This is a genomic window from Zhongshania aliphaticivorans, assembly GCF_001586255.1.
GTDB classification, from domain to species: domain Bacteria; phylum Pseudomonadota; class Gammaproteobacteria; order Pseudomonadales; family Spongiibacteraceae; genus Spongiibacter; species Spongiibacter aliphaticivorans.
This window is the reverse complement of sequence record NZ_CP014544.1, coordinates 57,672-114,187: the sequence shown is the minus strand read 5'-3', so window position 1 is coordinate 114,187 and position 56,516 is coordinate 57,672. Positions and strand designations below refer to the sequence as shown.

Genomic DNA, 56,516 nt, shown 5'->3' with positions numbered 1-56,516 from the left:
GCGGTCTTCACTGTCGCAGCCCAGTTTTTCAGCCAACAAACCGCATTCCGCATCGCTAGCTTCCAGCACTACCGCGCCAGCACCATCACCGAACAACACACAAACATCACGCAGGGTGTAATCCAGGAAATAGGGGATTCGATCGGCACCAATTACCAGCACCTTTTTCATTGCGCCACTTCGGATCATGCCGGTGGCCATACTCAGGCCGTAAACAAAGCCGGTACAAGCGGCATTGAGGTCGAATACCGCTGCGTTTACGGCACCAATACTCTGTTGTACTGCCGAAGCCGCATTGGGAATTAAGGTGTCCGCACAGGCCGTACCGAGAATAATCATATCCAGCTCAGCAGCCTCTAAGCCCGCCGCGGCCAAGGCCCGCTTAGCGGCAAGACTGGCTAGCGTTGCCGTAGACACATGGGAAATCCGTCTTTCTTTAATTCCCGTACGACTTTGAATCCACTCATCAGAGGTATCAAGAAACGTCATCAGATCTTGGTTACTGAGAATAGCCGGTGGCAGACATTTACCCCAGCCGGTGATATTTGCGTATGGCATCAAAACCTCAATGTGAAGTTGCGAGATCCGCATTATGCCCAGCCATGCGAGCAGTGTCACCCGACGAGAACCTCGGCACACGGCGAGTACCTAGTTTATGTGGCGTATGAACTTCTGAGGGCGAATACCGACTAAGAATTGTAAATAAAGCCTACTGAATCACAAAATTTAGGCAGGAAATACGTACAATCCACTACCTGTTTCTCAGGCTTTAACGACGTTCGCAAGATTACAACATGATACGATAGTGACACTTTAAAAGGCGCTGAAGAGCAGACTTGCTATGAAAACAAACAAACGTTGGGGCAATGGGGCACGGGTCGACGACCTCGATACCGGTAAAAAAATCCTACTGAAGTCCGCCGTTGACTGTTTTATGACGAAGGGCATTAAGTCCACCACCATTGAAGATATTGCCAAAGTGGCGAATGTCACCCGCCGAACGGTATATCGCTACTTTAACGGTAAGTCCGATATTATTACCGCGCTGATCGAAATTGAGCGGCAGCGGATGTTTTACAAGATAAAAGATATCGCTACGCTGCATGACAATAATTTTCCGCTTATGCTCGAAGAGTGCATTTGGTTTGCCGCCACCTATCGGCCACCTGAGGCTGGAAAAATAGATTTAGTGTCGGGCATGAACGCGGCAGAGGCCTCGCCACACATTGACACCGAAGAGTCTGACGAGCATTGGCGCGAGCTATTACAAGCCCCCTTAGATGCCTATAATGCGCGCAATAAACGCAGTATTAAACTCGACGACCTAATCAAAATAGTCGGGCGTCTAGTTATTTCCTACCGCCAATCTCCCAGCACCAAAGAGCAATTTAAAGCCAGCATGCTCGCCCTGATGTTGTAATACCATGCGGGCCTAATAGGCCCGCCACGCCTCGCTTTAACTTAAAACCCTTGCCACAACTCCCTCTTAGTGCCCAGAAACCCTGACCCTTGTAAGGGCTATTCCGCATACACCCTAAAGCCGGATATAGATAAAGTAGCTCCATACACGAAAACAACATATTTCGGGGCAAGAACATGACTACATCTACTCGCACAATCGACAACTCTATCTTTGGCGATAACTTGATGCGCCAAGCATCACTTACCCAAAATGGTGCCAAGCGTAGTGAGTGGTGGTTGAATGTTAACTACGCAGAAACCATTGAGATTAATCATGCAGTTTCGGCATTACAGCGTCGCGGCAACTAAATACTTAGCACCAGCGCTGGCCAAACATAAAAGATCTGTATTTTTATTATTTCAAACGCCACCTAACTCATCTATTAAGTGGCGCACTGCGTAAAAGATTCTATACTTGAATAACTAAACAAGTTTGGTGTTCATCCACTTCACGCGCAACTGCTATGACGACCCCTGACGATAAACCACAAAACAACACGCCATTTCAGCAAATCGACGAACAGCCAACAGCAAAACGCCGGTTTGGCAGTCATCGCGATGACTGGTGGCTAGAAGTTGGCTACGCTGAAGACATCGATATGGCTACCGCCATCGACACCAAAGCCGTACGTCAACGCCTAAAGCCGCAAAAATAAGCACCACCCAATCACTCAATAACGCATATCTACTATTTTGTGTAGCGGCTATTCCGTATACCCCGCACAAGCTGCCAACGGTAAAGTAACACCATCACGACACTGACTACGGAGCAGACAATGAGCACACAGCAAGCAGACAAAACTATTTTTGGTGCTAATTCGCACGCCCAACAGTCGCTTAATAACAATGGTATTAAGCAGAGTGAGTGGTGGTTAAATATCAATTACGCCGAAGTACTTGAAGTACATCATGCAGCTGTTGCTTTGAATCAAGTTAGTCGTTAACAGAGCCAAACGTCGCCTCAACGTTTGGCAATACGCCGTCACATTCCCCCTACCCCGTTCAAAACCGTAACCAGTTCACAGTTTCAATACACAGGTTCACTCGCTACGGACTTTTCCCTATACTCCCAAGTTAGGCCTCGCAGTACCTTGTTTGCTCAATGAACACATCAACGAGCAAGTAACGAGGAACGACCATGGCCCAGACCAAATCTGACAACACGTTTTACCCAGAATCGCGCCGCGGTGCTAACACCATCAGTGCCTACGGCAACAGTCGCGCTGAATGGTGGCTAAACGTAAATTACGCCGAAGTCATCGAAATGCGTGATGCAGTCAGTAGTAAACTCAATAAAGCCCGGGCGGTAAATTAAGGCCGGTGCTTCAGACCCGGCAAACTATGATAAATTGGCAAGAAATTGACACCGTCCTCCTCGACATGGACGGCACCTTATTAGACCTGCACTACGACAACTTTTTCTGGTCGCAACACCTCCCCAAGCGCTACGCTGAAATACACGGCGGAGAACCAGAGCAAGTTGCACACGATTTAATAAAGCGCATCATGGCTGAGCGCGGCTCGCTAAATTGGTATTGCCTAGATTATTGGTCTAACCAGCTCAATGTCGACATTGTCGCCCTAAAGCGCGAAATTGCTCATTTGATTGCCCCCCACCCCAGTACCGCTGACTTTTTGACGGCCTTAGACAATAGCCACTGCGAAACCTGGCTGGTCACTAATGCCCATCGCGACAGTTTAAATTTAAAGCTTGAACACACCGACCTCGCGCGCTGGATGCACAAGATGATTACCTCCCACGAGCTGGCCAAGCCCAAGGAGGATCCAGAGTTCTGGCACCGCCTGCGCCAACACTGGGATTTTGATCCGGCCCGCACCTTACTCGTAGATGACACCGCCAGTGTGCTCGATGCCGCAGCCAAATTCGGCATCCGCCACCTACTCACGCTGCGCCAACCCGACAGCAAACAGGCGATTCGCGAGCAATTGACCTATCCAGCTATTCAGCACTTTAGTGAAGTTCTACCCATTCCCAAACGGGAGACGTATCGTGGCTGAAGCGCCCAGCGGCATTCGCCTAGACAAATGGCTGTGGGCCGCGCGATTTTATAAAACCCGCAGTCTCGCCAAGCAAGCCGTCGAAAGCGGCAAGGTTCACTACAACGGCGAACGCTGTAAAGTAAGTAAAGAAGTGCACATTGGCGCAACACTCACCATTCGCACCGGCTGGGACAACAAAATTGTGGATGTTATTGCGCTTTCTGACCAGCGCCGAGGCGCGCCGGAGGCCGCACTGCTGTACTGTGAAACCGCAGACAGCATTCGCACTCGCGAGCAACTCGCCGCCGACCGTAAAATACTTGGCGCCGCGGCGGGCGCCCTGCACCCCGAGCGCCCCAACAAAAAGCAGCGCCGCCAAATTCATCGTTTTAAGAATCTAAACGACGAGTAAGAGGCTAACGCCACGATCAGCCAAGACCTCTCCCCCGGTAAGCGCTATAATTGTCAGCTTCTTTTACTACGGACACCCGATTTGCCATGAGCGATACCATTAGCCGCTTCATTTTTGATAATAGCGACGTTCGTGGCGAGCATGTTCGCTTAGAAAAAAGCTACCAGGACATACTCAGTATTCACCACTACCCGCCCGGCGTTGCCAATTTACTCGGTGAATTCCTCGCTGCCGCCAGTCTGCTCAGCGCCACCATTAAATTTGAAGGCGCGCTCATACTACAGGTGCGCGGTGACGGCCAAGTACCCTTAATTATGGCCGAGGCCAATTCCAAACAAGAGCTACGCGCCATTGCACGCGACGCCAATGAAGCCATTAGCCACGACTTCAAGGCCCTTATTGGCAATGGCCAACTGGCCATGACGATTGCCCCAGAAAACGGCAAGCCCTACCAAGGTATTGTAAGTCTCGATGGCGACAGCCTCGCCCGCTGCCTTGAAGCGTATTTCCAACGCAGCGAACAGTTGGCCACACGTGTTTGGCTATGTGCTGACGGCGAGCACGCCAGCGGCATGCTGCTACAACAATTGCCGAGCGCCAAACCCGATCTGGAACGCTGGGAACATTTAAGCACCATCGCCCATACCATCAAAAACGAAGAGTTGCTGAGTTTGGACGTCGAAACACTGCTCTATCGGCTCTACCACCAAGACGCCGTTCGCCTCTTCGATCACAAGCCATTGCTTGCTCGCTGCCGCTGCAGCCGCGAGCGAGTCGTTCAAGCACTAATTTCCCTCGGTCGTGAAGAACTCGACGATATCCTTGCAGAGCAGGGTCAAATCGAAACCAATTGCGAATTTTGCAACCGTCTCTATCAGTTTAATGCCGGCGATATTGCCGGTTTATTTGAGCAGGGCAGCGACCTCACCCGTCACTGAAAAAAGCACTAATTTTGGGCATTTTCCCCAAACAGCGTTTTCTCTTCCCAAAGATTAGCGCTGACATAGGTTTTTTGTAATAATGGCGCCCCAAATTACCAGCCACTTTGGGGGTTCTCTTTCGTGCCAACCCCACCGCAACACCCAAGGCTGCTCTCAGGATTACGCGACAGGAAAACAGAGAATGAGTGCTGAAACGACGATTTACACCGATTTAAGCCCCGCTCAACTAATTGAGCAAGCCCTGAGTCGCGGCGAAGGCCGTCTCGCCGACAGCGGCGCACTCGTCGTTACTACCGGCAAGCGCACCGGCCGCTCACCTGGCGATCGCTACATTGTACAAGAGCCATCGACCTCCGATGCGATCGACTGGACCAGCGTTAACCGTCCCTTCGATGCCACTAAATTCGACGCCCTCTGGGATCGCGTTGAAGACTACTTAGCCGATCATGACAGCTTTGTATCTTCACTCCACGTTGGCGCCCACGAAGACCATTACATTCCCGTGGTTGTGAACACCCAAACGGCATGGCAGGGTTTGTTTGGCCGCAATATGTTTGTGCGCCCCGCCAAATACAATCCCAAAGGCAAAGAAGAGTGGACTATCCTCAACTGCGCGGGTTTTGTTTGCGAGCCTGAGCGTGACGGCACCAACTCTGACGGCTGCGTTATTATCAATTTCGCGCAGCGCAAAGTCCTGCTGGCTGGCATGCGTTATGCCGGCGAGATGAAAAAAGCAATGTTCTCCGTACAGAACTTCCTGCTTCCTGAAAAAGACGTGATGCCCATGCACTGCTCGGCTAACGTCGATGAGTCTGGCCAAACTACCTTGTTCTTCGGCCTGTCTGGCACGGGCAAGACTACCTTGTCTGCCGACCCAAGCTGCTACTTGATCGGTGACGACGAACACGGCTGGGCAAAAGGCTCGGTATTCAATATTGAAGGCGGCTGCTACGCCAAGACAATCAACCTGAGCCAGAAAAACGAACCCATTATTTGGGACGCGATTCGCTTTGGCGCGATTGTTGAAAACGTTGTTATTGACGACCACACTCGCCATGCCGACTACGACGACACCAGCCTGACTGAAAATGGTCGCTGCTGCTACCCACTAGAAAACGTCGAAAAGCGTGTTATTGAGAACGCCGCAGGCGAGCCCAAGACCGTTATTTTCCTGACTTGCGACGTCTCTGGCGTCATTCCGCCAATTTCAATTCTGTCTAAAGAAGCGGCTGCATTCCACTTTTTGAGTGGCTACACCGCACGGGTTGGCTCCACCGAGCTGGGCGCAGAAGCGGGCATTCACCCTACGTTCTCCACCTGTTTTGGCGCACCCTTTATGCCTCGTCCAGCTGGCGATTACGCCGAGCTGCTGATGAAGCGCATCGAAGATTTCGACTCTCAGGTTTATTTAATCAACACTGGTTGGACTGGCGGTTCAGGCGCAGCAGGCGGTACTGGCTCACGTTTCCCGATCCCCGTAACCCGCGCCGTGGTTGCCGCTGCTCAAAACGGTACACTAATTGGCGCCGAAACTGAGCGCTTAGAAGCACTAAACCTGACTATCCCCAAGGCGATTCCCGGTGTAGATGACAAATACATCAACCCGCGCAAAGCCTGGGGCGACGCAGCTGCTTATGATGCTGAAGCTTCTAAACTGGCTCGCCTCTTCCAAGAAAACATCAAGAAGTTTGACGTTTCCGAGGCCATTATTGCCGCAGGCCCCCAAGCCTAAGCAATACGCCATAAAAAAGGGGCAGCTTAGCTGCCCTTTTTTATGCCTGTAAACTTGCCGGATCTCCCTATCCGGCCCACACTTATCACTCCCTAGTGCGAAGGCCTCGCCCTGCGTATTACCTCGATTGCTTATTGGGCAAACCTATGACTGCAAACCCTTCGGCAGAGCACACCACCCGCTTTATTAGCGACTGCGAGCACGCGTTTAATAAGGGCCAACTACAGCGCTTGGTGCTATCTAAATACCAGGGTGACGAACCCGAACTCAATCGCATCAGCATCCGCCCAATTAATCTAAAAAACACGCTACTGCTGTCCTTTCTCTATGAATACCGCAGCCGTCACGTCACCAAAAATGTCAGCTTAGACGACGCCGTAAGCCTGCTGCAGCGCTGGTTAGGCAACGACTTTAATAATGCCCACATGGTCAGTACCGACTGGGAAATTCAACTGCGTTTTAGCAAGAAGGGTAAGCCGCTACTCAATAAACACCGCAACAAAGACAGCGCTACTGCGCCCGCCGAAGCCCTGCAGCACAACCGCGAAAAGCACCGCTTTGTGGAGCAATGCCGACCCTATTTACAGGCGCTTGGCATAACCGACTCCCAGGGCCAAATTATTCCCGCCATGTCCCGCAAATGGAAGCAGATCAACCGCTTCATTGAAGTACTCGCCACCGCCATCAGCAATACGACTCTAACTGAACGCGAGACCATTCACATTGCCGACTTTGGCTCGGGCAAAGCCTATTTAACCTTTGCCCTCCACGACTACCTCCACGACAAACTGGGCATGAGCACCCAAGTCACCGGCGTAGAGTTGCGCCAAGAGCTGGTCGACCTCTGCAATAACACCGCCGCAAAGCTAAACTTGCAGGGCATCAAATTTGAACAGGGCGATGTTCAACACTTCGCGGCCCAGCACATTAACGTCATGATCGCCCTACACGCCTGCGACACTGCCACCGATTACGCAATTCACATGGGGATTCGCAGCAACGCCGACATTATTATGTGCTCGCCCTGCTGCCACAAACAACTTCGTCCCCAACTGAAAAGCCCAGCACCGCTCGCGCCACTGCTCCAACACGGCATTCACCTTGGCCAAGAGGCCGAAATGCTAACCGACGGTCTACGCGCGCTATTACTGGAGGCGCATGGCTACGACACCAAGGTCTTTGAATTTATTTCTTTGGAGCACACCAGTAAAAATAAAATGATACTGGCACAAAAGCGGCGGCAACACCGCGACAACAGCGAAGTGCTGCAGCAGATTTCCGATATTAAAACTTTTTATGGTATTCAGGAGCACTGCCTAGAGCGCCTGCTTAACGCCGACGCCTAGCCGCAATGCCAGACAGCCTAGGCTGGCACTGCCGAGTGGGCGTAAACCCTGCTTCGCAAGCCACTCACATCGAAGGGCTGCCAGCGATCTTCGCGCTGCGCCAAACGCTCCGCCACGGCGTACATTACCGCAACATTATGGGTTAAACCGACGTGACTGCCCGGCACCCGCAAATTTTCAGTATTGCTATTTAATTCCTTATCGATACAGAACTGCCAATCGACAATACCGTCACCCTCACTGTACATAGCCGTGGACGGCACAGTCGGCGTCGCCTGCCAGCAATTTTGCCACTCTAACATTGGATCAGTTAGGGCACCGGGATTCATCATTTCGTAGAGCTTTAAAACCGGCCCAGTGACCCCATCCATACCGGGAATATGAATTGGCGAGCCCAGGGTAATGACTTGGCGAACAATATCTGGATTTTTGTAGGCCAAGGTTCGGGCATAGATTCCCCCCAAGCTCCAGCCAATCACACTGACTTTACGGCAGTGGCGCGCGGCAAGCTCTTTTACGTGGCGCTCGTAAGCCAAGTATTTTTGCTCAGACATACCGCTGTTCAAGCCCTGCTCCCAACCATAGGCCGCAAAGCCGCGACGGCGCAAAAAGCCCCGCAGTGCAGCGGTGCCGCCATCGCCGGTCATAAAAGACGGCGCTACTACCACCGGGTGACCGTCGCCGCACTTTATTTTGTCCAGCGTTGATCGAAAACTGACCATTGCCAGCATTTCAAAAATAACCCGCAACTCCCTTGCTGTTCGCAACGGCGTGGGCTGCCCCGCTTTATTCTTGTTTTGAGCCATGAATACCTCGTTATATTCCGACAAGCGGCCTAGAAGGTAACAACTATATAACCTAAGTTTCCCGCTAAGCGCAATACCGCGTTAATGCTGTATAACGATGCGGGGAATATAATAAGCGCGAAATAGGGACTTACCGCAGGATTAGTATGTGCTTTCTAATTAATCTCCGTACTCTTGCACCCAAGTCAGCGAGCAATAGCAGTTCTCGCCGAAATCTGGCTCTAAATAGCCTACTATTTCATTCTCAATGAGGACGTCATCATGACCGAAGCAAGTAAAATCGAAAAAGCTAACGCACTGGCAAAAGAAGTGTTTTTGGCAAACCTAGGTCTGGCTGGCATAGTCTTTGAACAAAGCCAAGAAGTATTTAAGCAGACTGAAGCTAAAATCAAAGAAACTGAAACCAAAGCTAAAGACGCTTACAGCAAGCGCAATGAATTCTTTGACAGCTTGGTTGCCCGTGGCGAAAAAGTGCAAAACGACGCAGTTTCTAAATTTGAATCTAGCAAAACCCAAGTAACGAGCAAAATTGAATCTAGCAAGTCACAAGCTATCGCTAAGTTCAATGACACCAAAGCGCAAGCTATCGCCAAGTTCGAAGAACTGAAAAGCGAAAGCAACACAGCAGTAGAAGCTCAGCTGAAAACCCTGCGTGACGGCTTTGAAAAAGTGAAGTCTAAAGTTTCGCGCAGCGCTGCTGAAGCAACTGACGTTGTAGCTGAAGCCACCGCGTCGTAAGCATTCGGTGCCCGTTAGGGTGCCAAATCCTAGGTCTTTATCTCACCTATGCTTTTGCACGATGCGCCGTATGGCCATCGTGCTTTTTTCATAGCTAAGTTCAGACTCACAGTTTCCGCACCGGCAAGGTATTCTTACTGGTGTACCAGATTCAGTTATTTTATTTTGCAATGGAGAACGCCATGAGCAAAGACAGCAAAAAAAGCCTGCAGGATCTTAAAGACGCCACCAACCACGCTGGCGAAGTTGCTAAAAGTATTTGGCTTGCCGGCCTTGGCGCCTACGGCCGCGCTTACGATGAAGCCCACGAGGCCTTAGAGAAAGCCAGTAAAGAAACCCCTAAACTGTTCACTGAACTCGTGGACAAGGGCAATCGTTTAGAAACCCAGGCCCGCGCCAAACTTGGTGAAGCTACCAATATTGGTAAGACTATTTCCATTGAAGAGCGCATTAGTAAAATGCGTGCCAGCCTTGGTTTTGGTCACACTGCCAGTGCTGACGATCTAAGCCGTTTAGAGAAGAAGCTCGATGCCCTTAGCAAAAAAGTAGACGCGCTAAGCAAAGCAGCTAAACCGGCCGCCGAAGCAGCTGAGCCCAAGACTGCCGCAAAAGCAGCACCTAAAGCGAAAGCACCGCGTAAAGCACCCGCAAAGAAAGCTGTCGCTAAGTAAGCGGAGCTCATCTCTAAAGGGAAGATGAAGCTTTCATCTTCCCTTTTAGTAACACCCAAACTTCCGCTGATCTAATCGACATCGCTGGACACAGACGCTGGGTTCATGGCACCTTGTCGCTTCGCTCACAGGAGTCTGTTATCTCGGATGAAAACCCGCGACAAAATATTATTAAGCAGTCTCGCCCTATTTAATACTGACGGCGAACCCAATGTCACCGCCGTTGATATCGCCAATGAACTCGATATTAGTCCCGGAAATCTTTATTACCATTTCCACGGCAAAGACGAAATCATTCCCGAACTCTACGCCGCCTTCGAACTTGAACTGATTGATATCCTCAGTGCACCACTGCAAAAAAACCTTGGCGCCCAAGACACCTGGTTTTATTTGTACATCGTTTTTGAACACATTTTTAATCACCGCTACCTGTATCGCAATCTCAACGATATTCTTCAGCGCTACCCACAAATCGCCAAGAAATTTTCTAAATTACTCGAGCTAAAAGTACAAGCCGCTCGAGCAGTGACCTTAGAATTGCGGGGCCAGAACTTTCTCGACCTCGACGACCTACAACTTGAACGCCTTTGCGACAATATCGCCATGTCACTGACCTTTTGGTTAAATTACACCCACCTCCGTGGTCGCAATATCAGCAATGAAATGATGATTCATCAAGGCGTATTTCAAATTATGTCGCTGGTTACCGAGCACCTCCGCCCGGAATACCGTTATTTTTATGATGAGTGCTGTGCCTTGTTTGAAGCTTTAGCGCAGAGCGAAACGTAGCCACACGCTTGACGGGAGAAGGGAGACGCTAAAAATTGAAAGCAGCGCATGAATCCACGCTTTGCGTCTTTCGTCTCCCATCAAGCGTCTCCCGCAGTCCAAAAAACTTATTGTCAAGCCTCGCACCACGGCCTTAGTTTTTGCATAATGTCCGGCTTCACGTATCTAATAAGCCGATCATATGAATTCCATCCCCAGCCGCATTGCTCAAGAACTTGGTGTTAAAGAAGCGCAGGTTAGCGCTGCCGTTGCCCTGTTAGATGAAGGCGCAACCGTGCCGTTTATTTCCCGCTACCGTAAAGAAGTCACTGGCGGACTCGACGACACCCAAATGCGCGATTTGGAGTCTAGGCTGGGCTATTTGCGGGAATTAGAAGACCGGCGCGAAACCATTCTCAACAGTATTCGCGAGCAGGACAAACTCAGCCCCGAGCTAGAACGGGATATTCGCGGCGCCGACACCAAGAACCGCCTAGAAGACTTATACCTGCCCTATAAGCCCAAGCGCCGCACCAAGGGCCAGATCGCCATTGAAGCCGGTTTAGAACCCCTCGCCAACACCTTATTTGACGACCCCAGCCAAGATCCCGCCAGCCTCGCCCTCAATTATTTAAATGCAGAACAGGGCATTAACGACGTGAAAGGCGCACTCGACGGCGCCAAGTACATTCTCATGGAACGCCTTAGCGAAGACGCCAACTTGCTCGCCAAGCTCCGTAACTTCTTGTGGAATGAGTGCCTTTTGTGCAGCACCGTTATGACCGGCAAAGAGCAGGAAGGGGAGAAGTTCAGGGATTACTTCGCCCATAGCGAGCCACTGAAAACCACACCCTCGCACCGCGCCTTGGCCATGTTTCGCGGCCGCAACGAAAGCATTCTGAGTTTGGCGATAAAGTTCAGTGAAGAAGAGGGCGCAACTCATCCCTGCGAGGGCATGGTCGCCGAGTTCTGGAAAGTGAAAGACGAGGGGCGCCCCGCCGATACCTGGCTAAAAGAAGTGATTCGCTGGACCTGGCGTATAAAACTCTACACCCATTTAGAAACCGATTTGCTGGGTCAATTGCGGGAACTCGCCGACACCGCAGCCATTGACGTGTTTGCCCATAACCTCAAAGACTTACTCTTGGCCGCACCCGCCGGGCAGCGCGCCACCATCGGCCTCGACCCCGGCATGCGCACCGGCGTAAAAGTGGCCGTTATCGACGCTACCGGTAAAGTCGTCGACCATTGCGCTATTTTCCCAACCCCGCCTCAGAACAAAATTGCCGAATCCGCCGCTGTACTCTTGGCGCTGATCAAAAAGCACGGCGTACAGCTCATCGCTATAGGCAATGGGACCGCCAGCCGCGAAACTGAACGCTTTGTAAAAGACGTACTCTCTGCTCGCCCCGAGCTGGGCTGCACCAGTGTCATGGTTAACGAGTCTGGCGCATCTATTTATTCGGCATCGGAATACGCGGCCAAAGAATTCCCCGATCTCGACGTGACCATTCGCGGCGCGATCTCTATCGCCCGCCGCCTGCAAGACCCGCTGGCCGAACTGGTTAAGATTGACCCTAAATCCATCGGGGTAGGTCAGTACCAGCACGATGTATCCCAAACTGCCTTGTCGCGCACCTTGGAAACCGTGGTAGAAGACTGTGTAAACGCAGTCGGTGTAGATGTAAACACCGCCTCACCAGCGCTGTTAGCAAGGGTATCTGGCCTGAATCTAAGTATCTCGGCCAATATTGTTGAATACCGCGACCGTAACGGCGCCTTTAAAAACCGCGAGCAATTAAAAGAAGTTAATCGCTTTGGCGCCAAGACCTTTGAGCAGGCGGCAGGCTTTTTACGTGTTGTTGGCGGCGACAATCCACTCGATGCCTCGGCAGTGCACCCCGAGTCCTACAGCGTGGTCGAGAAAATCGTCAACCGCTGCGGTCGCGAAGTGAAAAACGTCCTGGGCGACAGCAGCTTCTTAAAAACGCTGAAACCAGCCGACTACGCCGACGAACGCTTTGGTATACCCACGGTTACCGATATTTTTGCCGAATTAGATAAACCCGGCCGCGACCCCCGCCCAGATTTTAAAACCGCGACCTTTAAGGACGGCATAGAAAAAATTTCTGATCTTGAGCCAGACATGATCTTGGAAGGGGTCGTTACCAACGTCACTAATTTTGGTGCCTTCGTCGACATTGGCGTTCATCAAGACGGCTTGGTACACATCTCGGCCTTGGCCAATCAGTTTGTCAAAGATCCCCACAGCGTGGTGAAAGCGGGCGACATTGTTAAGGTTAAGGTCATGGAAGTCGATGCCCAGCGCAAGCGGATCGCACTGTCTATGCGCTTAGACGACAAAGCCAGTGACGTGCAAGCCGCCAATAGCAGTGGTGAGCGACGCGGTGGGCGCAACAAGCCAGCAGCCATGCCTAAGCAAGCACCAAAGCCCGAAAATACCACGATGGCTGCACTGTTTGCCCAAGCTAAGCAAAAGAAACGCTAAGGCGGTTCGCCGCCCTCCGAAGAACAGTGCTCCGCTGCCGCCTCGGCGGCGCGGATTTCACTGGCGCTTTCGCGATACGCGTCATCCTCCGGCGCCAAGGCTTCAGCGCGGCTAATGGCGGTCAACGCTTGGGCTTTACAGCCACCCGCTAAGAGCGCGTAGGCGTAATTATTCCACAGCGCCGGATCATCCTTTGCGAGAGCCAATAAGCGCTCAAACACCTGAATCGCCCGCTGACTTTCACCCTGTGCCAAGGCTAAATTCGCCTGCGCCGTTAATACCGGCAGGGAATCTGGCCAGCGCTCGGCGGCCAAAGCATAAAAGCCCGCCGCCAATTCAGGGTGGCCAGTTTGCTCAAAGGCGTAGGCGCTGCGAATGGTGACTAAGGGCTCCGCCGTGACCGGCAAATGGCTGCTGTCTACCATAACCCGTGCCCAGTTGTTGGTTCGCGACCAGGTCGCCATAAACGTTGAAAAGGGCAGGCGATAATAGGGGCGATCCCCTGAGTGCAGAATAAGTTCATCGCGGGCTAAATCGTAACCAACGGCAAGGGCATAGTGCCATTGCGGCCACCATGAGAAGGTCAAGTTCTGGAACACCAAAACCGGATTACCCGCATCGAGTTCTTGCAATAACGCATGAAAATTTTTGGCTAAGGGGTAGGGCAGTAAACCCAGTCTACGGCTGGCCGCTTGCATTTCAACCGCCAGCGAACCCTTTTTACCAGGAATAAACAGTTGCTTGGCCAAGTCGTTTTGATCAGCGTCAATACCACGGTATTGAGCGACTTCAGCCAAGGCTGCAGGACCACAATAATATTGCTGCTGGGCAATAAACGGGACGTCTAACTGGCGCCGAGGCCCGAGGGTCTCGGCGTATTCTTTTAACGGTAAACCGGAACAGGCCTGCAAAAGCAGGCACAAGAGGAGGAGGGCTTTACTTCGCCGCATTAACAAACGGGAAGATGTCGGTAATGCCCAAGATATCGGTGATGAAGAATATGAGCACCAAAAGCGCTAACAGGCCAACCGCACCCGAGCCCGCTGGCAGTTCATCCATACGTTCGTGCAACATGGCTAGTTCGGTGGGGCTTAATGAATCGATACGGGCCTCAACATCGGCCGGTGACACACCTAATTCCACTAAGCGCGACCGCACATCTTCGCTGGCCAGCGCAGCCTTCATCTCAGCGCGTTCAGACTTTACTGAGTACTCCGCCACCATTTTATCGGTACTGATCACTGAGGCCGATGCGGTACTGGCGAGTAAACCAGTCCAAATCATAAAACCGCTCATTACCACGGCCGTGCTTCGCTTCGCTAATTTCGTTGTCATACAGCTCACTCCATTTGGCAAATTCTGGCCGCACCTCATACACAGATACGACTAGGGGTAATACTTAATCTAAAATTTTGTTGTTTCTGGTTTACTGGTATCCGATTGACTCAGCACCAGCTGACCATTCTCAACGGGAATTGTCGCTCCCGGTTTGTGATCCATAATTACCGTATCGGTTTTACCCTCTAACTGGTAAGTCACACTATAGCCGGTAATTTTCTGATGGGGGTCTTGCACCGTATTACAACGCTGCTCAGTTGTGGTGTACACATCTTTTTGCTGCATATTTTTCTGCACTTTATTACCCGCGTAACCACCCGCTGCCGCGCCGGCAACCGTCGCAAGCTTCTTGCCGTTACCGCCGCCAACCTGCTTGCCAATAACCGCGCCCAATACGGCGCCAATCACTGTGCCCGTCACTTGGTTGCCATCTTTCACTTCAGCTTGGTGCTGAACCACTTCGTCATAGCACTCTTGACGGTCGGTGTAATAGGTTTCGGTAATGGCCTTGCTGTCGACAACCTCGGCAAACTGGGGCTTTTTACTTTCTACAATCGTGTTATAGCCCGCATAACTGCCCGCTGCCGTTACTGCCACTGCGCCAAATATGCCGCCTACCAATAAATTTGTGTTCATGCCTGTATCCTCAGCCATAAATTGCTTGTAATGCTATGACTGTAGTTGACGCAATGAGTGCCGCCAAATCATGGTTTAAGACTGTGCAGTATTCACACTTTGTGAATTTGCGCCAAGCGCCCTAATTTCGCCTTTACTTATAACAAAAAAGCAAAATACACCAAAATTTCAACCACTTGCTGGGCAGCGCCAAGGGCGTCGCCGGTATAACCACCAATCCGACGACGTAAATAGACGGCAAATGCCCAGCGAAACAGCAGGGCCATGATCAGCAAACTTATAAAAGAATAAACATCGATAAAGAACAGCAGTGGCAACAGCGGCGCACCGGAGTACAACCAGTACCTAAGAGGCATTGTGGTCGCCAAGGGTTTGGACTTGCCTTCGCCGCGCACATAATGAAGGTCCACCAAATACGAGGTCGACACCCAGCGACTAAACACATGCGCCCAGAGCAGAGCGACAACCACAACACCAACTGACGGCAAGGCGTGCAAACTGGTGGCTTTTAAAGCCAGCACAGAAATCAGACCCACCGTGCCGTAGGTGCCAATGCGAGAGTCTTTCATTATGCGCAAGACGTCTTCGCTGCGCCAACCGCCGCCAAAGCCATCACAGCTGTCGGCAAAACCGTCTTCATGGAAGGAGCCGGTAATCAGAATAGAGGCGAGCATCGACAGCAGCACTGCCATCAGGCTATTGCCAAACAGCGCCAAAGCCGCAACATAAATCATGGCCGCTAACGCGCCAACCAGAAGACCGACTGAGGGAAAATAACGCGAGGCGCCATTAAGCTTAGCCTCACTAAAATCTGGATCGGCGGGCACCGGTAACCGCGTTAGAAACCCCACGGCCAAAAGCAAAACCTGCCATTCATAACGACATTGCTGGCGAGTAATCAAAACCGGACTCCACATCAACGAGCAAAAAACAACGCTGCCAGACAAGGGCCTGACAGCGGATTAAGGTAGCCAGTGTAGCAAGCTCGCCAGTGTTGATGTGCGCTTATTGCACCGTAATCTTACGCGGCTCATCTACCGTCGACTTGGGGATATTCAGGGCCAGCACGCCGTGTTCAATTTTGGCGGCAATTTCGTCAGCTTCAACGCCTTCAGGCAAGCTGAAGCGCCGTATAAACTGACCCTGCCAGCGCTCTTTGATACTGCTTTTGGTCGCTTGCGCATCGGTTTTGCGCTCGCCCTGCACGGTTAGCACGCCGTTGTGCACGGTAATATCAACTGCATCAGGCGCGATGCCCGGTACGTCCATCACCAATAAGAAGCCACCCTCATTTTCGCAAATATCCACCGCGGGCTGCCACTGGGCGGCGCGCTCGCCATCACTTGCTTGGCGATCAAATCCGCGATTTATATCACGCAATTCATTGAACAAGGTAAACGGCAAATAACTATTCATGATAAAAACCTCCAATACCTTCAATCTAAACCATGAACAGCGCGTCGGCTGTTATCCAGAATATGGTGGCTGACTTTAGATTTTCAAGTGGATTACGCCCAGGCCATTGCTCTGCTAAACTGCTTGATCACACTCGTTTGATAATATTAAGGTCCTACTATGAGCATTCAGACTGGCGACAAAATTCCCGCAGCAAAACTGAAAGTGATGGGCGAAAAAGGCCCTCAAGACATCACCACCGAGGAGCTCTTTAACGGTAAAAAAGTCGTTTTATTTGCCGTGCCCGGCGCATTCACCCCCGGCTGCTCACTTACACACCTACCCGGCTATGTTGTTAATGCCGACAAAATTAAAGCCGCCGGAGTCGACACCATTGTCTGCATGGCAGTGAATGACGCCTTTGTTATGGATGCTTGGGGTAAATCCCAAAATGCCGAAGAGCTGCTGATGCTTGCCGATGGCAATGGCGACTTAACCAAGGCTCTGGGTCTAGAGATGGACGCCACCGGCTTTGGTATGGGTAGCCGCTCCAAGCGTTTTGCCATGATTGTCGACAATGGCACCGTGAGCCACCTCGCCGTTGAACCTGCTGGTGGTGTTGACGTTAGCGCTGCCGAAAAAATTCTCGCCCTGCTGTGAGTGCCAACCAGCACACTCCCCGTGTGCTGATCTTCGATTCCGGCGTCGGCTCATTGAGCATTGGCGCCGCAATACACGATCTGCTCCCGGAAATTGATCTGCTCTACGTAATGGATCATGGTGGCTTCCCCTATGGCGAATGGCCAGAAGCGCTACTCACCGAGCACATTTGCGCAACTGTATGCAGAGTATTAGCGACCCACAAAGTCGACTTACTCGTGATGGCCTGCAATTCAGCGAGCACCGCCGTACTGCCTGCGCTGCGCAGTCAAATTACGATTCCCGTGGTGGGCGTGGTCCCGGCAATTAAGCCCGCCGCAGCCCTTAGCCAGAGCGGCGTTATTGGCCTACTGGCCACCCCCGGTACCGTTAGCAGGCCCTATACCGCACAGCTTATTCAAGACTTTGCCGCCCACTGCCACATCATTGCCGTTGGCAGCCCCGAGCTCGCGCCAGCGGTTGAAAATTTTATTTGGCATGAGCATGCCTTGGATGCGGTTTTAAGCAGGGTAAAAACGGCCTTTAGCCAACACACTGATTTTTCAGCAATGGATACGATTATTCTCGCCTGCACCCATTTCCCTCTGGTGCAGCCACAATTATCAGTCTTGTTACCCAATATAAACTGGGTGGACTCGGGTCAGGCCATCGCGCGGCGCGTTGCCTTCCTTATGGGAGAGTTGGGTTTAGCAGAAACACCGGGTAAACCGGCAAGGCAGTCGGCGATTATTCTGGGCGAAGAACCTGCAAGTGCAAATTTGGCGCAGTATTTACAGGCCAGAAATATAAAAATTAGCGCTGATTAAATTCAGTTACGCTGATATCGTAAATACGTAATATCTCGTTCATGTTTTTCATAGCGACGTTATAATTTGCTATTCGTTTACGTCGCCGCTCATCATTATCCCGACCAGTACCTACCGCCGTTTTATCCATGGTATCTAGGCATTTCAAATAGCGTTGGCTGTCATCCAAATAGCGTTCTACTCGGCGTTTACTTACATTCATCTCGTCAACATCAGCAACCGCACCATCTGCTAAATTTTGCGGCATCAACGGCAAAATACACGCCGCCTGAGCGAGGGGAACCCAGCTAACTAGAATAAAAAAAACAGTTATTAAAAAACGCATTTGCTCAATCCGGCGATAAACTCGTTGGCAGAGTATACCGCAGAACGGGCAACGGGAGACGAGAGACGCTGGTAAAAACGCGGTCTCGCTCACCTCCCAAAATGGTAGAATTTCCCTTATAGGGCGCGGGGGTCAAAACCCCCAGCGTAAAACTGGCTATACCATTTGCGGAATTTAGCGATAGGGCCATCGCCATCGCACAAAATTGGGAGAGGACGATAGATTTTGTGTTCCCAAATTGGCTTGTCTTCTTCTAGCTGGCCAACAATATTGGCAATGATTGCCGCATTCACACCGCCTTTCTTCACTTCGCCATTCACTTTAGGCTGAATAAACGCAAAGCGTACCTGCACCTTGTGCTCGTCAATTGGCGTGGTCATACCCAATAAAAAGGTATCGGCAATCCCTTCAAACTTGGTAAAACCCTGACCGGGACCAGCACTTCCGGTGCGAATTGAGCCTTTCACCTCGCCTCTGGGCGTCGGCATATTAGCCACCTGCAAGCCTCGCACAATTGGACCGTCGTAAGTGGTTTCCCACTCAGGGAAAGAAGCAGTGCCATGCACGTACTTAAAATGTGCGGGGTCGGCGGCATTTTCGGCCATCTCTTGGGGATGAGTATGAATGATCCACTCATAGCGGTCTTGGGGAGACCAGTCATCGCTATTCGCTTCGTCGTGACTTATCACGTCCCACAGTGGTGCGGCGCCATCAGGGTGATACCACGCCCAAATGACCTTATTGGTTTCCGTAATAGGGAAGGTTTTGAGGCACTTTTTGCCCGCCACTTTTGGCGGCATATTCTTGGCATAAGGCACTTCTACGCACTCGCCCTCGGGACTAAATTTCCACGAGTGAAAAGGGCAGACAATATTATTACCCTCAATCCGGCCGCCGCCCGTACCCGAGCGCTCGTGAATACCGTGACCGAGGTGCGCACCCAAATGCGGACAATAGGCTTCCATTAACACCGCTTTACCCGCTTCGGTGCGAAATAGCACCAATTCCTGGTCAAAGTAATGCACCGCGCGAGATTCGCTGGGCGCCAGTTCATCGGAATAAGACACCGCAAACCAGCCAAAGGGCATGGGCATCGGGTAGCGTTTAATCGTTTGACTGGTCATTGTTCTGTCCTCAGGGCGTTTAGCGGCAAACGCAAAATTCGGTGAGATTGGCGTATTTTGCCCACACTTTACTCTCCACATCGCTACAGACAATGACAAATGGAGACAGGACACTGGCAAAAAACGCCACGCGTAGACCGCTACAGTGGCTTTGGCGACCCCAGCGGCCGCCAAACGTGCTTAAGCCAATTGCGGCTTAACGCCAGCTCTTAAATTTTTCCATCATCACATCCGCGCCCATACGAATCAGCGACTCATTAGGCGAGCCCGGCTGCACACCGGTCGCTAAAATAGTCTGCTGTACAGCGATTTCCTTGGCCACGTCTTCCATGGTTTGCTCGTCAACTGGCTCGCCCTCTGGGGTTGTCGCCTCGCCTTTAGCCGCCGCGCGAATCTGAGCATCGCGCTCCGACCCAGGCTCAACACCACCCCGGCGCATCACCTCTACCACGGCTAAATCTTCGGCCGCTTGGCGACTATTAATGGGCTTGCCCTCGGCGTCATAAATACCATCATTAGGTTCATAGGCGGTTTCTGGTGATTGCCCCATACTGATGCGGATCATTGCCGCCTCGGTAGAGTCAGGCGGCACACCTGCTTTACGAACCGCCTCTTCCGCTGCGCGGGCTTTTCCTGCTTGCATCGCGGTAATGGGCTGGCCGTGGCGATCATAAATCACCGCTGTTTGACTGGCCTGGGCACTGGCCGACGCGTCAGTAGCGCTAGATTCCTGAGTTTTCGCTGTTGATTCAGCTGCCTGCAGAGGCAGTGCCACACAGAGCGCAATTCCCGCCAAGATATTGAAAATCTTCATTTTTAACCCCTATATTGACCAAATTTCACTATTTTAAAATCCATTTACAGCCCACTACACACAAAGCCAGTTGGCCCAGCCTGTGTTAACATCGCTAGCATGACTAGCACAAGCGCCCCACTTCAAGACCGCTTTGGTCGCAGCGTCGATTACCTGCGACTCTCGGTCACCGACCGCTGCGATTTCCGCTGCGTATACTGCATGGCGGAAGATATGACCTTTTTGCCGCGCAAGCAAATTCTCAGTCTTGAGCAGTTGTACGATATTGCCAGCAATTTTGTTGAGCTGGGCGTTAAGAAAATTCGTCTCACTGGCGGGGAGCCGCTCGTCCGCAACAATGTCATGGCCTTGGTTGAACGCCTCGGCAAACTCGACAAACTTGAGCAGCTGCACCTGACCACCAATGGCGCCCAGCTCGACAAATACGCAGGTCCGCTCAAAGCAGCCGGCCTGACTGGCATGAATATTAGCATCGACAGCCTTCAGCCCGAGCGCTTTAAAGCATTAACCCGCTTTGGCGAGCTCAGTAAGGTACTGGCCGGTATCGATGCCGCCGTCGCCGCTGGTTTCCAGCGCATCAAACTCAATGCGGTGATTCTCAAGGGCAGAAACGACGACGAAATAATCGACTTAGTCGACTACGCCCGCCACAAAAATGTTGATATCAGCTTTATAGAAGAAATGCCCCTTGGTCAGATTAGCGAACACGACCGCGCACAGAGCTTTATTAGCAGCGAGCAAATTCGCGACACCATCCACGCCCGCTATCCTTTAACCACCAGCACGGAAACCACTGGCGGCCCTTCGCGCTACTACCGCATGGCCGACAGCCTGAGTCGCATAGGTTTTATCTCCCCCCATAGCCACAATTTTTGCCATCTGTGTAATCGGGTGAGACTAACCGTAGAGGGGCGGCTACTGCTCTGTCTCGGCAACGAGCATTCGCTAAACTTAAAAGAGATCATTGAGGCCCACCCCGGCGACGATCAGGTATTACAGACTGCCATTATCAAGGCCATGGACTTAAAGCCGGAACGCCATCACTTTGATCTCGACGGCGAACCGCAAATCGTGCGGTTTATGAATACCACTGGTGGCTGATGCAAACACCGGCAGCGCCCCCTGTAGCTAATGCTGCAATGAACAGCGCAACAATTATCGCCCAACTCGGCCTAGAGCCCCATCTTGAAGGCGGCTATTTTCGCCGTAGTTATACCGCGCCACACAGCATTAATGGCCGCCCCGCCCTGTCGTCGATCTATTATTTACTCACCGCCGACAGTCCTATTGGTCACCTACACCGCAATCGCTCTGATATTTTGCATTTTTGGCAGGGCGGCAGTTCGCTGCGTTACACGCTAATCTCACCCAACGGCGAGTTGAAGCAAAAAGTAATGGGGCCAAATATTGGTGCTGGCGAACAACTGCAAATATTGGTACCCGGCGGTTACTGGAAAGCCTCGGAATTGTGCGCTGGCGACTATGGCCTAATTTCCGAGGCAGTGTGCCCCGGCTTCGACTTTGCCGACCACCAATTGGCCAGCGCCGCGCAAATTCAACACGACTACCCCCAGCACTGTCAGCGCTTGGCGCGCCTTATTTCACCCTCGCGCAACAATAACAGCTAAATATTGGAATATTTGCTATGAGTGACGCCCGCAACAATATCGACACCCTCATCGCCCAACTGGCGGAACAGGGCTATATCGCTAGCTCCGCAATTGCCACCACCCTGTATATTGCCCAGCAATTAGAACGCCCCATTCTTATTGAAGGCCCACCGGGCGTAGGTAAAACCGAGCTGGCCAATGCCACCGCCGCCATGCTCAACAAGCCCATGTTCCGTCTACAATGTTATGAGGGCCTCGACGAAAGCAAGGCGCTTTACGACTGGAAATACAGCAAGCAACTATTGTATGTGCAGGTTTTAAAGGAACAGTTGCAAGAAATACTCGACGGCGCTGAAGGCCTAAGCTCGGCGGTTGAGCGCCTGCATAATTTTGACGATATTTTCTATTCCGAGCGCTTTCTCGAACCCCGGCCACTGCTCAAAGCCTTGCAAAGCGACAGCGGCGCGGTGCTATTAATAGACGAAATCGACAAAGCCGACTATGAGTTTGAATCCCTGCTGCTAGAAATTCTCGCCGACTTCAAAGTCACCCTGCCGGAAATCGGCACCTTGAGCGCAGTGCACAAACCCCTAGTCATTCTTACTAGCAACAACACCCGCGACCTCAGTGACGCCTTAAAGCGTCGCTGCCTGCACCTCTATATTCCCTTTCCTGAGGCCAAATTAGAAAACCAAATTGTGCAGAGTAGGGTGCCCGAGGTTCCTGAGGCCCTACGCCGCCAACTGGTCGACTTTGTTCACAGCGTGCGCAGCTTCGATTTAAAGAAGCAACCCGCTATTAGCGAAACCATCGACTGGGCCCGCAGCCTCCTGCTGCTGCACAGCGATAGTCTGTCTAAACAACTGGTAGAAGACACCCTCAACGTACTACTCAAATACGAGGAAGACATCGCCATGGTCACCCCGGAGTTACACAGCTTGATTAAAAAATCCGAAAGCGGCTTGCTGTAAACCTAAGCCACTATGGATAACACGCTGCTCCAATTCATTCGTCATCTGCGCCACCACGGCCTGCCGGTGTCGACCGCTGAAACCTTAGATGCCATGCAAGTTACAGCGGCACTAGGCTATAGCGACCCGATACTATTGCGCGATGGCCTGGCGAGCTGCCTCGCCAAAACCGTCGACGACAACGATACGTTTGCCCTGTGTTTTGATCAATTCTTTCACCTCGACCATAGCCAAGACGCAAACAGCAGCGACAGCCAAGCAGCAAATACCGAGCAAAACCTGCCGAGCAGCGAGCAAGCTAATGAAGGCGAAGTCGGTGACGGCCAAGCCAGCGGCGAAGGCCAGGGCGATTCAGCAATGCCCGGCAAAGGTGGCGGCGGGGGCGGGCAAGGTAGTCAAACCCGCGCCGACGTAATGCGCGCCGCCGCTGAAGCAGGTATCGAAAATATTCAGTTTCGCACCCAGCGCGGCGTATTTCGGCGCCGTATTCTCGATGTCCTCGGCGACAACCAGCGCCAGATCGAAATACAAGCGTTGCGCGAAGCGGGCAACGACGAGCGCGCCAACTGGCTCGAACAAATACGCGACGCGCAAATCGCGGCGGTAATCGATGTTATTAACCGACAACTGCTACTCAATAACGACGCCTCAAGCCGCGCCATTCGCGACGATATACTCCAGAACAGTTCACTGTCGGCCATGGAGTCTTACCATCGCGAGCGCCTGCCACCGCTAATTCGCAAGCTCGCTAAAAAGCTCGCCTCACGGCACCGCCAACGCCACCGTCACGCCCGCAAGGGCAAGCTCGATTTGGGCAAAACCCTGCGCCGCAATATCGCCTACGGCGGCATTCCCTTCCACCGTTTTTGGAAGACCACGCGCAAAGATAAAAGTGAGATTTTTGTACTCTGCGACATCAGTGGCTCGGTTAGCGCGTGGTCACGTGTGCTACTGCTCTTTATGCAGGCCCTCAGCGACGTATTGCCCAGCACCCGCTGCTTTGTGTTTTGCGGGCGCAGTATTGAAGTCACTGATTTATTTCGCCAATACCCCGCCGACGAGGCTCTCGCCATTGTGCAGCAGCGTCACGGCCTCGGTAGCAGCGACTACGGTTTGGCCCTCAATACCTTTCGCGATCAAATTGCCGACAAACTCAACCGCCGCAGCTGCGTCATTATCTTAGGCGACGGCCGAGGTAATGGCGGCGATACCGGCATTGCCGCGCTGCGCGATATTTACCACCGCGCTCGCTTGGTGCTGTGGTTTAACCCCGAATCCCAATTTAGTTGGAATACCGGCGACTCAGAGATCCGTCGCTACCAAAGTGCCGCGCACTATGTGGCGGAATGCGGCTCACTGCGTAAATTAGAACGCTTGCTAGACGGTCTATTAAGTCTATTACGTTAAGGTTCCGTGAAAATGCTCTGGCACAAATACACCCATATTGGCGATGTAGTCCGTCGCTAAACTCGCTACTATAAACACTGACCGAGACCAACTTGGATCGCTATGGATAAGCTCAAACATTTTATTAGCCAATCATTTATCGGTGGCGTATTGGTTATTGCGCCCATTGTCATCCTACTACTGGCGCTGCGCTGGGCAATGCACAGTGTCCAAGCGCTGATTGCACCACTGACTGACCCACTAGAGCGCATTACCGGTGCGCCAAGCTTAGTCATCGACGTCGCCGTTATTGCGCTCATTCTCATCGCCTGTTTTATGGTTGGCACCCTCGTCGCCACCCGCGCTGGGCTCTGGATACAAAATTTTGTCGACGCCCATTTAGCGCGCTTTGCTCCAGGCTACAAACTGATTCGCGACATTATTCAGCAAATGTTTGGCACCAATAGCAACTCACCGTTTACCCGTGGTGAAGTGGCGGTGGTGCAGCTCTATGGCAGCCACATCCCGTCAAGAGCAACCGCTATTATCACCAGTCGTCACAGCAACGGCTGGTTTACCGTCTTCGTTCCCACTGGCCCCAACCCCACATCGGGTTTTGTCTACCACCTGCCAGCAGATTGTGTAGAACCACGCCCCGACATTAAGTTAGATGCCGCCTTTAAATCGATTATCTCCTGTGGCGCCGGTTCCGCAGAGCTCGGTATCATCAACGTTAACCAGCCGATAACATCGCAATGACCAAGCACCCACTGACCGGCAAGTGACGGTAGGACGATGATGAGCCAAACCTCACTGATTAAACCCGTACTCAAGGTTTGCAGCTTAATCTTACTGGTATTTGGCCTGCTAATGGCTGTACCGCTGCTAATGGCCATCATTTACAACACCGGCAATAGCCGCGCCTTTGCCGGTGCGCTTGGTTTAACCGTGACGCTCGCGGCCTGTGGTTGGTTACTCTCGCGCTCCTACCGCATGAACATGCTAACACCACGACAAATGTTCTTAATTACCACCAGCTCGTGGCTGCTAATTTCCCTGACTGGGGCATTACCTTTTCTATTAATACCCGGCTTTTGCGGCTTTACCGACGCGGTGTTTGAATCGGTTTCTGGTTTGACAACCACCGGCTCGACGGTCTTGGTTGGCCTAGACGGCATGGCCCACGACATTCTAGTGTGGCGCTCTATGCTACAGTGGGTAGGCGGGCTCGGCGTCATCGGCATGGCCGTCGCGATTTTGCCTTTTTTAAAAGTCGGCGGTATGCGCTTATTTCAAACTGAGTCCTCTGACTGGTCAGACAAAACCACACGCTCCGGCACCATGGTCACTATGATCATCTACGTTTATATCGTCCTTACCTTGCTGTGCGCCGGCGCCTATATGCTCGACGGCATGGACAGTTTTCACGCCGTCAACCACGCCATGACCACCATATCCACTGGCGGCTATTCGACCTCAGACAGCTCCTTTGCGCAGTTCGCCGACCTGCCCAGTCACTGGATAGCAATCTTCTTTATGATACTTGGCGCCATGCCTTTTACGATTTACGTGCACTTCATTATTAAGCGCCACTGGCAAGTATTTAACGACCAACAGATTCGTGGCTTTTTACTCACTCTGCTGGTTCTCAGTGTCATTATTACTCTGCATCTACTCTCCGAAACCGACATCGATCTAGCCCACGCCCTCACCTATGCCACCTTTAATTTAGTGTCAGTCATTACCACCACCGGCTTTGCCAGCGGTGACTATTCGCAGTGGGGTGAGTTAGCCGTAGCGGCATTTTTCTTTGCCATGTTCATTGGCGGTTGCTCGGGTTCCACTAGCGGTGGCATTAAAATATTCCGCTTTCAATTGCTATTTATGATGATGCAAGAAAGCATTGTTCGCGCGGTGCACCCCCGCGCCATGATCCACCGTCACTACAATAAACGCCCCGTCGACGACAGTATTGTGCTCTCGGCAGTGACCTTTGTTTTTATTATGCTGATCTCGCTGGTTGCGATTACTCTGCTACTTGCGCTCAGCGGCCTAGACCTTACTACCAGCCTCACCGGCGCCGCTACCGCGCTCATGAATGTTGGCCCCGGATTAGGCGATATCATTGGCCCCGCAGGAAATTTTTCTAGCCTGCCAGATAGCAGTAAATGGATTTTGAGTGTGGGAATGTTACTTGGACGACTGGAGTTTATGACCGTAATACTGGTGCTAACACCGACGTATTGGAAGAGTTAAAAAATCAGTATTATTTTTCAGCATCAACTGCTGCCACCCACGTTTCAAGCAAAGCCACATTACGCATGTTTTTACGAAACGCGACATCGGCTATGTCACCGATGATCGGCACGCTACCCAATAAAAAATCCAAGGCAATATTGCCCAACATTTTTAACTGCAATGACTGCGGTGCCTTGAGCTTTCTGGCTTGCACAATAATCCCCAGACCGAGGAGGGCGCTAAACAAATCCCCGGCCACCGGCAACAGCCCAAGCAACGCATCTAAACCAAAGCGCCAAGGGGTATAGGGAATGCCCCAAGCGCCATCAAGCAAGATTGCGAGCTGACGACTGCGTCGCAGTCGCCGTTCGGTTTCAGTGTCGGTCATTTATCTATTTTTTGGCGATAATATAAACCGCATGAATAATTCCCGGCAGATAACCGCATAGCGTGAGAATAATATTGATCCAAAAATGTTTACCTAAACCAACTTGTAAAAATACGCCAACTGGCGGTAAGAAAATTGCAAAAATAATACGAACAATATCCATAATTCTATATCCTCTTTATTTTGCTAATGCGACGCTGTGCTTTTCAAGATAGCACAGATAAATAACGATGAATTGCTAAGGCGATACTAATATCACTTATTGCTAGCCTGTAAGTCTTTCAGACTCACGGCATAGCGATTAAGTTCTGCTTTTACTGTGTAAAAACGCAGTAAGCCAATCACCAACACCAGCACACCTAAAACGACCAAGACCCACACCGTGGCGACATAAGAATTAATCTTTGAGAAGAACTGAAACAAAACCGCCGCCGCAGCCAAAAGTGACAAGCCAGTTCGAATATAGGCAAGAAAGGTACGTTCATTAGCCATACGCGTCCGCTCAAGCGCCAGTGTATCTCGGGTATCTGAATTCCCAGTCATAATATTCCCTTATATTGTGGTATCGATGTTTGACAGCGGCGCACCGCTTTCTTTCCTTTTACGGCTATATTCAGTAGGCTTCAAACGCTAAATTTAGCACACACCATGGAATTATATTTTGCATACCCTCGCGCAGCTTAAATCGGGTGAACTGGTCGGCGTAAAACGCCTACAGATCTCGGCAAATCTGACATCCTTGCCCGCTGAAATACTCAGTCTCGCCGACAGTCTCGAAATACTGGATGTGTCTAATAATCAATTATGCAGTTTACCCGACGAGCTCAGTCAGCTTAAAAAACTGAAAATTATTTTTGCTTCAAACAATCGTTTTCGCTCACTGCCCGAGGTGCTAGGTCAGTGTGAGAACTTAGAAATGATCGGCTTTAAATCCAATCAAATAACGCAGATTTGCGGCAGTGCACTACCACCAAAATTACGCTGGTTAACACTTACCGACAATCGCCTAGACGCTTTACCCGATGCAATAGGCCAGCGCTCACAACTTCAAAAACTGCTAGTGGCGGGTAATCGTCTGCAACAGCTACCGCTGAGTTTGGCCCACTGCACTCATCTTGAGTTGCTGCGTATTTCTGCAAATCAGCTCAAGCAATGTCCCGAGCACATACTCGACCTACCAAAACTCGCGTGGCTGGCCTTTGCTGGCAATCCCTTTAGCACGGCAGACAGTGACGGCCCATCAGTGCCATTCGTTGCATCGTCAAGTTACACCCTACACCGCGTGCTGGGACAAGGTGCATCAGGAGTAATCTCAAGGGCGACGTGGAATGCTCCGCAACAAGATTTTCCTCACGAGGTCGCCGTAAAAGTATTTAAAGGCCAGGTTACCAGTGATGGCTACCCTCGCGATGAGTTGCGCGCCTGCTTAAAAGTGGGCGACCACCCTAATTTAGTGAAATCGCTAGCGCAGGTGAACGAAGCCGACTGCCTCGCATTGATCATGAGCTTAATACCGCCTAACTATAAAAACCTGGGTCTGCCGCCAAGCTTAAGCAGCTGCACCCGCGACACCTTCCCTGCGAATTTTTCATTATCAACAGCGCAAGTCAGTAAAATAACTGCGCAGATAACCGCGGTATTTGAGCATTTGCATGCCCAACAAGTTTGTCATGGCGATCTATACGCTCACAACACCTTGTTCGACGAAGCCGCCAATATTCTGTTTGGCGATTTCGGCGCCGCATCGATGTATCACATGCTAAGTAAGGCGCAGCAAGAAAAAATACGCGCCATAGAGCGTCGCGCCCTCGGCCATTTTATTGATGACCTCCAGAGCCTCTGCGCCGTAAAAAGTGTGGCGGCGATCTAAACCTTGAATATCGGAAACAATAAAGGGCAGATCACCTTCACATGATCTGCCCTTTTTCGGCTAATTAGCAAAAAAGCTATTTTTTGCCTTTGCCGTCGCCGCCGTCTGCATCAACGGTCAGCGAGGTATTTTCGCCGTCGCTATCGCTTTTATAACCAAAGGAGCCTTCGCCGGTGTCGATACTTATCGCAGTAGAGCCTTTCTCGGCAGCAGGTGCGGTAGTGGCTTTGTCGTCGGAGCAAGCCATGAGTAAAGTGGCGAATGCTGCGATTGTAGTTCCTATCAGAAGCTGTTTCATAATTTCTCTATTGTCTATTGAGGAAACGAACACAGGCTTTGACTGTGCACCATGAGCTTAGTTCAGTATTGGCAAATAGCCAGCGCCTGACAATGCGCGCTCGGGCAGCTCACTGAATAATTCAAGCTCGCTACCCGAGACGCATGAGGGTGTGTCTTATTTACCGATATCTAATTTTGCCTCTAAGCCTTCATGGGCGGCATGAATAATGTAACTGCGCAATGCCTGCGCATCTGACTTCGTCAGCACGCCGTTAAACGATGGCATACCGCGCGAACTTAATAAGCCATCGATAACAACGGCTTGAATGGCGGCATCAGTCGCGAGTAGCGGCGACCAGCGCAAATCCGGGATTAGGCCGCTAGATATGACATGATCACCGTGACACACCACGCAATTGCTGTCGTAGAGTACCTTTCCTCTGGCAATGGTTTTCGCGTCTGCCGTTGACTCTGGCGGTGCTGGTCGCGCAGTCACCTTATCCGAAATCGCGGGAAGGCTCGCTTTACCGCCCAACTTAAATACCATTAAGCGCCCCACGCCAGCGTCGCTTTCAGCCGGAAACAAGCCGCCGTATACCAAGGCAAACGTACCACCCCAGCCCGAGGCAACCGCTATATACTGCTCGCCATCCAATTCATAGCTGATGGGTGGCGCAACAATGCCGGTTTGCGCAAAGAAATCCCATAGTCGCTCCCCGTTGTCGGCCCGATACGCCACCAGCTTGGCGTCGGCGTTGCCTTGAAACACCAAGCCGCCCGCAGTCGACAATACGCCACCATTCCATGGACTATTGTGCTCCACCTGCCACGCGGGCTGCTGTTTCACCGGGTCCCACGCCAACAAGCGGCCTTTTACTGCTGCTTTAACCGCCTTAAATTGGGCGATATCGGTCGGCAGTGAACCCATGGCACTGTCTGCGCCAGTATTCCAGCCCTTGCTGTTAAAGCTGAAGTTTTCATCTTGGGCATAAACATAGGGCGTTTCCATGGCGGGAATATAGACCAAGCCAGAATCGGGGCTAAACGACATGGGATGCCAGTTATGGCCGCCAAACGGCCCAGGTAATTGCATATAGGGTGCTTTGCCACCCCAGCGCGCCTCGGGAATCTCAACAGGGCGCCCAGTTTCGAGGTCGACGTGTGTTGCCCAGTTGATCGGCACATAGTTTTTCGCTGACAACAGCTCGCCGCTGACGCGATCAATCACATAGAAAAAGCCATTTTTAGGCGCCTGCATAATGACCTTGCGGGCTTTGCCGTCAATATTTACGTCGGCCAGGATCATGTGCTGGGTGGCCGTGTAATCCCAAGTCTCACCCGGCGTGGTTTGGTAGTGCCAAACATATTCGCCCGTGTCGGGTCGCAGCGCCACAATGGAGGAGAGGTAGAGATTATCGCCACCACCCGGGCTGCGAATGCTCTGGTTCCATGGCGAGCCATTGCCCACGCCAATATAGAGCAGATCTAACTCGGGGTCGTAGGCCATGGAATCCCAAACCGTGCCACCACCGCCAAATTTCCACCATTCACCTTTCCAGGTTTCTGCGGCCTTGGCCATGGCCGGGCTTTCAGCACCATCCGCGGGATTACCCGGCACGGTGTAGAAGCGCCACAACAGCGCGCCGGTGTTTATATCGTAAGCCGAGACATAACCACGAACACCGTACTCCGCGCCGCCATTACCAATAAAGACTTTGTCCCTAACAATGCGGGGCGCTCCAGTAATGGTGTAAGGCTGGCTCTGATCAACGGTAATGGTATCCCAGAGTTTGACGCCGGTTTTAGCGTCGAGGGCCAGCAAACGGCCGTCGATGGTGCCGGTAATAATTTTGCCATCGGCGTAGGCCACCCCGCGATTTACCGCGTCACAGCACAAATCGGCGGCCTTGCTGCGATCAACCTTGGGGTCGTATTGCCAGCGCAGTGCGCCCGTTTTGGCGTCGAGCGCTGATACCTTATTCCACGTGGCGGTGACGTAAATAACACCGTCAACCACCAGCGGCGTGGCCTCAATGCCGCGGCTCACGCCCAAGTCGAATGCCCAAGCTAAACCCAGTTGTGAAATATTATCTGGGCTAATTTGCGCCAAGGGCGAAAATCGCTGCTCGGCATCACCGCCGCCGTGTTTCGTCCACTCGACCGCCCTTGCCTCAGCGGGCGCGTCCTCCGGTGGCGGGGCTTTAGCGCACGCCAAGAATAGTGACGAGAAACACAAAAGAGCGACTGATTTCAGTGCGGGAATAGCCGGGGCATTACTCATTATTGTCTCCATGTTTTACATGATTACTTTTATGAGCCTGACAATGCCAAGCAAATGGACAGGTGTAAAGCGCTGAATGCTTGCCGGGAGACCGAAGACGCAAAAGCTGGGTTGGGTGTCCGAAGCGACGACCTCAGAGCGACAAGAAATGTCCTTAAGCGTCAGTCATCCGGCCCCCGACTTCCGTCTTACGGCAGTGAGCGCCAGCGAATATAAGCGTCTCCCATCTCCCGTCCCGCGTTTCTTAAGGCAAAAAAAAGAGCGCTCATATGAGCGCTCAAATATACCTAGAGTAGGAGACTTCAAATGATTAGAGGGGGCCTATTGCAGAAAGTTCAGCACGAGAGGGTGCAAACCAATAACTTCCGCTCACTGGGGTCGAGAAATCGGTTAAGCGATCGTGTATTCCGTCACCGCTACAGCCAAACATACTGGCTAATATACGATCAAATCGCTGAATATCGCGGCTAAATGCCAGAAAATACAAGCCATGCTGTTGCACCCCACCATAGGGCACACTGCGCCGATATAATTTTTGTGCCTCGCCATTTATTTTTACATCACTGCGACTAACATGGGAATTTTCTGGCATACGCTCGTCATCCAGCTCGATACTGTCTGGTTTGGTGCGGCCAATTACCGCTTCTTGCTGGTGCTGACTAAGCGCGTGGAATCCCGCCAAATTGTGTATCCACTGCTGGCTCATTACAAAGCTGCCGCCCGCGCCCAGCTCGCCATCAGGAATCAGCGCAACCTGTTGTTGACCCCGCCCCTTGGGGTTTTCAGTACCATCAATAAAGCCCGATAAGTCCCGGGAGTCTTTGTATAGAAAACCAATTTTCTCAAGGCTTAACGTCGCCACCGCCGCCAATGCCGCAGTCGCTGCCATCGCCGCATCGAAATTTGCACTGTGATTATTGCCATGCACCCAGAGTAAAATACTGTGCTGGGTAGCAGGTGCAATTCGCCGACCCTCGCCAATAGGGCTAAAGGACTTAAGGGCCTCCGGCACCCCGGCAGGGGCAAGCCGCCGCCAGCAATCCGCGCCAAACGCCCACACGCAATTAAGCTCGGCGCTCACCGGCAACGCAATGGCGCTAGCCAGTGTCGATCTCAGCTGCGCCTCGGTGACGCCCTCAATAAGTTGGTACTCCAAGAAGAAATGCGAGAGCGTGCCCTCAACAAAAATTCCCGCCTGCGCTTCGGCCATGCCTATCTCCCCTATCATTTATCGTTTTATCTGTATTTATGAACATGACAATCACGTCATCAACAATGCTTGTTAGTAGCTTAACGCGGATTTACACTGAGCGGCCTTTTTATGCTCCGCAGAGGATGCCATTTTGGCCGCATCGATAGAACAAAGACTGGCTTTTTTTGCAGAAGAACCACGGCAGCATCTGCTGCGCCAAATCATGCGCGGCATCGAGAAGGAAAGCTTACGCGCCGACCCAGCGGGCATGCTGGCGCAAACCGATCACCCCGCCGCGTTTGGTTCCGCGCTTTGTCACCCCTCTATTACCACCGACTTCTCTGAAGCCCTGCTCGAGTTTATCACGCCCGTCAGCGCCTCCATTGACGAAACACTTGCCGAGCTAGACGCCATTCATCGTTTTGCCAATAGTGAACTCAAGGACGAAATCATCTGGAATGCCAGCATGCCCTGTCGTTTAGGCAAAGGCGACGAAGCAATTCCCGTGGCCCGCTACGGCAGCAGCAATACCGCTACCATGAAAACCCGCTATCGCTTGGGCTTAGGCCACCGCTACGGTCGTAAAATGCAGACCATTGCGGGCATTCATTATAATTTCTCGCTACCTAAATCACTATGGGCTGAGCTGCACGCCGCCGATGGCAGCGAATTGCTACTGGAAACCTATATCACCAATAGCTATTTCGGCATTATCCGCAATTTCCGCCGCTACGCTTGGCTACTGGTGTATTTGTTTGGCGCCGCGCCAGCGGTTTCTCGCTGTTTTTTGAACGGTCGTCCTCACCAGCTCGAAGCCTGTGGCGAGTACACCCTTTATGGCCCTCACGCCACGTCGCTGCGCATGGGCGATTTAGGCTACCAAAGCGATGCCCAGCAAAACCTCAACATTTGCTACAACCACCTCGACTTTTACGTGGAAACGCTGCGCAAAGGCATTACCACATCTCACCCTGACTACGAAAAAATCCCCAAGGAAGAGCAATTATCCAGTGGTTTGCTGCAAATAGAAAATGAGTTTTACAGCCCCATTCGCCCCAAACGCGTCACCCAAAGTGGCGAAATCCCAATAGGTGCGCTGCGCCGCGCTGGGGTGGAATATATTGAAGTGCGCTGTTTAGACGTCAACCCCATGCTGCCACTGGGCATAAACGCGGAGCAAATTCGCTTTATCGACGCCTTTTTGTTGTTCTGCTTATATCAAGACAGCCCGCCCTGCGACGACGATAACAACGCCGAAATCAGCGCAAATCTATTAGACGTGGTCAACCGTGGCCGGGAACCTGGCCTGCAATTGAAGCAACACGGCCAGCCCCGCGCCCTTAAAGATTGGGCCGAGGAGCTGATCGGCGGCATCAATAAAATTGCCGCGCAATTAGACACCGCCCACCGCAGCTCAGACTACAGCGCCAGCTGTGCTCAGCAACTAGCGAAAGTCCGCGACGCGACACTGACGCCCTCGGCCCAGATAGTAGCGGAGCTGGAAGGCGGCGTAGAATCGTATTATCACTATGCCATGGCCCAGTCTCAGCTCCATGCCAAGGATTTTCGCGAACGCGGTTTACGCTCAGCGGAGGTCGCCCGTTTCAAACGCCTACAAGAAGCGTCTTTTGCGGCCCAAGCCAAGATCGAGGCTGAGCAGGCCGGTGAGGATTTTGACGAATACCTCGCCCGCTTTTACGAGCAATACCAAGGACTGTGAATTACCTCGCCCATTTTCTGCTCGCCGAACAAGTTGCACAACGCTGTAACTTAGAGGCCAAAGGTCTATTAGTAGGGGGGTTATTAGGCGATTTTGTTAAAGGCCCCCTGCGCGGTGACTACCCCAGTGCTTGGGAAGTCGGCATTCGTCTGCATCGACGCATTGATGCGCTAACCGACAGCCACCCCTTGGTTGGCGAATGTCTGGAGGCACTGCCGCCAAGTTACCGCCGCTATGGTGGCATTATGTTAGACGTGTGTTTTGATCACTGTTTGAGTGTGAACTGGCCGCGCTTTCACCACCAAGACCTGAAAGAATTTAACGCCCAGAGCTATCGCAGCCTGCTCGAACGCTGCGACAATTACCCAAGCCCAGCTAAACGCCAGATCCGAGTGCTGGCCCAATACGATGTACTGAGTAATTTGGGCAACTGGCAGACGATTGAAACTATGCTTGCGCGCATCGGCCAACGGGTAAAGCGCGACAATCCACTGGCTCACTGCGGGCCGGAGCTAGCGAAGGTACTACCCTTGATAAACCAACAATTCGCAATGTTATACCCAAATTTAATCGCCCAATTATGTAATGAATTTAGCCCTAAACCCGACCTAAGGTCGCACTAAAGTACACGACCAAGGTCGGACTTGTCTGTTTTTAGATAATCCCCTACTGTATGGCGTTCACGGAGAGACTCAAATGCCGCTCACATCCCGCTGGATTTACGCTTTTATTGTATCGTGCTGCTGCGCTCTGCTGGGCTATGCACTGTATGCCCAGTATTTTGATGGCCTGCACCCCTGCCCACTGTGTATAACTCAACGCGCATTTTTTGTGCTTACCGCACTGGTCGCCTTCGCCGCGCTGCTTATCCACCCCCAACAAAAAGGCCGCTACCTCAGTGCTGGTCTAATGGTGTTGTTCACCTCGCTTGGCGGCGCCGTAGCGTATCGGCAAGTTTGGCTGCAAGGCCTTCCGGCTGATCAAGCTCCCGCCTGCGGCCCTAGCCTCGAATATATGTTTGCCAATTTGCCTTTTGGCGAAGCCTTTAGCACCCTCATGATTGGCGACGGCAATTGCGCCGAAATCGTGTGGACACTGTTTGGCTTAAGCATGCCGAACTGGTCGCTATTTGCTTTTATTGGCCTAGGCCTTTGCGCCATTGCGAGCGCGCTACCCATGGTTAAGCGCTGATGCTAGCAGGCTTTTTAACGCTGCTCGGCTGCCAACTGGTCGGGGAGTTTGTGCAGCGCGCGCTAAACCTACCCCTGCCTGGCCCCGTAATTGGCATGCTATTGCTGTTTTGTGGTTTGTGCATACGCGGCAGCGTGCCAAAGGACTTAGAAAGCGGTAGCCAAAAGCTAATTGAATTACTGCCTTTATTATTAATGGCACCGGCGGCAGGTGTCTTCTTTTTAGGCGCAGGCTTTGCCGATCAGTGGCCGGCCTTTATTGCCGCAGTCAGTCTTGGCACCGTTTGCACCTTGGTCTTTTGCGGTCTGTTAATTCGCTTTTTACAGCGACGCAGTAGCCATTTATGAGCGATTTATTCCACGGCCCGCTGTTTGCCATTACCCTGACGTTACTCGCCTACCAAGGCGCCATGTTTATGTATTTGGGCAGTGGTCGAGCCGCAATTTTGCACCCCACTATTAGTGGCGCGAGCCTCATCGCCCTCGCTCTTATAGTACTTGGCCAGGACTACCACGCCTATTACCGTAATATTGATTGGCTGACTTTTTTACTGGGGCCGGCCACCGTCGCGCTGGCGGTGCCCCTATATCGGCAATTGCATTTGCTTCGCAATATGGCTGGGCCGCTACTGATCACAGTCACCGTTGGCGCTATTTTTGCCTCTGCATCAGCTTTAATCCTCGCGTGGCTGTTTGGCGCTAATCAAAGCACCTTGTTGTCTCTAACGACTAAATCCATTACCACCCCAATTGCGATAGCCGTTACCCAAGACATTGGCGGCATTACCACCATCGCGGTAGCCTCAGTTATTTTGACCGGCGTAGTGGGGATCACCACTATTACGTGGCTATTTAATAGGCTGGATATTCAGGACGATCGACTTTGGGGCTTTTGTTTGGGCCTTGCCGCCCACGCTATTGGCACTTCCCGCGCATTTGAACGCAGCCCCGTGGCCGGCGCTTTTTCTAGCTTAGCGCTGTGCCTAACCGGCGCATTTACCGCCGTCTTTGTGCCCTTTGCGGCGCGTTGGTTTTTATAATTAACGCCACAAAACGGTCATTAGCAGTTAAAAACTAAACGTTAAAGGCTCGTCACTTTCGCTTTTAACATTGAGGGGAAGGCGAAAATCTGCTGGCATTTTTTTCACCGTATAGACGTGCTCACGGTTAACATGCTTATAGCTAAAGTAGGTGTCATTGAGTGATTGAATGGCATAGGCATCATAATGATCTGCCTTGGTTGGGTCGGCCGGTTTCATCCCTTCTATGGTGATCCAGCCCCTAAAAATACGGAAATAGGTGCCGCCAGAGACGCCCCAAAATCCCACTTCCGACTGGGTGCGAACATCACCATTTTTAGCGGTGAAGCGAAAATCAACCCGGTAAGTGCCGTCTGCCGAACGCTCGGTTAGCCACTCTTTTTGACCGCCATTATTGGTTTTACGAATGCCATACCACTTGCCTAGTAACATAGTACGACTATTACTGGTGATAATCTTCGGCGTCGGTGTTGGCACGTCCTCCGCTTGCGCGTTCTCATCGAGCGCCTGAACATGGCTTTCTAAATTAATTGGGATCGGCGCCGTTTGTTTATTGGTTTTAAACTGACTGCAACCCGCCAGCAATACCGAAAGCACACCGAAATAAAGCGCTTGTTTCATGTAAAACCATTCCCAAATACGAGCAATACAGCCGCTAAATAGCCAATCAAAACTAGGCCCCATGGGCTTAGCCAAACACTTAAATTTCTTCCAATACCAGCAAACGCTGATGCGCTGGGAAATACAGCGCCGTCGAGATCGCGCATTCTACCCCAGTTGCCCGTAAAGCTTGTGCATAAATTCGCATTTTTGCACTATATCTTTCCGCTTGTGCGTCTAAAAACGCGTCGACGCTGCCACGGCTACTGGCTGTTTTATAATCCACAATCCAGCAGCGTCCATCGTCGATGAAAACACGATCTAAAATCAGAGTTTGCCATTGCCCTGCGAGCATGCGGCGAATAGTCTGTTCGCTGTCTTGCCACTGATAGCTCGCGAGTATCCACTGGCCCTTGGCGCAACTTAGGGTATTGCTTAATAAACTCAGCACCCGATCAACACTGTCTTGCAGAGCTGGTTCAGGATGGCAGTGATGGCGCAGACGCTGAATAACCCCCTGCCGTAAACGACTTTCATCTGCCGTCCAGCTCGCGCTATCGCCACCGCGGCCAAGCCGCTCCATCAGTTCATGAAACACAATACCGACTGCGCGGTCTTCAATATTATCTTCCAACACCGCATTTTCGGTTTGCCGCTGAGCACGCTGCAAAGGCGACACCACCGGCTCCGGCGGCTGCCATGCGGGGCTAAGGTTTATGTCGTAATTGCGCAAACGCGGCGCCAAAGGAACCCGCATTGGCGCAACATCGTCGTCTTGCTCAATAAGCTCGGCCTGTTCAAAAGCCTCACCGACGCTGTCCCACAACCTTGCCAATACGCTACCGGATTTGGCCGCAACATCGCCTTTGCTGTTGATTTGGCAAACCCCAAATAAATGTAGCTCACGCTTGGCACGGGTCAAGGCCACATAGATTAGCCTGTCCATTTCCTCATCAAGAGCCCGACGCTGGCTCTCACTCATATAGTTATAGAGCTTGTCTGCCGCTTTCTCACTATTATTGCGTTGGGGTTTAGGGGCAAAAATCATATGGCCGCGCAGGCGCTGCCACGCCAACAGCTCACGGTCGGCATTGCGACCCGCCGCGCCAAGCCCCGGCAAGATGACAACGTCGAACTCCAGACCCTTAGATTTATGTACCGTCATTAATTCAATATGACTACTGGGCGGGGCGGCGTATAAACGCTCTAAAGCACGTTCCAGCGCCTGAATATCTTCCAGCAAACCCGCAGGGGCGTAGTCGTCTAATAGCCGCAGCACCCGATCAATATCACTTTGCTGATGGGCTTCGATACAGGCTGGGCCACCCAGTAAATGCCACGCACTGCGCAGCGCCCAGCGCAGGTCACGGCTTTCGGGGCAGCTCTCCAACCACTGCATGGTGCTGCGCAAGCGCTCCACCGCAAGCCTGCCATCGTCAGTCAGATGAACACTGTGCGCCTCATCCATAATCGCATCGCGAAGTAGAGCGCCGCCTTCGCGCAACTGCAACAAATCATCCCAACTCAGGCCAACGAAAGGGGCGCGCAACACGCTGGCCCAAGCGACGTCGTCGGCCTCGTGCCACAGCGCCCGCAGCAGAGCCATAAAATCCATCACCGCTGGGGTGGTGCCAAGGCTGTCGATATCTTGACCAGAAAAGTCCAAACCCGCCGCCTTGAGCGCCGGAATAATCTGTTTTAAATGGCTGCGACTGCGAACCAGAATCGCCACCGACGACACCTTGCCGACCTCGGCATCCCGAGCCTGTAAAGCGACAAGATAATCAGCGATCTGCTTCGCCTCTGCCAGTGCTGCACCTGCCTTCCCATCCACGCCCTTGGCCAACACCTGGGGATGAATTTTCACCAAGCCTGTATTGCTACGCTGGGGCAGGGCCGCTTCGTAGTGACGGCCACGGTCGGTAAACAAAATTTTAAAGGCGTCGTTCACCCAGTTAACCAAATCGGGTGAGGAGCGGAAATTGGCCTTAAGCTGCAAAGGCACAAGGGTTTTTCCGGCAAAGCTACCACGCTGCATAAGTTCGTCAAACAAACTCACCAAACTGCCCCGAAATGCGTAGATAGATTGCTGTAAATCGCCACAGAAAAACACACTGCGGCCGTCGCGTTCTTCCCAGCCCTGACATAGGGCCTCAAGTAATTCGATTTGGCTCACCGAGGTGTCTTGCATCTCGTCCACCAATATATGGCGAACACGATCTTCTACTAATAGCGCATCGCCAATGGCTTCGCCGTGTTCAATAGCACCTTCGCTGCTTAACGCAATAATCGCGCGCTGGGCGATCTCGCCAAAATCGACACCGCCCTTGCGCTCAAAACTAAGCCGCAAATGCGCCAGTAAATACGCAAGGGCAAGACGGAAATGACCAACCAATTCCCGGCTGCTATCAGGGAAATACGGTGGCGGCAAATTGGCGATACAAGCGAGGTGGTCTGATACCTGCGCAAACTGATCAATGTCTTCTAGGTTTTTAAGCCAAGCCTTGGCCTCGGCGGTGCCCGGCTGACCGGCTTTGAGTCCGGCGTAGTTTAAAGAGCGGGGTTTATACAGCTCACCCTTGCCGCTGAGCATGGTGCTCGCCAAGGTTTGAATTAACTCAAAATCATCCAGCCCCAAATCATCGGCTGAGCGCAGATCTCCCGCCCAGGCATGGGCTTCATTGCCGCCAGAAGATTCAATAAAACCGCGAATTAATTGATCGATGTTTAAGCCCTGCAATGCCTCCCAGGCGGGCTCAAATTGACTGGCGACTTCCTCGGCAAGCGCCTGCTCCATTTCATCAATATCGCCACTCAGCACGTCCTTTAACCACTGATCGCGCTTAGACAGCAGCGCGGCAAGCAAGGGCAACAGGGTTTCTATACGGTTGCTGCCGTAGGCCAATAGACTCTGCAGGGCCTCGGCCAAGGCTGGCGGGCAATTGGCGGCGTCCATTTGCCTAAACAGGCTGAGTATTGTCTCGCGGTAAAGAGCATCGGCATCACTAAGCGGCGCGGCGGCGCCCAAACCTGACAGCAAGGGCAGGCGGCGGACTAGGCTGCCGCAAAAACTGTCGAAGGTGGTTATGCGCAGGCGGGCGCTGTTCTCTAGCAGGGACCAATGTTGGGCAGCGTCGTGGGCCAATACCTGATTCACGGCATCCCGAATATCTTCTTCAAAGCCTGAGCTAGGCGACTCGCTATTATCACCGCTCTGGGCCTTGGCGCCAGCTTGCAGGGCATGGATAACCCGCTCTTTAATTTCGCCTGCCGCTTTATTCGTAAAGGTAATGGCGACCACTTTTTCTGGCTGGTCAACGGTGAGCAGGCAGCGCAAATAGCGCAGCAGCAACACGCCGGTTTTACCGGAGCCAGCAGGAGCGCGTACCAATACTGAGTGGCTGGGGTCAACGGCAAGCTCGCGCTGATCTTGGTCTGGCGGACGCGGAAAATTGCTCATTCGGCATCCTCCTGTTCAAGGCTATCGCGCAGCAGGGGCAGTAAAAACTGACTAAAACTGCGGCCGTAATTCTGGCTGTAATCATGCTGAATATTGCCCGCCAAAATGCCTTCGGCCATGCCTTGCAGTGCGGTTGACCAGGCATCGAGTTCCGCCTGCCATTTATCGGGGCTGTCGACGTCATTGTCTTTGTCTGGGCGTTTTGCAATCACGCTATTGGCCCAATTGCTGCGCATATGAATGGCTAAGTCCTCTGGGCTTTTAAGCTGGGCGAGCATGACGCCGTCGATATGCAGTGAGTCCTTAGCTTCATCTCCCGACTGCACCAAAGCATAGATCGGCAACTGGGGTTCGGTCAGGCTATCGACATTAAGTGAGCGACCATTAATGCTGCCGGTTTTATAGTCGATTACCAGATGCTTGCCGCCAATATTATCAATGCGGTCCATGCGCAAGCGCAGGGGAATACCTGCTAATTTGGTTTCAATTAATTGCTCAACCGCGATCACTTCAAAATCTTGCAGGCGCTGTTTTTCTTTTTCTTCTAACCAGCTGCACACCAAGCGAATCACGCGCTCTTTTTCAATATTTAATAAGGATTCGCCAAACCGGGCAACGCTAAACTCTGGGCCTGCTAATGCCTGCTCACAGCAGCTGCGCACGGCGGCCTCTAGCTGCACGCTATTTAGAGCATCGAGAGCCGCCTTGTTTTTTAACCGCTCCCAAACATGCTGCATAGTGTCGTGAACCAAAATGCCCTGCACCCGATGGTCTAAACCTTCGGCGGGCTGGGGGAACTCGCGCAGATTTAAGCGGTATTTTAAAAAGGCGAAAAATGGGCTGCTGGCGTACTCCTTAAACAAGCCGGTGCCGCCGCGAATACTGTCGCGCTGGGCGGGATCAATCGCCCGCACATCATCACTGGCAGGTGTCGTCACTTGGCCGCTGGCTTGGTAGCGATTGCCAATCTCGCGCTGCTCATCCTCCTGCCACTGAGGCAGCAGTGAGCAGGGGCCTTGGGGACTGCCAACCTCGCTCTCGCGGCAGTGGCTGATTTTTACCAGCGGCGCCGAGGCTAATAAGCTGTTGAGCAAGGCGCGGTCGCGCTGCAAACACAGGCTGGGATCGCTGTCTTCTAGCCCCGCTCGCTGCTGTAATTCCAGTGGCAAAAATGGCGAGGGTTCAACGCGGCGCGGCAGAGCGCCGTCATCAAGGCCCATAACCCACACGGCGTCAAAGCGTAGGCCGAGGGCATCGTCGTATTGCATAATTCGCACTGGGCAAGCCCAGTCGCGACTGACTGAAAAGCGTTTGGTACTGAGAATATGTTGCAGCCAAGACAGGGCGCTGTCGTGGCTCACCGGCCCCAGTTGCCGGTCGAGGGCGCGAAACACATCCATGGCCTGACTAAAACCACGGCGGCATTGTTCCACCACGGGGTCGTCATCATCGGCATTGGGCCAGCCCGCGCTGAGCAGCAACTGATCAAAAAATCGCACCCACTCCGAAGGCAATTGCGCGCTCGGCATGGTCTTGAGCATTGCGGCTAAATCGTGAAGAAAATCACTGACCTGCGGCTCGTCTTGTTCGATCTTCTTTGCCAAGGCCAGCGCGCTTTTGAGGGTGGTCTCCGGACCGAGGCGATCTCGCCAGCGCAAATCCAGCCGCGCCCGCACGCTGCGCGCCGCTGGCCAACCGCGCACAAAGCGCGAGCGCAGCACGCGGCTAAATTGCTCTAGTGGCAATGCCTTAGACGCGAGTGAGATCAGATCCCACGCTGATTTAACCAGCGGGTAAGACAAGAGTGTTTCGCTGCCATCAAACAACCAAGGTTCACGGGTCTGAGTATCTGCTGCCGGAAATAGGCCACTGGGATAAAGCTGACGTTGCAACACCGCCTGCAATACCGGCTGGTATTGATTTATATCTGGCACCAATACGGCGAGCAATTTATTGGCGTGTTCGCCCTCGGCGCTCAGGTAATCTCCCAACCACGCGGTGAGCGCTTCGCACTCTTGCTCTAATTGCGCAGCAGATTGAAAAAGCGGGGTAGCGCTAAAGCCGTCGATTGTCAGTTGTTTAATCGACAGTACTTCAGCGCACTGCTCAATAAAATGCCGTGGCGCTGGGCTAAGGCTTAACTCCGTGCTCAGTATTAGTTGATCGGGCAGATCTAAACTGCCCTCGGCCAACATAGGCAATAAAGCCCCTGGTAATTGCTGGGCACTCAGCGCCTGCTGCTCATCTAATATGGCCTGCAGCGCTTGCTGCCAGTGATGAAAAGCTTGGTACTCTTGGGAAAATAAATAATACTCGCGGTCGCCGCTCAAACGGTACTGGGCGTGGAGCTGAAAAGCATCTACAAACTGGCGAGCAATCGCCATGCTATTTAGACAGTTGTCAGGGAAGTAATCGCTGGATTCAATAATGTCTCTGGCCAAAGCCAGTAATTGAATAGGGCGCAGCACTTGCTTAGCCGGAAAACTGGCATCCCATAACTCGGCAAACCACTGATCCAAAGGCATCACCGTAATGGTTTCGATAAATGCCTGATCGTGACTGCCGCGCAACTGGGCAATGCGCTCGCGGCATTGGCGAGCGCTGGCATCGCTGGGCATTAGCACCACACTGCGGCCGTTAAACGTCAGTAATTCCGCTAAATTAAGCTGTTCCAAAAGCGCGTCCCTTCTTATTAGCGTGTAGTAATCTTAGCCGCTAATGATAACTCACTCGCCTCTCGAAAACCTGAGCAACGTTAAGTCAATGCCCTAACTGAGACTGGAAGTCGCCATCTTGCGCAAATGACCGTCGCCACTAAAAGCAATGCCAATACAGCCGAGGAGGCAACTGTGCCAAAATCCACGCCACCTTAATCTAGGGGTTTAGTCATTAAATCACCCACGGCGGTAGCTAAGGTGTTTGAACAGAGAATCGAAAACCTAGCGTGCGACCCACATCATCAGGCATGCTCACGCCTGCGGTACTCGTGTTTTAAATTAGCGATCAATAAAAAGTGAGATGGAAACGTCGCGCATCCAGCGGCATCTGCTGAGACACAAAAAATGGCGTAATCAAAATCAAGGAGCTACTGCCATAGCGGATACTGAGGGCCTTCGCCATTAAATGGCCAGCCGTTTCCCCCAGCGTTGTTGCGCAGATTTAGCGATATGACATAGTGATAATTTTTTACTTATATAGCAGCCTTTGTTTGCTAAATTCATTTTTAACTGCTATTTATTGAGCACGTCGATATTCACTAAGCTCAGTATTATCAGTGCTTTTGTCGGCACTTCACTATGTCACACACAATAATAAAATCGTATTAATTTGGCAAGGAGCGCCCAAATGTCCATATTATCCCGTGCCGCCAGCCCGCTCGTCTTAGCGTATCGCTACCGCAAGTTGCTGTTTATTTTCATCTTAATACTCGGTTTAATCATGGCCCTAGCGCTCGCTGCGGGCAAAACCTACCAACACTGGGATCAAGATCCGGATCGCGGCGCCATCGCAATCGCCAACGGCGCTTTTGGCGAGAGTTATAGCACCCCAGTTTACACTGGCGATCAAGGCTGGGATGCCGCCGACAGCCTGTGGTTTTACAATACCACTCAAGGCTCTGACCTCATTCCCTACGATTTCTTTTTAGTCTTAGAGCAAGAAGCCAGCGAGAAATTGTTTCGCGCCGATCTCAATATCGACAAGTTTCGCTACCTGCCGCAAAAATCGACTTTCTTCAATCCCGATGGCTTACCCGTTGGCTTTGTAAAAGACAGTTATCAAGGCCACGATTACATGGGCTTTACCTGTGCTGCCTGCCACACTGGACAAATCAATTATCAAGGCCAGGCGATTCGCATTGACGGCGGCCCAGCCATGGCAGATCTTGTCAGCTTTTTACACGCACTGGAAAAATCCATGGCGGCCACCCTCAAAGACGATGCCAAGCTCAACCGCTTTGTCGACAAGGTCTTGGCCCTAAACAATAATTACCACGAGGCCGATAAAGTCATTAGCGATCTTCGTGAGTGGATGCAAATTATTGCTTTATATAACACCGTAAACCACAGTCACATCAAATATGGCTATGCCCGACTCGACGCTTTTGGCCGGATATACAACCGCGTGTTGCAGCATATTATTAACCGCGAACAACTCGCCGAAGCCTTGGCACTAAGTACCTCAGTCACTGGCCGACCACTGCTTAACGCCAGCCAAATAAATGCCGTACTTGAAGGGGTCGGCGAAAATATATTAATAGACTCACAATTCGCTCTAGTGCTAACACGCTTAGCCTCTAGCGACGGAGACTACCCCGGACTAAGCCAGCGCGAACTATTGCGCATTCGCAATATGATTTTTAATGAACCCGATGCACCGGTTAGCTACCCCTTTCTTTGGGATATTGCGCAGTCTGACTATGTGCAATGGAATGGCTTGGCGAATAATGCCGGCGTGGGACCACTGGGCCGCAATGCTGGCGAAGTCATTGGCGTATTTGGCAAATTAGATTGGTCTTCTCATAAACCCGGTTTCAATTTCTCGTCTATCTCGGCATGGATAACCGGGCAGAGCAGGAAGAGTGAGCAAATCGATTTTAAATCGTCTATTGATTTAGTAAACCTGCAACGCCTCGAGTCGCATTTACGTGGTTTGCAATCGCCAAAATGGCCAGAGCAAATACTGGGGAAAATCGACCTTAAAAAAGCCGAGCGCGGCCGCTTTGTCTACGCTCAATACTGCCAGTCTTGCCACGAAGTCATTAAACCCGACAACTGGGATCGCGTCGTCATTGGCAAAATGATGGACATAAATTTAGTAGGCACCGATCCGGCAATGGCGGTGAATAGCGTTAACAGCTCGGGCAAATCGGGCAATTTTAACCAGACCGTACAGGCCACGGATGTCGGCAAACTCTATATTGCCGTCGATGCCCCAGTGGTACAAATACTCACGTCGGCCACCAAAGGCGTGGTCGCCACACCTGACCCAGATAAAAATTCAATTCGTCGAGTCTTAGATTGGTTCTACACTATTGCGATGTCTTTTTTCGACAACGAGATTAAAGCCACCATCAAAAGTGGTAATTACCAAGCCGACACCACAGCGCAACCGTATAACTCACTGCTAGCCTATAAGGCGCGCTCCCTTAATGGCATTTGGGCGACGGCGCCATTCTTGCACAACGGCTCGGTACCCAGCTTATACGATTTACTGCTACCGAAAAAACGGCTGTGCCCAGAACCCGTGGTGGCGGGCTGTATTGCCGACCCAGAGGAAGGAGAGTATCGACCCGATGAATTTAAAGTGGGCAGCCGAGAATTTGATCCTGTTAAAGTTGGTTTGCGCAGCAGCGGCTACGACGGTTCTAACTTTACGACCTTCAGAGTCGGGGACTTAAACGCAGGCCACGAATACGGCGCGGGGCGCACACCCCAACTGGACGGTAAAACCGTACTGCCAGCCTTAACGCCCAAGCAGCGCTGGGATCTAATCGAATATATCAAAACCTTGTAAAGGATGACGGGGACCCAACATGAATACACGCAATTATTTACCGGAGTATGACGCTGCGCCAATAGCTGAGAAATACCCCATGGTGCAGGCTTGGATGAAATCCGAGCCGCTGCCCTTTTTTAAACAACTGCGCGCCGAGCGGCCAATTTTAATTACCCCAGAGTGCGTACTCGTTGCCAAGTTCTGTGACGTGCGCGACGCCCTGCAAATGCCAAAAATATTTACTGTAGATTTGTATAAATCAAAGATGGGTGTGACCGCCGATGATCCCGGCTATTTAATGGCTCACGACGATGATGCCCTGCATTATCGCGAAAAATCCCTGATGCAGGGCATGCTCAACCGCGACGATATTCCCCGGGTTCGGCAGCTTATTGCCAGGGCCAGCAAAGACATTTTAGATGGCGCCGCAGGGAATATTGAAATTGTTAACGACTATTGCCGCACAGTGCCAACTATTCTCGTACAAGATTATTTTGGTTTAGACGGCGTTGATAAAAAGGAGCTGATTAAATGGTCGTTCTGGAATCAATATGACGCCTTTCACAATCAGCCCTTTGATTTAAATAGCCCCGAAAAACACCAACACATTATTGATGAGCACAATAAAGTATCCAGTGAGCTAGTGAGCTATATAACAAAGCTAATGGCCCGCAAACTTATCGTGGTCAAGGCTGAGCAAGCTAAAAACATTCTGCTCATTGGCTGGTATGGATTAAAAGCCCTGTTCCGCAAACTCGCTGGCCAACAACCGCCAGCAGCGAGCGACGATATTGTTAGTCGAATGCTGCGCAGTAGCTTTGCTAAGGAAGTCGACTTTTCGCTACTGCGGGTGGGTGTCAACGCAGGCGGATTATTAATTGGTGCAGTAGAAACCACCTCGCAAGCGGTGGCCCAAACCATACAGTATTTTTTGGCCCACGAGAGTTTGCTTGCCTCGGCGCAGCGGGCAGCCCAGCTAGAGGATGTTGAGGTCTTTGACAAAATGGTGTGGGAAGCGCTGCGCTTTGTGCCCATCGCGCCCTATGTATTTCGTCGCACTGCCCAAGATTACACATTGGCGAATGGCTGCGCCTGGCAAACAACCATCCCCGCCAATAGCAATGTACTGCTACTCACCCAGTCGGCCATGTTTGATGACTACGCCTATGACCAGCCAGACGACTTCCAACCCGAACGAAATTATTACCACCACTTCAACTTTGGCTTTGCCTCCCACGAATGTTTGGGCAAATACCTGGGCATGGCGATGATTCCAGAAATGGTGCGTCAGGTTTTACGCCGCACCGACCTGCGCGCCAGTTCGGTCATGGACTTTAAAGACGGCCCCTTCCCTGAGGATTATCGTTTGCAGTGGCGGGCATGAGCAACGCGGCGTTGGGCACGACTAGTCATAAAGATCGAGTCTAACGCACAAAATTCGTCGGCTTTTCTATTTCGTATAAATCATCCGAAATAGACGCTAATTTTGCCTCCAAAACGGCCTTGGCATCATTAAGGCCCCGGTTGTAAAAGTAAGCGCCGACTTCCTCCGAGAAAAAATCGATCAAAAATTCGGCTTCAAACTTACCAATATCGTGGTCTAATTCAGCGATAAAATAGCGCTGCACCTTGTCAATAATTAGCGTTTTTTCGTCGGCGGAAAACTCTATCATCGCCATTTTTAAATCTCCATTTGAAGTGCTTAAACATAAATAATTTAGTACGCAGAAAGTCGTTTACTCGCCGCACGCCCCACCCAGCGGCCACTCGCAAAGCACGCTGTTAATAAATAGCCACCTGTGGGTGCCTCCCAGTCCAACATTTCACCCACGCAGTAAGTGCCCGGCAGTTTTTTTAGCATAAAGTTTTCATCTAACTCGCTAAAACAAACCCCCCCGGCGGTACTAATAGCCTCATCTAAACTGCGGGTGCTGCACAAGGTTTGCGGCAAGGCTTTAATCAGCGCCGGTATGGCATCTATATTTGCCATCTGCGCCTTGCTGGTCAGGGTTTTGAACAGGGCTAGTTTACTGCCAGACAGCCCGCATTGTTTACGCAGTACATTGGCAAGGGAGTCCTTGGGACGACGCTTAGCAATCGCCTGTTGCAGTTTCTCTACACTGCGGTCGGGGTCCAAATCCCAATAAACCGTGCACTGGCCACGCTCCGCAATTTCGTCACGAATTGGCGCCGATACACCGTATACCGGACCACCCTCAATGCCGTAGGCCGAGATAACGGCATCGCCCTGCTGTCGCCAAAGCTGGCCATGGCAATCGGTGACGCTAATCGCCACGGTTTTAAGCGGAGCGCCAGAGTGCTCGGCGATAAAATCAGGCCGCCATGGGTATTCAAAGCCGCAATTACTTGGCCGCCAGCCAGCGCATTGAATACCCCGCTGCGCAAATAGCTCGAGCCACTTACCGGTAGAACCCAGTGCCGACCAACTGCCACCACCCAGTGCGAACACCATAACATCAGGTTTAAGACTCAGGCTTTGCTCTGGCCCTTGAATTAGGATTTCACCGTCGGCACCCCATCCCCGCCAGTGGTGACGGTGATGAATACGCACACCGCTGGCCCGCAATCTCTGCAACCAGCGGCGCAAAAGCGGGGCGGCTTTTTTTTCAACGGGAAATACGCGCCCCGAACTACCAACAAAAGTTTCTACCCCTAAATCCGCCGTCCAAGCCCTTAGAGACTCGGCATTAAAGGCGTCTAAACACGGCTGCAATAAGGGTGCGCGGTCGCCAAAGCGGGCAATAAAATTTGGCCACTCTTCATTGTGAGTCAGATTGAGACCGCCGATTCCGGCGCGCAAAAATTTTCTACCGACGGTAGGCATGCTGTCGTAAACCGCCACTGCACAACCCGCTGCGCTCAACTGCTCGGCAGCCATTAAGCCCGCTGGGCCGCCGCCGATAACGACCGCGCTTGCCTGTGCAGAGTGGGGCATAAAACAATATTTCCAAGATAAACGGCAGGGGGAAAGTCAATATTATGGGCTTATTGTAGCCCAATCACAGCGGCAGTTCAGCTCACTCTGCTGGGCCAAAATCTACTCGCTTAGTTGCACGCCAGAAAATGCGCGCCATCGATAGGCTAAAATACGCGCCACTGTTTTTCTTAAAAAGTGGGCTATCGTTAAAACTAGCATCGCGTAAATCGATATAACTCATCGCGGCACTGATTCGCCAATCGGCGTTAGCATGCCAGCGAACATTCAAAGCCACGCCGCTACTATTATGACCCGCATCGGCCTGATAGGCGGGCCGATTGAGCGTCGCAAAACGCGGTGCAACGCCGTAAAAATAATTGTGGTAGTCATCACTGCCATAGCGCGTCTGCAGGCTTGCGCCCCAAGATAGCGCCTCTGTTAGCTGTTGCTGCCAGCGCAATTCTGGATTTAATACCCAGCCTTCATAAGACATACCCGGAAAACCATCCACCGCTAGCAGGGCGCGCAAATTAAAGCGCAGCTGTAAACTTTCAATTGGGGTATCACGTAGTTTAAAGCGCAGAGACGGCCCAAATTCAAAGCTAAAGTCGAGGTCATCCATGCCTTCGCGGGCGCGATTGTCTTTGCTATTTACGGGCAAACTGCCACCAGCGGAAATATCGAGATCCCATCGGGGATGTTCAAATAATAGGCCACGCAAACCGTCCCGATTGGCTTTCAAGCGCTCACCGCGATAAATCAAATACGGGAAGGGCAGTACATAACTGCGCCCCTGATCGGCACCGGGATAGTCCGGCAGACTCAAGGCAGCCAGACCTAGGCCTAGCTCCCATTTTGGCAGCATGCCGGTATTGAGCTCTTCCGCCTGAGTAAGGGGGAACACGCTCAACGCGAGTGTCAGTAACGCAGCTTTTTTAAGCACGCCGTCAACCTCATTCACTTGGAAATGTCACAGCTTCGCAACGTTGGCCTTAAAACTCTCCGGTACTGCGCATACCGATTTACTGCTGTAGTCAAAAAATAGCATGGTATTTCTAATGCGTGCCGTTTCTAAGCCCTTGCTTAAATTGCGCAGTCTGAACAGTAAATCAAAACTTTTGGCGGTGAAATTTACTGCCGTCACGTCTATTTCTAAACGGTCGCCGTAATCGGTCTCTGAGAGGTAGGAGATTTCAGAGTGGGCCATAATCAAACCGGCCTCTTCAAATGCCGTGGCCTGCTCATAGCCCAGGGCAATGATAAAGCGCAACTGGGCCTCGATAGCGATGGAAGGAATACGATCTGCGGCGAGGTGATTGGCCACATTGACGTCTGAGTACAAGACCACGTAGTCGGTGGTGAAGAGAAAGCGCTCGGGAAGTTCTATGATTTTTCTTGGCATGGTGCTGCTCGTCATTAAATGTCTCGGTGCAGCCTGACGGCTGCGAGGGGCTTTTTCAAGCCCAAGCAGCGAAATGACGCGCTTTACTCAAGACGTCGGCGCCAACGGCGAATATACAAAACCATGCCCAAAATAAACATCAAGGCGATGCCCGCAGCAAAAAATGCTGAAATACTGTCTCGGGCAGTGCGCCCCAAACCGTCAATGAAATGCCATTTGTGCAGCACTGAAAAACTTAGGCCTTCCACCCGGTCGCTGTCCCGCACCACGGCCGCCAACGCGCCGCTGCGGGGCTCCACATAAACACTAAGGTGCTCGGCATTGTCGTAATCTAGGGCGATCACCGGCAAGCGTTTATTCACAAAGCCGTATTCACCGGCAAAAGTGGTCACGGTGCGCATTGCCACTAACGGGGAGTCCACTGGCATATAAGCCTGCGCAAGCGCTTGGGCGTGAACCGCTTCACCATCCGCGAGTAGCTCGCCTTTTGCTGCGCGTCGGTATTGCAGCTCACCCCCTGCCCAGACCCGAAAGTAATAGTCATCGTCAATATTAACGAGGTCGGCTTGAACCAAATAGGGACTTAAGCTGGACCAATCTAAACTCAACTTATTAAGCGCTGCCGCCATCGGCGGCACCTCGGCAATGCTGGGCAAAAATTGCTTTTGCCATAAATGGTATAAGCCACTGCCCGTAAAAGTGACCGCCGTTATCGCTACAGCTAAACCAAGGCCGCGATGCAGGCGCAAAAGGGAGTTTTGTCGCCAGCTGCGACCGGCTCGCCACTGCAGGTAATATTGCAGTAGGCCTGCCAGGGAGATCAGCCCACCGCCAATTAGGCAGAGGCTCATTAAGCTCAGTCGCAGCGCGGTGTTTTCAATAAATACCCACGAGTGAACATTGCGGAAAAAAGTGCTGGTCATGGCCTTGGTGTTATTTACCACTGTACCGAGGCGGTCACTGGCGGTATCCACATAAACTCGCATACCGTCGTCCCGAGCAAAGTTTACCCGCCACACCGGCAGCAATCGGTTGACGTAAACATAGTCATCGTCAAACGACGTCTGCAATTCAACTGACTGAATCGCACTTTGCTGATCGCCTAAATAATGCCGAGCAAGATGCACCGCATAATCCGGTTCACCACGGGGGATAAGCTCGCCGGTGCGGGCATCTAGCCATATAACTGCATCCGCGACAACTAAGCGGTAATACTGCTGGCCGCGCCAAGCCAGCAAGCGCGCGGCACTCGCATCGCCCGTAATCCCCGCACGCTCGCTAGCCGCAGCCACCGTAAGCAAGTCCGCAGTCGACATGGCGTCTAATTTATAAGCAAAGGCGTCGGCAACGGGTTGAATGCGCGAAATAATAGGGTGGGATAAGCCACTTAAACCCCAACCAATAATAGCCAAGCCAACGACCATGCCGACTCTTGCATGCCAGCGCAGAAGCAGTGCGATGAGTTTTGGCGTCCGCGAGCGATGCGCTTTCATCACAGCTCCACTCTAATGCCAATGGTCGCTAGGCGTGGACTGCCGGGGGTAAACGCCGGGCCATATTTGCTGGTGGTTTCCGCGTAGCGGCGATCGGTAACATTAAAAATGCGCGTATAAAAACTAAGCTGGGTATTGAACTGATACTCGGCATGGATATTCAACAGGCTGTGGCCGTCGTATTTATCGCGATCGCCGCTAATACCGTCCTTGTCATTTTTTTCATCGAGCCAGTGCTTGCCTTGGCGCAACCACTCAAACTCGATATAGCCGCCGTTTAAAACGTGAGGACGGTAGTTAAGGTGCGCATTGATAAAACTCTCCGGCGCGTCGGGCATGGTATTGCCACTGTAATTACCGCTGCGATCGACCCATTCTTCGTAACGATGTTCTGAGCGGGTATAAGCAAGGCCAATGTCGAGACGTTCACTAAGGTCTCGCTCTAAACCTAACTCGATACCCCGATGAGAAGTTTCCCCGGCATTGGCATTGCGGCGGGTGCCGGTTTGCGGGTCGGCTATGGACAAAATTTCGTCTTGCTTGCGCATGTAATACACCGCTAAATCAAAGCGACTCGCGGCATCTAAATTCCCTCGCAAACCAAACTCAATACTGTCGGCTTTAACTGGTGCCAGGGCAGTGGAGTCGGCGGTGTCACCGGCGCGAAATAGTTGGGACGCCGAGGGGATACGGAAGGCGTGCCGATACGACGTATAGCCATTGAGTGAATCTGAGAAATCGTAGACTAAGCCCAGCTTTGGACTCAAATGCTCAAAATCCAATGTTTGATCTAGCGGCCGCAAATGGGCGGGGTCTCGGGGTGCACGCGCAATATTGTCTTGGTAATCGTAGGCAATGGCGTCGTAACGCAGGCCTGCGCTGCCGCGCAGTCGCTCAGTCAGCTGACTTTCACTATGAATATAGGGCGACACCGAGAGGTAGTCGACGGTGTAGTCGTATAACCGACCCGCCTTTTGGTAGCTTAACCAATACTGGCCGGGATCATTGTCAGTGCGCTGTATATAAAATTGGGTTTGCTCACCACGGCTGCGATCAATGTCGACACCACTGATAACAAAGCTGTGTTCAGAAAGGTCTTGGCGATATTTCAGTAGCACACCGACAGAGTCGTGACCGTCTTCATTAATATGGGCATCTTGGGAATCTAGCGCTGGTGAACAACTGGGGCACCACGCTGGCGCTGGCTGAACGCGGCCGGTGTTTAAGGTCCAGGTCGCCACATAGGCGAGGGAATTGCTGCGAATAAACGGGGTAATGCTTAGACTGTGATCATCGCCACTAAATTCAAATGCCGAGGACAGCCGCAGTGCGCTGACATCCCGGTAGCCAATGGTGTTCCCTGCTCTTTCTGGCTCGCTATAATAGTCGGCCAAGCTCAGCGACGAGCCGCCAGTAGCCATCGCCACCTGACTGGCGCTTAACACCGTATTGACCTGCCACGCGGAATCGAGCTGGCGAAACCAGCCCAAGACCAATTCTTGGCGCTCGCTGTCGTTATTGTCTCGCCAGCTGCCGTTCTTACCCACTGACAGATTGACGGTATAACTGTCATTGGCGGTAATACGGGCCGCCCGCAGCTGACTGCGGTAATTATCGTGCTCACTGGCTTCGACCGTGATTGTACTGCGCTCTTCTATAGCAGGTTGACCCACGAGGCTATTAATCACCGCGCCCATGGCGTCGGAACCATACAACGCTGAACCGGGGCCTTTAATAATTTCCACACCATTGGCCAAGGCGGTATTCACCTCATAGAGGGCATTGTGGTTAAAAAATCCTGCCGAGCGAGTCGGTACACCGTTTTCCAAATAGAGATACACCGGGCTGTAAGACACCGGTTGGCGTATCGCCGCGGCCACGCCTTCGCCACCGGAGCCGAGCTGAACAATATTGACACCCGGAATCCGATTCATTAACTGACTGGCGTGGCTGGGATTGAGCGCCTCAATGGTCTCTTGGTCTAAAACGCCCACGCTCGCCGCCACATCCGCTAACTGCTGATCGTCGCGGGTTGCAGTCACTAATACGGTTTCAAGTACGGCGTGCTCCGCCCAAGCTGGCAAACTCACTGCAAAGACACTAAGCAAAATAATAGGCGAGATAGATTTAGACATGTGCACCTCAAATTTGAGCTGCACATTTTAGTCATTAATACGCCAACAACAATGCGGCATGATGTCGCAGGGGCTAAGCAGGATTTAAGATGAGCTATGGCTGCTTATCAAACTGAGGAACGCCTTCTGGGATCTGGTACCAATCTTGTTTCTGGCAGACCCAAATATGGGCCTCGGGATTAAGAATCCGCGTATCATCGAGGCTGGCGGCCTTGAGTTTTATGGTTTCTGGTTGGTCTTGATTAAAGTGATAAATTCGGTTGCCACAGTGGGGACAAAATTTAGCGTAGTTTTTATTGCCACTCTCAGCCAGACGTTCCCACTGTGCCAATTCGCCCTGAACAACAAGACTATCGGCATTAACGAGGGCGGTAATACTAAAGGCGCTGGTCGACAGTTTTTGGCAGGCTTTACAGTGACAAGCCATAATTTTTAACGGCGGCGCCAACAGCTGGTAACGAATATTTCCGCACTGGCAAGAGCCCTCAAGAGGGTATTGGATATCACTCATCATATTCTCCACGCTAACTGTCGTAGCCAAACCTTAGCTGGCTTAATGCCACAGACATGGTAACGCTAGGCTCGGTGCGAATACAGCTATTCGCACTAGATTATAGATACCCAAGAGATAGATTGACGGCCGTCGCCAAGCGAGACTGCACCTTGCGGTATACATACCGCTGAATTCAGTTCCTCGCGCAGCGACCCCTTAGTCTTTTTCTGCTAAGCGTTCAGAGTAGCGCCTTTTCTTTTTCTGGTCGTACAGAATAATATCAGCGTCGGCGAGCATTTTTTCCACCGTTGAGTGTCTATTCGCATTAAAATCGACAACGCCGTAGGAGAATGCCAACTCATAGCCCCGATTTATTCGTGTATTAAATTCACCTAAAGTTTTGGTGAAGTCCGTCATTACTGATTCAGCGGTTTGAACAGACGTATTGGTTAACAAGATGACAAACTCATCGCTGCCGATTCGGGCAAACAAATCTGAAGCCCGCAATTTATTTTTCATTTGCTCACTAAAACTGCGCAATGCGCGGTCACCCTCACGGTGACCATAGGCTTCATTTACCGCTTTGAATTTATCAATATCAATCATTACTAGTGAAGCGGGTAAATGACGGCGGGCACACATATTTAAGCCGTGCTCTGCCAGCATGAGAAAGCCGCGTCGATTACTGATGCTGGTCAATTCATCTACCGTCGTCAATTCTACCGTCGCAATCTCCGCTTCAACAATCAGTGCGAGATCACGCATTATCTCCAAATCTTCCTCTGATAAATCTCTTGGTTTTGTGTCAATTAAACACAGGGTACCGAGCACCTGTCCATCTAGCGCGCGCACCGGACAGCCTGCATAAAAACCAATATTGGGCTCACTGCTTACCAGGGGATTATCAAAAAAGCGTTTATCTTCGCGCACATCCGGCACAAGCATAATATTGTTGTCGAGAATGGTGTGGCCACAAAAGGAAATATCTCGAGGTGTCTCACGCACCGCCAAGCCCATAGCCGACTTAAACCATTGACGGTCTTCATCAATCAAGCTAATTAAAGCAATGGGCACATCAAACAAACGCCGCGCCATACGTGTAATACGATCGAAGCGCTCTTCAATTGGTGTGTTTAAAATATTCAATGCACGCAGTGTTTTTAAGCGCTCGGCTTCATTGTCCGGAGTTTCAGGAGCTATCACAAAATCACCTCGGCAGCGTACTGCATCTAATCACCTTACATTTGCCCTCGTCCTATCAACGTATCTGCAAATGTTACAGTTCTGCTTTTAAGTATAGTCGTCAATAGCGTTTTGAAGTGATGTGAAGCCGCCTTCCACTGCACCACAAATAATTCAAATTGACCCAGGCTAATATTTTGGTCGGACAAGACTCATAATCCCATACGGGCTTACCACTACCACACTTAAAAAGTTCAGCTTAAATGCCAGCGTCGGCAAACAAGCAATTGATGCCTATGGCTTTATTTTAAAAATGGAACGCCCAAGCAGGAGGCCGTTAGGGTCGCTGAGTCGTCTTTTAATTGGGTGCCGCTAAAGCCCTTTAACAGCGCTCCGCGAATAAGGTACAAGGCCGTATCCACCGCTTGCTGGTAGCTCAAGCCAGCGTCACGAATATTCGAAATACAATTGCGCTCGGCATCCGAACAGCCCCTTTTAGGTCTATAGGTAATATACATACCAAGACTGTCTGGCGAACTTAAGCCCGGGCGCTCGCCAATTAAGATCACACTTAAGCTCGCCCCTAGTGCTTCGCCAATATCATCAGCCAGCGCAACTCGGGCCTGACTCGCAATGCACAAGGGACCTAGCTGCAAGCCGAGCTCAGCC

The 56,516-nt window shown here is 51.9% G+C and carries 58 protein-coding genes (2 of these 58 cut by a window edge); 30 read left to right on the top strand and 28 right to left on the bottom strand.

Annotated features, from left to right (window positions below; translation table 11 throughout):
- Positions 1-558, bottom strand: partial view of a ketoacyl-ACP synthase III gene (locus AZF00_RS00575; protein ID WP_040804498.1) — the 5' portion only. The gene continues 531 nt to the left of window position 1, outside the view; the window shows 558 of its 1,089 coding nt (coding positions 1-558); it begins with the start codon at positions 556-558; its stop codon lies off the left edge, out of view.
- A gap of 283 nt (positions 559-841) precedes the next feature.
- Here AZF00_RS00575 and AZF00_RS00570 point away from each other — a divergent pair, with 283 nt between their 5' ends.
- From AZF00_RS00570 to AZF00_RS00540, 10 genes are all read left to right on the top strand, one after another.
- A complete protein-coding gene (locus tag AZF00_RS00570) occupies positions 842-1,420 on the top strand; it encodes a TetR/AcrR family transcriptional regulator (RefSeq protein WP_008253308.1) in 579 nt (192 codons plus the stop codon).
- Positions 1,421-1,596: 176 nt separating this feature from the next.
- Entirely contained in the window at positions 1,597-1,770 is a 174-nt protein-coding gene (locus AZF00_RS19260) for a hypothetical protein (RefSeq protein ID WP_156474826.1), read from the top strand.
- Between the two features lie 155 nt (positions 1,771-1,925).
- Positions 1,926-2,117 carry a hypothetical protein gene (locus tag AZF00_RS00565; RefSeq protein ID WP_008253307.1) on the top strand — a complete coding sequence of 64 codons (192 nt, stop codon included), beginning with the start codon at positions 1,926-1,928 and terminating at the stop codon, positions 2,115-2,117.
- 120 nt (positions 2,118-2,237) lie between these two features.
- Positions 2,238-2,405, top strand: coding sequence for a hypothetical protein (locus AZF00_RS19255; protein WP_156474825.1), 168 nt, complete (start codon positions 2,238-2,240; stop codon positions 2,403-2,405).
- A gap of 194 nt (positions 2,406-2,599) precedes the next feature.
- Positions 2,600-2,776, top strand: coding sequence for a hypothetical protein (locus tag AZF00_RS19250; RefSeq protein ID WP_156474824.1), 177 nt, complete (start codon positions 2,600-2,602; stop codon positions 2,774-2,776).
- Positions 2,777-2,802: 26 nt separating this feature from the next.
- Positions 2,803-3,480 carry a GMP/IMP nucleotidase gene (yrfG, locus tag AZF00_RS00560; protein ID WP_008253306.1) on the top strand — a complete coding sequence of 226 codons (678 nt, stop codon included), beginning with the start codon at positions 2,803-2,805 and terminating at the stop codon, positions 3,478-3,480.
- Complete coding sequence (gene hslR / locus AZF00_RS00555; protein WP_008253304.1) at positions 3,473-3,874, top strand: Hsp15 family ribosome-associated heat shock protein; 402 nt, start codon at positions 3,473-3,475, stop codon at positions 3,872-3,874. Before yrfG ends, hslR begins: the two co-directional genes overlap by 8 nt.
- 86 nt (positions 3,875-3,960) lie before the next feature.
- Positions 3,961-4,812, top strand: coding sequence for an Hsp33 family molecular chaperone HslO (gene hslO / locus AZF00_RS00550; RefSeq protein ID WP_008253302.1), 852 nt, complete (start codon positions 3,961-3,963; stop codon positions 4,810-4,812).
- A gap of 184 nt (positions 4,813-4,996) precedes the next feature.
- Complete coding sequence (locus AZF00_RS00545) at positions 4,997-6,547, top strand: phosphoenolpyruvate carboxykinase (protein ID WP_008253300.1); 1,551 nt, start codon at positions 4,997-4,999, stop codon at positions 6,545-6,547.
- 146 nt (positions 6,548-6,693) lie between these two features.
- Positions 6,694-7,893: a class I SAM-dependent methyltransferase gene (locus AZF00_RS00540; protein WP_008253297.1), complete on the top strand. Its 1,200-nt coding sequence runs from the start codon at positions 6,694-6,696 to the stop codon at positions 7,891-7,893.
- 17 nt (positions 7,894-7,910) lie between these two features.
- Here AZF00_RS00540 and AZF00_RS00535 read toward each other — a convergent pair whose 3' ends face one another.
- Positions 7,911-8,699 carry an alpha/beta fold hydrolase gene (locus AZF00_RS00535; RefSeq protein ID WP_008253291.1) on the bottom strand — a complete coding sequence of 263 codons (789 nt, stop codon included), beginning with the start codon at positions 8,697-8,699 and terminating at the stop codon, positions 7,911-7,913.
- Between the two features lie 261 nt (positions 8,700-8,960).
- On the opposite strand from AZF00_RS00535, the gene AZF00_RS00530 reads away from it, so the two are divergent.
- The 4 genes from AZF00_RS00530 (at position 8,961) to AZF00_RS00515 (ending at position 13,385) form a co-directional block, all read left to right on the top strand.
- Complete coding sequence (locus AZF00_RS00530; RefSeq protein ID WP_008253290.1) at positions 8,961-9,437, top strand: hypothetical protein; 477 nt, start codon at positions 8,961-8,963, stop codon at positions 9,435-9,437.
- Between the two features lie 182 nt (positions 9,438-9,619).
- A complete protein-coding gene (locus tag AZF00_RS00525) occupies positions 9,620-10,108 on the top strand; it encodes a phasin family protein (RefSeq protein WP_050985235.1) in 489 nt (162 codons plus the stop codon).
- A gap of 147 nt (positions 10,109-10,255) precedes the next feature.
- Entirely contained in the window at positions 10,256-10,897 is a 642-nt protein-coding gene (locus AZF00_RS00520; RefSeq protein ID WP_008253288.1) for a TetR/AcrR family transcriptional regulator, read from the top strand.
- A 181-nt stretch (positions 10,898-11,078) separates the two neighbouring features.
- Positions 11,079-13,385, top strand: a complete 2,307-nt coding sequence (locus tag AZF00_RS00515; protein ID WP_008253287.1) for a Tex family protein — start codon at positions 11,079-11,081, stop codon at positions 13,383-13,385.
- Here the strand turns inward: AZF00_RS00515 and AZF00_RS00510 are convergent.
- From AZF00_RS00510 to AZF00_RS00490, 5 genes are all read right to left on the bottom strand, one after another.
- Complete coding sequence (locus AZF00_RS00510) at positions 13,382-14,335, bottom strand: PA2778 family cysteine peptidase (RefSeq protein ID WP_050985234.1); 954 nt, start codon at positions 14,333-14,335, stop codon at positions 13,382-13,384. The genes AZF00_RS00515 and AZF00_RS00510 overlap by 4 nt on opposite strands.
- Positions 14,322-14,720, bottom strand: coding sequence for a PA2779 family protein (locus tag AZF00_RS00505; protein ID WP_008253284.1), 399 nt, complete (start codon positions 14,718-14,720; stop codon positions 14,322-14,324). Before AZF00_RS00505 ends, AZF00_RS00510 begins: the two co-directional genes overlap by 14 nt.
- 69 nt (positions 14,721-14,789) lie before the next feature.
- Positions 14,790-15,359, bottom strand: a complete 570-nt coding sequence (locus AZF00_RS00500) for a glycine zipper 2TM domain-containing protein (RefSeq protein WP_008253282.1) — start codon at positions 15,357-15,359, stop codon at positions 14,790-14,792.
- Between the two features lie 137 nt (positions 15,360-15,496).
- Positions 15,497-16,261 (bottom strand): adenosylcobinamide-GDP ribazoletransferase, encoded by a 765-nt coding sequence (locus AZF00_RS00495; RefSeq protein WP_008253281.1) that lies wholly within the window; start codon positions 16,259-16,261, stop codon positions 15,497-15,499.
- Positions 16,262-16,364: 103 nt separating this feature from the next.
- Positions 16,365-16,775 (bottom strand): Hsp20/alpha crystallin family protein, encoded by a 411-nt coding sequence (locus AZF00_RS00490; RefSeq protein WP_008253280.1) that lies wholly within the window; start codon positions 16,773-16,775, stop codon positions 16,365-16,367.
- A 159-nt stretch (positions 16,776-16,934) separates the two neighbouring features.
- Between AZF00_RS00490 and AZF00_RS00485 the strand changes: the two genes are divergently transcribed.
- Positions 16,935-17,414, top strand: a complete 480-nt coding sequence (locus AZF00_RS00485) for a peroxiredoxin (protein WP_008253279.1) — start codon at positions 16,935-16,937, stop codon at positions 17,412-17,414.
- A complete protein-coding gene (murI, locus tag AZF00_RS00480) occupies positions 17,411-18,220 on the top strand; it encodes a glutamate racemase (RefSeq protein ID WP_008253278.1) in 810 nt (269 codons plus the stop codon). The genes AZF00_RS00485 and murI overlap by 4 nt, the downstream gene beginning before the upstream one ends.
- Here the strand turns inward: murI and AZF00_RS00475 are convergent.
- From AZF00_RS00475 to AZF00_RS00465, 3 genes are all read right to left on the bottom strand, one after another.
- Positions 18,207-18,545: a hypothetical protein gene (locus AZF00_RS00475; protein ID WP_008253277.1), complete on the bottom strand. Its 339-nt coding sequence runs from the start codon at positions 18,543-18,545 to the stop codon at positions 18,207-18,209. The two genes, murI and AZF00_RS00475, sit on opposite strands and share 14 nt — an antisense overlap.
- Before the next feature lie 116 nt (positions 18,546-18,661).
- A complete protein-coding gene (locus AZF00_RS00470; RefSeq protein ID WP_008253275.1) occupies positions 18,662-19,669 on the bottom strand; it encodes an aromatic ring-hydroxylating oxygenase subunit alpha in 1,008 nt (335 codons plus the stop codon).
- Between the two features lie 196 nt (positions 19,670-19,865).
- Entirely contained in the window at positions 19,866-20,483 is a 618-nt protein-coding gene (locus tag AZF00_RS00465; protein ID WP_008253274.1) for a hypothetical protein, read from the bottom strand.
- Positions 20,484-20,582: 99 nt separating this feature from the next.
- Here AZF00_RS00465 and moaA point away from each other — a divergent pair, with 99 nt between their 5' ends.
- The 6 genes from moaA (at position 20,583) to AZF00_RS00435 (ending at position 26,706) form a co-directional block, all read left to right on the top strand.
- Complete coding sequence (moaA, locus tag AZF00_RS00460; protein ID WP_008253273.1) at positions 20,583-21,584, top strand: GTP 3',8-cyclase MoaA; 1,002 nt, start codon at positions 20,583-20,585, stop codon at positions 21,582-21,584.
- Positions 21,585-21,622: 38 nt separating this feature from the next.
- Positions 21,623-22,111 (top strand): cupin domain-containing protein, encoded by a 489-nt coding sequence (locus AZF00_RS00455; protein ID WP_040804479.1) that lies wholly within the window; start codon positions 21,623-21,625, stop codon positions 22,109-22,111.
- Between the two features lie 17 nt (positions 22,112-22,128).
- Positions 22,129-23,064 carry an AAA family ATPase gene (locus AZF00_RS00450; protein WP_008253271.1) on the top strand — a complete coding sequence of 312 codons (936 nt, stop codon included), beginning with the start codon at positions 22,129-22,131 and terminating at the stop codon, positions 23,062-23,064.
- Between the two features lie 12 nt (positions 23,065-23,076).
- Positions 23,077-24,471 carry a VWA domain-containing protein gene (locus AZF00_RS00445; protein WP_008253270.1) on the top strand — a complete coding sequence of 465 codons (1,395 nt, stop codon included), beginning with the start codon at positions 23,077-23,079 and terminating at the stop codon, positions 24,469-24,471.
- A 102-nt stretch (positions 24,472-24,573) separates the two neighbouring features.
- Positions 24,574-25,209 carry a DUF502 domain-containing protein gene (locus AZF00_RS00440; protein ID WP_008253269.1) on the top strand — a complete coding sequence of 212 codons (636 nt, stop codon included), beginning with the start codon at positions 24,574-24,576 and terminating at the stop codon, positions 25,207-25,209.
- A gap of 36 nt (positions 25,210-25,245) precedes the next feature.
- The gene (locus AZF00_RS00435) at positions 25,246-26,706 is read left to right on the top strand and encodes a TrkH family potassium uptake protein (RefSeq protein WP_231856174.1); all 1,461 of its coding nucleotides are present in this window, start codon (positions 25,246-25,248) and stop codon (positions 26,704-26,706) included.
- A 10-nt stretch (positions 26,707-26,716) separates the two neighbouring features.
- Here the strand turns inward: AZF00_RS00435 and AZF00_RS00430 are convergent, their stop codons facing one another.
- The 3 genes from AZF00_RS00430 to AZF00_RS00425 form a co-directional block, all read right to left on the bottom strand.
- On the bottom strand, positions 26,717-27,076 hold the full coding sequence (locus AZF00_RS00430) for a DUF4112 domain-containing protein (protein ID WP_008253265.1): 360 nt from the start codon (positions 27,074-27,076) through the stop codon (positions 26,717-26,719).
- Between the two features lie 4 nt (positions 27,077-27,080).
- Positions 27,081-27,239 (bottom strand): YqaE/Pmp3 family membrane protein, encoded by a 159-nt coding sequence (locus AZF00_RS18810; protein ID WP_008253263.1) that lies wholly within the window; start codon positions 27,237-27,239, stop codon positions 27,081-27,083.
- A gap of 92 nt (positions 27,240-27,331) precedes the next feature.
- Positions 27,332-27,619, bottom strand: a complete 288-nt coding sequence (locus AZF00_RS00425; protein ID WP_008253261.1) for a DUF202 domain-containing protein — start codon at positions 27,617-27,619, stop codon at positions 27,332-27,334.
- A gap of 118 nt (positions 27,620-27,737) precedes the next feature.
- Between AZF00_RS00425 and AZF00_RS00420 the strand changes: the two genes are divergently transcribed.
- Positions 27,738-28,946 (top strand): leucine-rich repeat-containing protein kinase family protein, encoded by a 1,209-nt coding sequence (locus tag AZF00_RS00420; RefSeq protein ID WP_008253259.1) that lies wholly within the window; start codon positions 27,738-27,740, stop codon positions 28,944-28,946.
- Positions 28,947-29,022: 76 nt separating this feature from the next.
- Here the strand turns inward: AZF00_RS00420 and AZF00_RS00415 are convergent, their stop codons facing one another.
- From AZF00_RS00415 to AZF00_RS00405, 3 genes are all read right to left on the bottom strand, one after another.
- Positions 29,023-29,244: a hypothetical protein gene (locus AZF00_RS00415; RefSeq protein WP_008253258.1), complete on the bottom strand. Its 222-nt coding sequence runs from the start codon at positions 29,242-29,244 to the stop codon at positions 29,023-29,025.
- A 156-nt stretch (positions 29,245-29,400) separates the two neighbouring features.
- Positions 29,401-31,506: a PQQ-dependent dehydrogenase, methanol/ethanol family gene (locus tag AZF00_RS00410; protein ID WP_008253257.1), complete on the bottom strand. Its 2,106-nt coding sequence runs from the start codon at positions 31,504-31,506 to the stop codon at positions 29,401-29,403.
- Between the two features lie 310 nt (positions 31,507-31,816).
- Entirely contained in the window at positions 31,817-32,716 is a 900-nt protein-coding gene (locus AZF00_RS00405) for a Dyp-type peroxidase (RefSeq protein ID WP_008253256.1), read from the bottom strand.
- 133 nt (positions 32,717-32,849) lie between these two features.
- Here AZF00_RS00405 and gshA point away from each other — a divergent pair, with 133 nt between their 5' ends.
- The 5 genes from gshA to AZF00_RS00380 all read left to right on the top strand — a co-directional run bounded on the left by gshA (position 32,850) and on the right by AZF00_RS00380 (position 36,648).
- Complete coding sequence (gene gshA / locus AZF00_RS00400; RefSeq protein WP_008253255.1) at positions 32,850-34,418, top strand: glutamate--cysteine ligase; 1,569 nt, start codon at positions 32,850-32,852, stop codon at positions 34,416-34,418.
- Positions 34,415-35,041 carry an acyl carrier protein phosphodiesterase gene (locus AZF00_RS00395; protein ID WP_008253254.1) on the top strand — a complete coding sequence of 209 codons (627 nt, stop codon included), beginning with the start codon at positions 34,415-34,417 and terminating at the stop codon, positions 35,039-35,041. Before gshA ends, AZF00_RS00395 begins: the two co-directional genes overlap by 4 nt.
- Positions 35,042-35,114: 73 nt before the next feature.
- Positions 35,115-35,609 carry a disulfide bond formation protein B gene (locus AZF00_RS00390; RefSeq protein WP_008253253.1) on the top strand — a complete coding sequence of 165 codons (495 nt, stop codon included), beginning with the start codon at positions 35,115-35,117 and terminating at the stop codon, positions 35,607-35,609.
- Positions 35,609-35,956 (top strand): CidA/LrgA family protein, encoded by a 348-nt coding sequence (locus tag AZF00_RS00385; RefSeq protein ID WP_008253252.1) that lies wholly within the window; start codon positions 35,609-35,611, stop codon positions 35,954-35,956. The genes AZF00_RS00390 and AZF00_RS00385 overlap by 1 nt, the downstream gene beginning before the upstream one ends.
- Positions 35,953-36,648: an LrgB family protein gene (locus AZF00_RS00380; RefSeq protein WP_008253250.1), complete on the top strand. Its 696-nt coding sequence runs from the start codon at positions 35,953-35,955 to the stop codon at positions 36,646-36,648. The genes AZF00_RS00385 and AZF00_RS00380 overlap by 4 nt, the downstream gene beginning before the upstream one ends.
- 27 nt (positions 36,649-36,675) lie before the next feature.
- On the opposite strand, the gene AZF00_RS00375 is transcribed toward AZF00_RS00380, so the two are convergent.
- The 3 genes from AZF00_RS00375 to AZF00_RS00365 form a co-directional block, all read right to left on the bottom strand.
- Positions 36,676-37,269 carry a hypothetical protein gene (locus AZF00_RS00375; protein WP_156474822.1) on the bottom strand — a complete coding sequence of 198 codons (594 nt, stop codon included), beginning with the start codon at positions 37,267-37,269 and terminating at the stop codon, positions 36,676-36,678.
- Between the two features lie 79 nt (positions 37,270-37,348).
- Complete coding sequence (locus AZF00_RS00370; RefSeq protein WP_008253248.1) at positions 37,349-40,708, bottom strand: UvrD-helicase domain-containing protein; 3,360 nt, start codon at positions 40,706-40,708, stop codon at positions 37,349-37,351.
- Complete coding sequence (locus tag AZF00_RS00365; RefSeq protein ID WP_008253247.1) at positions 40,705-43,383, bottom strand: PD-(D/E)XK nuclease family protein; 2,679 nt, start codon at positions 43,381-43,383, stop codon at positions 40,705-40,707. The genes AZF00_RS00370 and AZF00_RS00365 overlap by 4 nt, the downstream gene beginning before the upstream one ends.
- 670 nt (positions 43,384-44,053) lie before the next feature.
- Here AZF00_RS00365 and AZF00_RS00360 point away from each other — a divergent pair.
- A complete protein-coding gene (locus AZF00_RS00360) occupies positions 44,054-46,222 on the top strand; it encodes a di-heme-cytochrome C peroxidase (RefSeq protein ID WP_008253246.1) in 2,169 nt (722 codons plus the stop codon).
- 19 nt (positions 46,223-46,241) lie between these two features.
- Entirely contained in the window at positions 46,242-47,588 is a 1,347-nt protein-coding gene (locus AZF00_RS00355) for a cytochrome P450 (protein ID WP_008253245.1), read from the top strand.
- A gap of 40 nt (positions 47,589-47,628) precedes the next feature.
- Here the strand turns inward: AZF00_RS00355 and AZF00_RS00350 are convergent, their stop codons facing one another.
- From AZF00_RS00350 to eutC, 9 genes are all read right to left on the bottom strand, one after another.
- Complete coding sequence (locus AZF00_RS00350) at positions 47,629-47,883, bottom strand: DUF2164 domain-containing protein (protein WP_008253244.1); 255 nt, start codon at positions 47,881-47,883, stop codon at positions 47,629-47,631.
- 38 nt (positions 47,884-47,921) lie between these two features.
- Positions 47,922-49,160, bottom strand: a complete 1,239-nt coding sequence (locus tag AZF00_RS00345) for a BaiN/RdsA family NAD(P)/FAD-dependent oxidoreductase (RefSeq protein ID WP_008253243.1) — start codon at positions 49,158-49,160, stop codon at positions 47,922-47,924.
- An 82-nt stretch (positions 49,161-49,242) separates the two neighbouring features.
- Complete coding sequence (locus AZF00_RS00340) at positions 49,243-50,085, bottom strand: MipA/OmpV family protein (protein WP_143829489.1); 843 nt, start codon at positions 50,083-50,085, stop codon at positions 49,243-49,245.
- Positions 50,086-50,112: 27 nt separating this feature from the next.
- Positions 50,113-50,544 (bottom strand): acyl-CoA thioesterase, encoded by a 432-nt coding sequence (locus tag AZF00_RS00335; RefSeq protein ID WP_008253241.1) that lies wholly within the window; start codon positions 50,542-50,544, stop codon positions 50,113-50,115.
- Between the two features lie 83 nt (positions 50,545-50,627).
- Positions 50,628-52,037, bottom strand: coding sequence for a PepSY domain-containing protein (locus AZF00_RS00330; protein WP_008253240.1), 1,410 nt, complete (start codon positions 52,035-52,037; stop codon positions 50,628-50,630).
- The gene (locus tag AZF00_RS00325) at positions 52,037-54,172 is read right to left on the bottom strand and encodes a TonB-dependent receptor (RefSeq protein ID WP_143829488.1); all 2,136 of its coding nucleotides are present in this window, start codon (positions 54,170-54,172) and stop codon (positions 52,037-52,039) included. Before AZF00_RS00325 ends, AZF00_RS00330 begins: the two co-directional genes overlap by 1 nt.
- A 94-nt stretch (positions 54,173-54,266) precedes the next feature.
- Positions 54,267-54,683 carry a GFA family protein gene (locus AZF00_RS00320; protein ID WP_008253238.1) on the bottom strand — a complete coding sequence of 139 codons (417 nt, stop codon included), beginning with the start codon at positions 54,681-54,683 and terminating at the stop codon, positions 54,267-54,269.
- Positions 54,684-54,881: 198 nt separating this feature from the next.
- Complete coding sequence (locus AZF00_RS00315; RefSeq protein WP_008253237.1) at positions 54,882-55,868, bottom strand: sensor domain-containing diguanylate cyclase; 987 nt, start codon at positions 55,866-55,868, stop codon at positions 54,882-54,884.
- 281 nt (positions 55,869-56,149) lie between these two features.
- On the bottom strand, positions 56,150-56,516 hold the 3' end of the coding sequence (gene eutC, locus AZF00_RS00310) for an ethanolamine ammonia-lyase subunit EutC (protein WP_008253235.1). The gene runs 449 nt beyond the window's last position; only the last 367 of its 816 coding nucleotides appear in the window; the start codon falls outside the window, past its right edge; its stop codon occupies positions 56,150-56,152.

What these genes read in the sequence shown, in the direction of transcription:
- AZF00_RS00570 (WP_008253308.1), top strand. Translation starts at nt 842, where the DNA reads ATGAAAACAAACAAACGTTGGGGCAATGGGGCACGGGTCGACGACCTC.
- AZF00_RS19260 (WP_156474826.1), top strand. Translation starts at nt 1,597, where the DNA reads ATGACTACATCTACTCGCACAATCGACAACTCTATCTTTGGCGATAAC.
- AZF00_RS00565 (WP_008253307.1), top strand. Translation starts at nt 1,926, where the DNA reads ATGACGACCCCTGACGATAAACCACAAAACAACACGCCATTTCAGCAA.
- AZF00_RS19255 (WP_156474825.1), top strand. Translation starts at nt 2,238, where the DNA reads ATGAGCACACAGCAAGCAGACAAAACTATTTTTGGTGCTAATTCGCAC.
- AZF00_RS19250 (WP_156474824.1), top strand. Translation starts at nt 2,600, where the DNA reads ATGGCCCAGACCAAATCTGACAACACGTTTTACCCAGAATCGCGCCGC.
- yrfG (WP_008253306.1), top strand. Translation starts at nt 2,803, where the DNA reads ATGATAAATTGGCAAGAAATTGACACCGTCCTCCTCGACATGGACGGC.
- hslO (WP_008253302.1), top strand. Translation starts at nt 3,961, where the DNA reads ATGAGCGATACCATTAGCCGCTTCATTTTTGATAATAGCGACGTTCGT.
- AZF00_RS00545 (WP_008253300.1), top strand. Translation starts at nt 4,997, where the DNA reads ATGAGTGCTGAAACGACGATTTACACCGATTTAAGCCCCGCTCAACTA.
- AZF00_RS00540 (WP_008253297.1), top strand. Translation starts at nt 6,694, where the DNA reads ATGACTGCAAACCCTTCGGCAGAGCACACCACCCGCTTTATTAGCGAC.
- AZF00_RS00535 (WP_008253291.1), bottom strand. Translation starts at nt 8,699, where the DNA reads ATGGCTCAAAACAAGAATAAAGCGGGGCAGCCCACGCCGTTGCGAACA.
- AZF00_RS00530 (WP_008253290.1), top strand. Translation starts at nt 8,961, where the DNA reads ATGACCGAAGCAAGTAAAATCGAAAAAGCTAACGCACTGGCAAAAGAA.
- AZF00_RS00525 (WP_050985235.1), top strand. Translation starts at nt 9,620, where the DNA reads ATGAGCAAAGACAGCAAAAAAAGCCTGCAGGATCTTAAAGACGCCACC.
- AZF00_RS00520 (WP_008253288.1), top strand. Translation starts at nt 10,256, where the DNA reads ATGAAAACCCGCGACAAAATATTATTAAGCAGTCTCGCCCTATTTAAT.
- AZF00_RS00515 (WP_008253287.1), top strand. Translation starts at nt 11,079, where the DNA reads ATGAATTCCATCCCCAGCCGCATTGCTCAAGAACTTGGTGTTAAAGAA.
- AZF00_RS00510 (WP_050985234.1), bottom strand. Translation starts at nt 14,335, where the DNA reads ATGCGGCGAAGTAAAGCCCTCCTCCTCTTGTGCCTGCTTTTGCAGGCC.
- AZF00_RS00505 (WP_008253284.1), bottom strand. Translation starts at nt 14,720, where the DNA reads ATGACAACGAAATTAGCGAAGCGAAGCACGGCCGTGGTAATGAGCGGT.
- AZF00_RS00500 (WP_008253282.1), bottom strand. Translation starts at nt 15,359, where the DNA reads ATGAACACAAATTTATTGGTAGGCGGCATATTTGGCGCAGTGGCAGTA.
- AZF00_RS00490 (WP_008253280.1), bottom strand. Translation starts at nt 16,775, where the DNA reads ATGAATAGTTATTTGCCGTTTACCTTGTTCAATGAATTGCGTGATATA.
- AZF00_RS00485 (WP_008253279.1), top strand. Translation starts at nt 16,935, where the DNA reads ATGAGCATTCAGACTGGCGACAAAATTCCCGCAGCAAAACTGAAAGTG.
- AZF00_RS00475 (WP_008253277.1), bottom strand. Translation starts at nt 18,545, where the DNA reads ATGCGTTTTTTAATAACTGTTTTTTTTATTCTAGTTAGCTGGGTTCCC.
- AZF00_RS00470 (WP_008253275.1), bottom strand. Translation starts at nt 19,669, where the DNA reads ATGACCAGTCAAACGATTAAACGCTACCCGATGCCCATGCCCTTTGGC.
- AZF00_RS00465 (WP_008253274.1), bottom strand. Translation starts at nt 20,483, where the DNA reads ATGAAGATTTTCAATATCTTGGCGGGAATTGCGCTCTGTGTGGCACTG.
- moaA (WP_008253273.1), top strand. Translation starts at nt 20,583, where the DNA reads ATGACTAGCACAAGCGCCCCACTTCAAGACCGCTTTGGTCGCAGCGTC.
- AZF00_RS00455 (WP_040804479.1), top strand. Translation starts at nt 21,623, where the DNA reads ATGAACAGCGCAACAATTATCGCCCAACTCGGCCTAGAGCCCCATCTT.
- AZF00_RS00450 (WP_008253271.1), top strand. Translation starts at nt 22,129, where the DNA reads ATGAGTGACGCCCGCAACAATATCGACACCCTCATCGCCCAACTGGCG.
- AZF00_RS00445 (WP_008253270.1), top strand. Translation starts at nt 23,077, where the DNA reads ATGGATAACACGCTGCTCCAATTCATTCGTCATCTGCGCCACCACGGC.
- AZF00_RS00440 (WP_008253269.1), top strand. Translation starts at nt 24,574, where the DNA reads ATGGATAAGCTCAAACATTTTATTAGCCAATCATTTATCGGTGGCGTA.
- AZF00_RS00435 (WP_231856174.1), top strand. Translation starts at nt 25,246, where the DNA reads ATGATGAGCCAAACCTCACTGATTAAACCCGTACTCAAGGTTTGCAGC.
- AZF00_RS00430 (WP_008253265.1), bottom strand. Translation starts at nt 27,076, where the DNA reads ATGACCGACACTGAAACCGAACGGCGACTGCGACGCAGTCGTCAGCTC.
- AZF00_RS18810 (WP_008253263.1), bottom strand. Translation starts at nt 27,239, where the DNA reads ATGGATATTGTTCGTATTATTTTTGCAATTTTCTTACCGCCAGTTGGC.
- AZF00_RS00425 (WP_008253261.1), bottom strand. Translation starts at nt 27,619, where the DNA reads ATGACTGGGAATTCAGATACCCGAGATACACTGGCGCTTGAGCGGACG.
- AZF00_RS00415 (WP_008253258.1), bottom strand. Translation starts at nt 29,244, where the DNA reads ATGAAACAGCTTCTGATAGGAACTACAATCGCAGCATTCGCCACTTTA.
- AZF00_RS00410 (WP_008253257.1), bottom strand. Translation starts at nt 31,506, where the DNA reads ATGAGTAATGCCCCGGCTATTCCCGCACTGAAATCAGTCGCTCTTTTG.
- AZF00_RS00405 (WP_008253256.1), bottom strand. Translation starts at nt 32,716, where the DNA reads ATGGCCGAAGCGCAGGCGGGAATTTTTGTTGAGGGCACGCTCTCGCAT.
- AZF00_RS00390 (WP_008253253.1), top strand. Translation starts at nt 35,115, where the DNA reads ATGCCGCTCACATCCCGCTGGATTTACGCTTTTATTGTATCGTGCTGC.
- AZF00_RS00385 (WP_008253252.1), top strand. Translation starts at nt 35,609, where the DNA reads ATGCTAGCAGGCTTTTTAACGCTGCTCGGCTGCCAACTGGTCGGGGAG.
- AZF00_RS00380 (WP_008253250.1), top strand. Translation starts at nt 35,953, where the DNA reads ATGAGCGATTTATTCCACGGCCCGCTGTTTGCCATTACCCTGACGTTA.
- AZF00_RS00375 (WP_156474822.1), bottom strand. Translation starts at nt 37,269, where the DNA reads ATGAAACAAGCGCTTTATTTCGGTGTGCTTTCGGTATTGCTGGCGGGT.
- AZF00_RS00370 (WP_008253248.1), bottom strand. Translation starts at nt 40,708, where the DNA reads ATGAGCAATTTTCCGCGTCCGCCAGACCAAGATCAGCGCGAGCTTGCC.
- AZF00_RS00360 (WP_008253246.1), top strand. Translation starts at nt 44,054, where the DNA reads ATGTCCATATTATCCCGTGCCGCCAGCCCGCTCGTCTTAGCGTATCGC.
- AZF00_RS00355 (WP_008253245.1), top strand. Translation starts at nt 46,242, where the DNA reads ATGAATACACGCAATTATTTACCGGAGTATGACGCTGCGCCAATAGCT.
- AZF00_RS00350 (WP_008253244.1), bottom strand. Translation starts at nt 47,883, where the DNA reads ATGGCGATGATAGAGTTTTCCGCCGACGAAAAAACGCTAATTATTGAC.
- AZF00_RS00345 (WP_008253243.1), bottom strand. Translation starts at nt 49,160, where the DNA reads ATGCCCCACTCTGCACAGGCAAGCGCGGTCGTTATCGGCGGCGGCCCA.
- AZF00_RS00335 (WP_008253241.1), bottom strand. Translation starts at nt 50,544, where the DNA reads ATGCCAAGAAAAATCATAGAACTTCCCGAGCGCTTTCTCTTCACCACC.
- AZF00_RS00330 (WP_008253240.1), bottom strand. Translation starts at nt 52,037, where the DNA reads ATGAAAGCGCATCGCTCGCGGACGCCAAAACTCATCGCACTGCTTCTG.
- AZF00_RS00325 (WP_143829488.1), bottom strand. Translation starts at nt 54,172, where the DNA reads ATGTCTAAATCTATCTCGCCTATTATTTTGCTTAGTGTCTTTGCAGTG.
- AZF00_RS00320 (WP_008253238.1), bottom strand. Translation starts at nt 54,683, where the DNA reads ATGAGTGATATCCAATACCCTCTTGAGGGCTCTTGCCAGTGCGGAAAT.